The sequence below is a fragment of the Burkholderia pyrrocinia genome, assembly GCF_022809715.1.
Classification (GTDB): Bacteria; Pseudomonadota; Gammaproteobacteria; order Burkholderiales; family Burkholderiaceae; genus Burkholderia; species Burkholderia pyrrocinia_C.
In genome coordinates this window covers 971,643-1,028,408 of the sequence record NZ_CP094460.1, presented here as the reverse complement: position 1 = coordinate 1,028,408, position 56,766 = coordinate 971,643, and the positions used below count along the sequence as shown (strand labels likewise).

51 protein-coding genes and 2 pseudogenes are annotated in these 56,766 nt (G+C 65.7%); 28 read left to right on the top strand and 25 right to left on the bottom strand.

The window, feature by feature from the left end; translation table 11 throughout:
- Nucleotides 1-425 precede the first annotated feature (425 nt).
- The gene (locus MRS60_RS21365; RefSeq protein ID WP_243566623.1) at nt 426-1,790 is read left to right on the top strand and encodes an MFS transporter; all 1,365 of its coding nucleotides are present in this window, start codon (nt 426-428) and stop codon (nt 1,788-1,790) included.
- 75 nt (nt 1,791-1,865) lie between these two features.
- On the opposite strand, the gene MRS60_RS21360 is transcribed toward MRS60_RS21365, so the two are convergent.
- Nucleotides 1,866-2,759 carry a LysR family transcriptional regulator gene (locus MRS60_RS21360; RefSeq protein ID WP_034180949.1) on the bottom strand — a complete coding sequence of 298 codons (894 nt, stop codon included), beginning with the start codon at nt 2,757-2,759 and terminating at the stop codon, nt 1,866-1,868.
- 131 nt (nt 2,760-2,890) lie between these two features.
- Between MRS60_RS21360 and MRS60_RS21355 the strand changes: the two genes are divergently transcribed.
- Entirely contained in the window at nt 2,891-3,889 is a 999-nt protein-coding gene (locus tag MRS60_RS21355; RefSeq protein WP_131949475.1) for a quinone oxidoreductase family protein, read from the top strand.
- A 99-nt stretch (nt 3,890-3,988) separates the two neighbouring features.
- Here MRS60_RS21355 and MRS60_RS21350 read toward each other — a convergent pair whose 3' ends face one another.
- Complete coding sequence (locus MRS60_RS21350; protein WP_243566622.1) at nt 3,989-5,503, bottom strand: MDR family MFS transporter; 1,515 nt, start codon at nt 5,501-5,503, stop codon at nt 3,989-3,991.
- 233 nt (nt 5,504-5,736) lie between these two features.
- Between MRS60_RS21350 and MRS60_RS21345 the strand changes: the two genes are divergently transcribed.
- Nucleotides 5,737-7,296, top strand: a complete 1,560-nt coding sequence (locus MRS60_RS21345) for a methyl-accepting chemotaxis protein (RefSeq protein ID WP_243566621.1) — start codon at nt 5,737-5,739, stop codon at nt 7,294-7,296.
- A 68-nt stretch (nt 7,297-7,364) separates the two neighbouring features.
- Here MRS60_RS21345 and MRS60_RS21340 read toward each other — a convergent pair whose 3' ends face one another.
- The 6 genes from MRS60_RS21340 to MRS60_RS21315 form a co-directional block, all read right to left on the bottom strand.
- The gene (locus MRS60_RS21340) at nt 7,365-7,598 is read right to left on the bottom strand and encodes a hypothetical protein (RefSeq protein ID WP_243566620.1); all 234 of its coding nucleotides are present in this window, start codon (nt 7,596-7,598) and stop codon (nt 7,365-7,367) included.
- 89 nt (nt 7,599-7,687) lie between these two features.
- The gene (locus tag MRS60_RS21335; RefSeq protein ID WP_131949479.1) at nt 7,688-8,131 is read right to left on the bottom strand and encodes a hypothetical protein; all 444 of its coding nucleotides are present in this window, start codon (nt 8,129-8,131) and stop codon (nt 7,688-7,690) included.
- A 192-nt stretch (nt 8,132-8,323) separates the two neighbouring features.
- Nucleotides 8,324-8,695, bottom strand: a complete 372-nt coding sequence (locus MRS60_RS21330) for a hypothetical protein (protein ID WP_243566619.1) — start codon at nt 8,693-8,695, stop codon at nt 8,324-8,326.
- A gap of 26 nt (nt 8,696-8,721) precedes the next feature.
- On the bottom strand, nt 8,722-9,939 hold the full coding sequence (locus MRS60_RS21325; protein WP_243566618.1) for a DUF6402 family protein: 1,218 nt from the start codon (nt 9,937-9,939) through the stop codon (nt 8,722-8,724).
- A gap of 190 nt (nt 9,940-10,129) precedes the next feature.
- Nucleotides 10,130-11,797, bottom strand: coding sequence for an ATP-binding domain-containing protein (locus MRS60_RS21320; RefSeq protein ID WP_243566617.1), 1,668 nt, complete (start codon nt 11,795-11,797; stop codon nt 10,130-10,132).
- Nucleotides 11,798-11,904: 107 nt separating this feature from the next.
- Nucleotides 11,905-12,759: a helix-turn-helix domain-containing protein gene (locus tag MRS60_RS21315; RefSeq protein ID WP_034180325.1), complete on the bottom strand. Its 855-nt coding sequence runs from the start codon at nt 12,757-12,759 to the stop codon at nt 11,905-11,907.
- Between the two features lie 225 nt (nt 12,760-12,984).
- Here MRS60_RS21315 and MRS60_RS21310 point away from each other — a divergent pair, with 225 nt between their 5' ends.
- From MRS60_RS21310 to MRS60_RS21240, 15 genes and pseudogenes are all read left to right on the top strand, one after another.
- Complete coding sequence (locus MRS60_RS21310; protein WP_243566616.1) at nt 12,985-14,319, top strand: NAD(P)/FAD-dependent oxidoreductase; 1,335 nt, start codon at nt 12,985-12,987, stop codon at nt 14,317-14,319.
- Nucleotides 14,320-14,403: 84 nt separating this feature from the next.
- Complete coding sequence (locus MRS60_RS21305; protein ID WP_034180323.1) at nt 14,404-15,498, top strand: potassium channel family protein; 1,095 nt, start codon at nt 14,404-14,406, stop codon at nt 15,496-15,498.
- A gap of 162 nt (nt 15,499-15,660) precedes the next feature.
- Nucleotides 15,661-16,209, top strand: a pseudogene (locus tag MRS60_RS21300) (integrase core domain-containing protein); the annotation flags it as partial.
- Between the two features lie 356 nt (nt 16,210-16,565).
- Nucleotides 16,566-17,117, top strand: a complete 552-nt coding sequence (locus tag MRS60_RS21295) for a sigma-70 family RNA polymerase sigma factor (RefSeq protein WP_105392523.1) — start codon at nt 16,566-16,568, stop codon at nt 17,115-17,117.
- Complete coding sequence (locus MRS60_RS21290; protein WP_131949483.1) at nt 17,099-18,073, top strand: DUF4880 domain-containing protein; 975 nt, start codon at nt 17,099-17,101, stop codon at nt 18,071-18,073. Before MRS60_RS21295 ends, MRS60_RS21290 begins: the two co-directional genes overlap by 19 nt.
- 131 nt (nt 18,074-18,204) lie before the next feature.
- Entirely contained in the window at nt 18,205-18,669 is a 465-nt protein-coding gene (locus MRS60_RS21285) for an Lrp/AsnC family transcriptional regulator (protein ID WP_105392488.1), read from the top strand.
- Between the two features lie 331 nt (nt 18,670-19,000).
- On the top strand, nt 19,001-21,364 hold the full coding sequence (locus MRS60_RS21280) for a TonB-dependent siderophore receptor (protein WP_131949529.1): 2,364 nt from the start codon (nt 19,001-19,003) through the stop codon (nt 21,362-21,364).
- A gap of 31 nt (nt 21,365-21,395) precedes the next feature.
- Nucleotides 21,396-22,151, top strand: coding sequence for an energy transducer TonB (locus MRS60_RS21275; RefSeq protein ID WP_243566615.1), 756 nt, complete (start codon nt 21,396-21,398; stop codon nt 22,149-22,151).
- Nucleotides 22,152-22,173: 22 nt separating this feature from the next.
- Nucleotides 22,174-22,908, top strand: coding sequence for a MotA/TolQ/ExbB proton channel family protein (locus tag MRS60_RS21270; protein ID WP_131949485.1), 735 nt, complete (start codon nt 22,174-22,176; stop codon nt 22,906-22,908).
- 13 nt (nt 22,909-22,921) lie between these two features.
- Complete coding sequence (locus MRS60_RS21265) at nt 22,922-23,344, top strand: ExbD/TolR family protein (RefSeq protein WP_082146233.1); 423 nt, start codon at nt 22,922-22,924, stop codon at nt 23,342-23,344.
- 107 nt (nt 23,345-23,451) lie between these two features.
- Nucleotides 23,452-25,122: an ABC transporter ATP-binding protein/permease gene (locus MRS60_RS21260; RefSeq protein WP_243566614.1), complete on the top strand. Its 1,671-nt coding sequence runs from the start codon at nt 23,452-23,454 to the stop codon at nt 25,120-25,122.
- A 79-nt stretch (nt 25,123-25,201) separates the two neighbouring features.
- Nucleotides 25,202-26,425, top strand: coding sequence for a thioredoxin (gene trxA / locus MRS60_RS21255; protein ID WP_175747565.1), 1,224 nt, complete (start codon nt 25,202-25,204; stop codon nt 26,423-26,425).
- Nucleotides 26,426-26,467: 42 nt separating this feature from the next.
- Nucleotides 26,468-27,826, top strand: coding sequence for a TldD/PmbA family protein (locus MRS60_RS21250; RefSeq protein ID WP_217587693.1), 1,359 nt, complete (start codon nt 26,468-26,470; stop codon nt 27,824-27,826).
- Nucleotides 27,827-27,838: 12 nt separating this feature from the next.
- Nucleotides 27,839-29,314 carry a metalloprotease TldD gene (gene tldD / locus MRS60_RS21245; RefSeq protein ID WP_105392494.1) on the top strand — a complete coding sequence of 492 codons (1,476 nt, stop codon included), beginning with the start codon at nt 27,839-27,841 and terminating at the stop codon, nt 29,312-29,314.
- Between the two features lie 40 nt (nt 29,315-29,354).
- Complete coding sequence (locus tag MRS60_RS21240) at nt 29,355-29,786, top strand: Fis family transcriptional regulator (RefSeq protein ID WP_243566613.1); 432 nt, start codon at nt 29,355-29,357, stop codon at nt 29,784-29,786.
- 58 nt (nt 29,787-29,844) lie between these two features.
- On the opposite strand, the gene MRS60_RS21235 is transcribed toward MRS60_RS21240, so the two are convergent.
- Both MRS60_RS21235 and MRS60_RS21230 read right to left on the bottom strand, forming a co-directional pair.
- Nucleotides 29,845-30,603, bottom strand: a complete 759-nt coding sequence (locus MRS60_RS21235; protein WP_243566612.1) for an SDR family oxidoreductase — start codon at nt 30,601-30,603, stop codon at nt 29,845-29,847.
- A gap of 140 nt (nt 30,604-30,743) precedes the next feature.
- On the bottom strand, nt 30,744-31,688 hold the full coding sequence (locus MRS60_RS21230) for a LysR family transcriptional regulator (RefSeq protein WP_243566611.1): 945 nt from the start codon (nt 31,686-31,688) through the stop codon (nt 30,744-30,746).
- Between the two features lie 166 nt (nt 31,689-31,854).
- On the opposite strand from MRS60_RS21230, the gene MRS60_RS21225 reads away from it, so the two are divergent.
- Nucleotides 31,855-33,069 (top strand): FAD-dependent monooxygenase, encoded by a 1,215-nt coding sequence (locus tag MRS60_RS21225; protein ID WP_243566610.1) that lies wholly within the window; start codon nt 31,855-31,857, stop codon nt 33,067-33,069.
- A 111-nt stretch (nt 33,070-33,180) separates the two neighbouring features.
- Here the strand turns inward: MRS60_RS21225 and MRS60_RS21220 are convergent, their stop codons facing one another.
- Nucleotides 33,181-34,122, bottom strand: a complete 942-nt coding sequence (locus MRS60_RS21220) for an alpha/beta hydrolase (protein ID WP_105392500.1) — start codon at nt 34,120-34,122, stop codon at nt 33,181-33,183.
- A gap of 61 nt (nt 34,123-34,183) precedes the next feature.
- On the bottom strand, nt 34,184-35,281 hold the full coding sequence (locus MRS60_RS21215) for an OpgC domain-containing protein (protein WP_034180944.1): 1,098 nt from the start codon (nt 35,279-35,281) through the stop codon (nt 34,184-34,186).
- A gap of 382 nt (nt 35,282-35,663) precedes the next feature.
- On the opposite strand from MRS60_RS21215, the gene MRS60_RS21210 reads away from it, so the two are divergent.
- Complete coding sequence (locus tag MRS60_RS21210; RefSeq protein ID WP_034180296.1) at nt 35,664-36,818, top strand: porin; 1,155 nt, start codon at nt 35,664-35,666, stop codon at nt 36,816-36,818.
- Nucleotides 36,819-36,861: 43 nt separating this feature from the next.
- On the opposite strand, the gene MRS60_RS21205 is transcribed toward MRS60_RS21210, so the two are convergent.
- The gene (locus MRS60_RS21205) at nt 36,862-37,773 is read right to left on the bottom strand and encodes a LysR family transcriptional regulator (protein WP_034180295.1); all 912 of its coding nucleotides are present in this window, start codon (nt 37,771-37,773) and stop codon (nt 36,862-36,864) included.
- A 39-nt stretch (nt 37,774-37,812) separates the two neighbouring features.
- Here MRS60_RS21205 and MRS60_RS21200 point away from each other — a divergent pair.
- Together MRS60_RS21200 and MRS60_RS21195 are read left to right on the top strand one after the other, a co-directional pair.
- Nucleotides 37,813-38,178 (top strand): annotated as a pseudogene (locus tag MRS60_RS21200) (aldo/keto reductase); the annotation flags it as partial.
- A 137-nt stretch (nt 38,179-38,315) separates the two neighbouring features.
- Nucleotides 38,316-39,056 (top strand): sulfite exporter TauE/SafE family protein, encoded by a 741-nt coding sequence (locus MRS60_RS21195; protein ID WP_243566609.1) that lies wholly within the window; start codon nt 38,316-38,318, stop codon nt 39,054-39,056.
- Between the two features lie 102 nt (nt 39,057-39,158).
- Here MRS60_RS21195 and MRS60_RS21190 read toward each other — a convergent pair whose 3' ends face one another.
- From MRS60_RS21190 to MRS60_RS21180, 3 genes are all read right to left on the bottom strand, one after another.
- A complete protein-coding gene (locus MRS60_RS21190; protein ID WP_243566608.1) occupies nt 39,159-41,327 on the bottom strand; it encodes a hypothetical protein in 2,169 nt (722 codons plus the stop codon).
- A gap of 497 nt (nt 41,328-41,824) precedes the next feature.
- Nucleotides 41,825-42,211, bottom strand: coding sequence for an ester cyclase (locus tag MRS60_RS21185; RefSeq protein ID WP_204421352.1), 387 nt, complete (start codon nt 42,209-42,211; stop codon nt 41,825-41,827).
- 46 nt (nt 42,212-42,257) lie between these two features.
- Complete coding sequence (locus MRS60_RS21180; RefSeq protein WP_243566607.1) at nt 42,258-43,154, bottom strand: LysR substrate-binding domain-containing protein; 897 nt, start codon at nt 43,152-43,154, stop codon at nt 42,258-42,260.
- Nucleotides 43,155-43,657: 503 nt separating this feature from the next.
- Here MRS60_RS21180 and MRS60_RS21175 point away from each other — a divergent pair.
- The 3 genes from MRS60_RS21175 (at nt 43,658) to MRS60_RS21165 (ending at nt 46,604) form a co-directional block, all read left to right on the top strand.
- Complete coding sequence (locus MRS60_RS21175; RefSeq protein WP_243566606.1) at nt 43,658-44,521, top strand: peptidoglycan DD-metalloendopeptidase family protein; 864 nt, start codon at nt 43,658-43,660, stop codon at nt 44,519-44,521.
- 210 nt (nt 44,522-44,731) lie between these two features.
- Entirely contained in the window at nt 44,732-45,631 is a 900-nt protein-coding gene (gene bla / locus MRS60_RS21170) for a class A beta-lactamase (RefSeq protein WP_034180287.1), read from the top strand.
- Between the two features lie 97 nt (nt 45,632-45,728).
- Complete coding sequence (locus tag MRS60_RS21165; RefSeq protein ID WP_034180286.1) at nt 45,729-46,604, top strand: LysR substrate-binding domain-containing protein; 876 nt, start codon at nt 45,729-45,731, stop codon at nt 46,602-46,604.
- Between the two features lie 46 nt (nt 46,605-46,650).
- On the opposite strand, the gene MRS60_RS21160 is transcribed toward MRS60_RS21165, so the two are convergent.
- The 9 genes from MRS60_RS21160 to sapR all read right to left on the bottom strand — a co-directional run bounded on the left by MRS60_RS21160 (nt 46,651) and on the right by sapR (nt 54,615).
- Nucleotides 46,651-46,986, bottom strand: a complete 336-nt coding sequence (locus MRS60_RS21160; RefSeq protein ID WP_175747584.1) for a type 1 fimbrial protein — start codon at nt 46,984-46,986, stop codon at nt 46,651-46,653.
- 364 nt (nt 46,987-47,350) lie between these two features.
- Nucleotides 47,351-47,605: a GlsB/YeaQ/YmgE family stress response membrane protein gene (locus MRS60_RS21155; protein WP_105392512.1), complete on the bottom strand. Its 255-nt coding sequence runs from the start codon at nt 47,603-47,605 to the stop codon at nt 47,351-47,353.
- Nucleotides 47,606-47,734: 129 nt separating this feature from the next.
- Entirely contained in the window at nt 47,735-48,511 is a 777-nt protein-coding gene (locus tag MRS60_RS21150) for an ABC transporter ATP-binding protein (RefSeq protein WP_217587678.1), read from the bottom strand.
- Complete coding sequence (locus MRS60_RS21145) at nt 48,508-49,422, bottom strand: ABC transporter ATP-binding protein (protein ID WP_243566605.1); 915 nt, start codon at nt 49,420-49,422, stop codon at nt 48,508-48,510. Before MRS60_RS21145 ends, MRS60_RS21150 begins: the two co-directional genes overlap by 4 nt.
- Nucleotide 49,423: 1 nt before the next feature.
- A complete protein-coding gene (nikC, locus tag MRS60_RS21140; RefSeq protein WP_105392515.1) occupies nt 49,424-50,338 on the bottom strand; it encodes a nickel transporter permease in 915 nt (304 codons plus the stop codon).
- A 66-nt stretch (nt 50,339-50,404) separates the two neighbouring features.
- Nucleotides 50,405-51,475, bottom strand: coding sequence for an ABC transporter permease (locus MRS60_RS21135; protein WP_034180280.1), 1,071 nt, complete (start codon nt 51,473-51,475; stop codon nt 50,405-50,407).
- Nucleotides 51,476-51,485: 10 nt separating this feature from the next.
- Nucleotides 51,486-53,087 (bottom strand): ABC transporter substrate-binding protein, encoded by a 1,602-nt coding sequence (locus MRS60_RS21130; protein ID WP_243566604.1) that lies wholly within the window; start codon nt 53,085-53,087, stop codon nt 51,486-51,488.
- A gap of 61 nt (nt 53,088-53,148) precedes the next feature.
- Nucleotides 53,149-53,712 carry a D-alanyl-D-alanine dipeptidase gene (ddpX, locus tag MRS60_RS21125; RefSeq protein ID WP_217587676.1) on the bottom strand — a complete coding sequence of 188 codons (564 nt, stop codon included), beginning with the start codon at nt 53,710-53,712 and terminating at the stop codon, nt 53,149-53,151.
- A gap of 27 nt (nt 53,713-53,739) precedes the next feature.
- Entirely contained in the window at nt 53,740-54,615 is an 876-nt protein-coding gene (gene sapR / locus MRS60_RS21120; protein WP_217587675.1) for a sap1 transcriptional regulator SapR, read from the bottom strand.
- Nucleotides 54,616-54,869: 254 nt separating this feature from the next.
- Between sapR and MRS60_RS21115 the strand changes: the two genes are divergently transcribed.
- Genes MRS60_RS21115 through MRS60_RS21105 form a run of 3 tightly spaced genes read left to right on the top strand, consistent with a single transcriptional unit; the run spans nt 54,870 to nt 56,739 of the window.
- Nucleotides 54,870-55,118 carry a helix-turn-helix domain-containing protein gene (locus tag MRS60_RS21115; RefSeq protein WP_111020062.1) on the top strand — a complete coding sequence of 83 codons (249 nt, stop codon included), beginning with the start codon at nt 54,870-54,872 and terminating at the stop codon, nt 55,116-55,118.
- Between the two features lie 3 nt (nt 55,119-55,121).
- Nucleotides 55,122-56,456, top strand: a complete 1,335-nt coding sequence (locus tag MRS60_RS21110) for a type II toxin-antitoxin system HipA family toxin (RefSeq protein WP_131949502.1) — start codon at nt 55,122-55,124, stop codon at nt 56,454-56,456.
- A 28-nt stretch (nt 56,457-56,484) separates the two neighbouring features.
- Nucleotides 56,485-56,739: a hypothetical protein gene (locus tag MRS60_RS21105; RefSeq protein WP_131949503.1), complete on the top strand. Its 255-nt coding sequence runs from the start codon at nt 56,485-56,487 to the stop codon at nt 56,737-56,739.
- Nucleotides 56,740-56,766 lie beyond the last annotated feature (27 nt).

Here is a 56,766-nt window from a genome sequence, read left to right as displayed (position 1 = left end):
TCCTGTGTGGCGTTTTTCGTGCAGCGCATCCAGCGGGCGGCGGATGCGCGTCGTGCCACATCGGTTTCTCTTGTGAGCGAGATATCCTGAAAGGATGATATTGATCTTCGTCAGACTTGTCGAAAGTATCGCAAGAATCGGATAGTCCCGCTTCCGCCAGGGAAAAATCCGGATAGCGCGCGGCCCGCGGTACGCGGCACTGGAAAAAGCGGACTGAGTTCGCGAGCCACGTGCAAATTCCGGATAGTGGGAATCATTGTGGCTTCCTACACTGCGCCGGCATCCGGACGGAAAGCGGCGCATTTCACGATGAAATTTCGTACAGCTACTAAATCGATGAGCTGAGCGATCGTATTACTTCGAACGCGTGTGATGCGACGGCTACTGCCGGGCCCGATCCCCACTGGAAAAAGGAACGAAGCTCCATGCGTCAAATCAACCTGCAGGCGCTGTCCGACGATGCGCGGCTGGGCCCGCTGCACGGCGTCGTGCTGTTCTGGTGCGCGCTGATCATCGTGTTCGACGGCTACGACCTCGCGGTGGCCGGCATCGCGCTCCCGGCGATCATGAAGGAGATGGGCGTCAATCCGGCGCAGGCCGGCTTCATGGTCAGCTCTGCGCTGTTCGGCATGATGTTCGGCAACATCGTGTTCGGGACCGTCGCCGAGCGGATCGGGCGCCGCTGGGCGATCGCGGCGTGTCTGACGCTGTTCAGCGTCTTTACTGCGGCGGCCGGGCTGGCGCCGACGCCCGCGCTGTTCGGCGCCGCCCGCTTCCTGGCGGGCATCGGCATCGGCGGCGTGATGCCGAACGTGATCGCCCATATGACCGAGTACGCGCCGCGCCGCTTGCGCAGCACGCTGGTGACATTGATGTTCAGCGGCTATTCGGTCGGCGGCATGCTGGCGGCTGTCATGGGCAAGGGGATGATCGAGGCGTACGGATGGCAGTCCGTGTTCGTCGCCGCGGGTGCGCCGGTGCTGCTCGTTCCGCTGCTCGTGAAATGGATGCCGGAATCGCTGCCGTTCCTGATCCGGCGCGACAGGACCGACGAGCTCGCGCGCATCGCGCGTCGGCTCGATCCCGCATACCGGCATCAACCGGGCGACTGTTATGTCGTCCCGCGCGAAGGCAACGCCGGCAGCGCGCCGGTTCGCCAGCTGTTCGACGACGGCCGCGGATTCAGCACCGTCATGTTCTGGATCGCGTGCTTCATGTGCCTGTTCATGGTGTATGCGCTCAGCTCGTGGCTGACCCGGCTGATGGCGAGCGCCGGCTACAGTCTCGGCTCCGCGCTGACGTTCGTGCTGGTGCTGAACGCCGGCGCGATGGTCGGCGCAATCGGCGGCGGCTGGCTGGCCGATCGCTTTCCGATCAAGACGGTGCTCGTGTCGATGTATCTGCTCGCCGCGGTATCGATCACGCTGCTCGGCTACAAGATGCCGACCGCGCTGCTGTTCGTGCTGGTCGGCCTCGCGGGCGCGTCGACGATCGGCACGCAGATCGTCAATTGCGCGTATGCGGGGCAGTTCTATCCGATGGCGATCCGCTCGACCGGCATCGGCTGGACGCTGGGCGTGGGCCGCAGCGGCGCGATCCTGGCGCCGATCGTCATCGGTCTGCTGGTCGGCATCGATCTGCCGCTGGAACAGAACTTCATGGCGATCGGGCTGCCCGCGCTGGCGGCGGCCGTCGCGGTCGGCCTGATCGATCATCGGCGCTCGGCGTCGCATCGCGATCGCCCGGCCAGTGCCGGCGAGCGTCAGGCGTCGCCTGTCCGGCAGTCCTGAGCGGCGCATCGGCAGGGCGCAACCGGCCGGGGATCACGGCCGGCCCGCAACGGCGGTTCCGAAGGGGCTGCGGCGTCAGAGCCGCCCGTCCGCCGCGCGCACCGCATCTGCGATCGCGTCCGCGACGCGCTGCACGCGCGGCGAGCGGCGCACGTCCGGATGGACGACGAGCCAGATCTCGCGCTCGATGTCGCAGCGCGGCGCGGAAGTCAGCTCGACGAGCGGCGCGGGTGCGGACGACGGTGCCGCACCGGCTGCGGCGAGCGAATCGTCGACGAGAAACCGCGGCAACAGCGCGACCCCCGCGCCGGCGACGCATGCGCGATGCAGCGCCGCGAGGTCGTTCGCGACGAACGCGAAACGGCGACCGGCCGCGAAGCGTTCGAGCCATTGCTGCTGCGGCGTTTGCGCGAGCGCGTCGTCGTAGCCGACGAACGGCCAGGTGTCGGGCGGCGCGTCCGCCCATTCCGGCGACGCGCACAGCGCGAAGCGCATCGTGCCGAGCCGGCGCGCGGCGAGCCCCGGCTCGCTCGGCCGCGACAGCCGCACCGCGAGATCGGCTTCGCGCGCATACAGGTTCGCCGCATGCATCTCGCCCATCAGGTCGATCCGCAGCGCCGGCCATGCGCGCTGCGCGCGGGCAAGGCGCGGCGCGAGGAAATGGCTGGCGAACACCGGCGACGCCGACACGCGCACGACGCCGTCGAGCGCCGCCGCACCCTGCGCGGCGCGCGCGAACGCGTGTGCATCGGTTTCGACGCGCGCGGCGTGCTCGGCGAGGCGTAGCCCTTCGTCGGTCGGCGGCCAGCCGCGCGGCAGGCGGTCGAACAGCCGGATGCCGAGCGCGGACTCCAGCGCGTCGATGCGCCGTGCGACCGTCGAATGCTGGACCTGCAGCGCGCGTGCGGCGGCCGACAGGCTGCCGCCGCGCATCACCGCGAGGAAGGTGCGGATGTCGTCCCAGCTCATCGGCAGTGCGGACGCGGGAACGGAATCAGGATCGGTCGAATTTTGCACAGTAGGTGGGCGATAAACGGGAATTCCGATCGATTATGCACGATGGGATGATCGTGTCACTTCATTCGATTGCGAGGAACGTCATGACCCAAACTGCTACCGCCATCCGGATCGGGATCGACCGCTACGGCGACGCCGGCGTGCTGCGCCGCGTCGATGCGCCCGTTGCGCCGCCCGGCGCCGGCGAGGTGCGGATTCGCCAGACCGCCGTCGGCGTGAATTTCGTCGACATCTATTTCAGGACGGGGGCGCACGCATTGCCCGCGCTGCCGGACGCGCTCGGCGTCGAGGCGGCCGGCGTGATCGACGCGGTCGGGCCCGGCGTGACGGATCTCGTGCCCGGCCAGCGCGTCGCGTATGCGGGCATGCCGACCGGCAGTTATGCGAGCCTGCGCACGATGCCGGCCGGGCGCGTGGTGCCGATCCCGGACGGCCTGAGCGACGACGCGGTCGCCGCCGGGCTGCTGAAAGGGATCACCGTCTATATGCTGCTGCATCGCGTCCGGCAGGTCGGCGCCGGCGACACGGTGCTCGTGCATGCGGCTGCCGGCGGCGTCGGGCTGCTGGCGACGCAGTGGGCGCGCGCGCTCGGCGCGCGGGTGATCGGCACGGTCGGGTCGGCCGCGAAAGCCGCGCTCGTGCGCACACATGGCGCCGACGCGGTGGTCGATTATCGCGAGGAGGATTTCGTCGCGGCCGCACGCGCGTTCGGCGGCGGCGCGGGTGTCGATTATGCGATCGACGGGATCGGCGGCGACGTGCTGACGCGCACGCTCGGTGCGATCCGTCCGTTCGGGATGGTCGCGAGCATCGGGCAGGTTGCCGCGATCGGCACGCGGCAGACGGTCGATCTCGACGAACTGGGGCCGGCCCGCTCGATCGCGCTCGCGCGGCCGAGCGTGCTCGGCTTCATCGCACGCGACGTCGCAGGGTATCGCGAAGCCGCGCGCGCGACGCTCGAACGGCTCGCGGGCGGAATGCACGTCGAGATCGGCGCGCGGCTGCCGCTCGAACAGGCGGCCGATGCGCACCGGCTGCTGGAGTCGCGCGCGACGACGGGCGCGGTCGTGCTGGTGCCGTAACGGCGGGCCGCGGCGGATGGGGCGCGCTGCGGGGCAACGGGCCAAAGGCCGCGGCGTGGCGCGCTTCCGGTGCCGGTCGCGGCGCGGCTCGCATGCCGATCAGTTGTGCGTGCGCAGCGGCGCATCGTCGACGAACCAAGCGAGCACGAACGCAATCGCGACCACGATGGCCGCAGCGAGATACACGACGTGCAGCGAGCCCGCGAACGCATGCAGGTACGCGTCGCGCACCGCGTTCGGCAACTGGTGCACGGCACCGGGGCCGAGCGCGGGCGGCAGCTCCGTGCCGGCCGGCAGCGCCTGCAGCATCCGCGCCTGCAGCCCGTGCGAGAACAGCGCGCCGAACGCCGCGACGCCGATCGAGCTGCCGATCGAGCGGAACAGCGTCGCGCCCGATGTCGCGACGCCCATGTGCCGGAAATCGACCGTGTTCTGCACCGCGAGCGTGAGCACGGGCATCACCATCCCGAGGCCGATCCCGAGCAGCGCCATGTACGCGTACATCGTCTGCAGCGGCGTATCGAGCGACAGCGTCGACAGCAGCGCCAGCGCGATCCCGCCGGTCAGCGTGCCGGCGATCGGAAAGATCCGGTACGAGCCGAGCCGCGAGATCAGCCGGCCGCTGATCACCGACATCGCGAGCATGCCGCCCATCATCGGCAGCAACTGCATCCCGGCCTGCGACGGCGTCGAGCCCTTCACGACCTGCAGGTAGAGCGGAATGAACGTGACCGAGCCGAATAGCGCGGTGCCGACCACGAAGCCGATCAGGCTGACCAGCACGAACGTGCGATGGCGGAACAGTTCGAGCGGGATGATCGGCTCGGCCGCGAGCCGCTCTTCGTAGATGAAGCCGCCGATCGTGACGAGGCCGAGCACGAGCGTCATCCACAGTTGCGGCGACGTCCACGGCAGCAGCGAGCCGCCTTCGCTCGTGAACAGGATCACGCAGGTGAGGGCCGTCGCGAGGAACGCGGCGCCCATATAGTCGATCCGGTGCTTCACGTGCGCGCTGTGCGGCCGGAACGCGATGCCGATCACCGCGAGCGCGAGAAAACCGAGCGGCAGGTTGATCGTGAAGATCCAGCGCCACGACAGATGCTCGACCAGGAAGCCGCCGAGCAGCGGGCCGACGATCGTCGCGAGGCCGTACACGCCGCCGAACATCCCCTGGTAGCGCGCGCGGCGATCGGGCGGGACCAGATCGCCGATCGCGGCCATCGTGACGACCATCAGGCCGCCGCCGCCGAGCCCCTGCAGCGCGCGCAGCACGATCAGCTGCGTCATGTCCTGCGCAACGCCGCACAGCGCCGAGCCCGCGAGGAACAGCACGATCGCGGCCTGCAGCACGATCTTGCGGCCGTACAGGTCGCCGAGCTTGCCGTACAGCGGCAGCACGACGGTGGACGACAGCAGGTACGCGGTGACGACCCATGACAACTGGTCGAGGCCGCCGAGCTCGCCGACGATCGTCGGCAGCGCGGTCGACACAATCGTCTGGTCGAGCGCGGACAGCAGCATGACAAGCAGCAGCGCGGCGACGATCAGCCCGGTCGGCGCGTCGCGGCGGGCCGTCTCGGCGGCCGGCGGAGTAAGGAGGGTGTCGGTTGTCATCGAGATATCTGCCATGGCAGGGAATTGGTTCGAAATATAACGACCGGTGATTGACTAGTCAATTTCTGCCCAGCCTCGATATGTTGCATCCGTAACAGGAGATTGCCGGCGCGAAAAAAATTGATCGGGATCAGACAGAAAGCGGGGCCGGACTCAAGTTTTCTGCAGGCAAACCGTAATCCAGAGTGCCGCGGACCGATTGCCGCGGCACTTTTCATCGCTCACGTGCCGCCATGAACCTGAACGCCCTGTTTTCCCGTTTCTCGATCCGCACGCGGATCTTCTCCACGCTCGGTCTCGTTGCCGCGCTGCTCGTCGTGTCGGGGCTGATCGGCCTCGCCGGCATGCAGAGCTCGAATCGCGCGCTCGACGAGGCCTACACGCAGCAACTGGCTGCGAAGACCGCGCTGTCCACGGCGAGCCTGAACCTGACGATCGTGCGTACGACGCTCGACCGCGCGCTGCTGCATCCGGAAGCGGCGGAAGTGCCCGATCTCGTCAAGAAGGCCGAGGGCTATCTCGCGAAGGCCGACACCGCGTGGCGCGGCTACGCGGCGATGCCGCACGACGGCGACGAAGGCCCGCTCGCGAGCCGTCTCGACGCCGCGCGCCAGGCGCTGATCGGGCAGGCGCTGAAGCCGCTGATCGACGCGATCCGCGACGGCCGGCGCGACGAGGCCGACCGCTTGCTGATGTCGGTTGCGCCGCCGCTGTCGGTCGCGCTCACGCAGGCGACCGATGCGCTCGATACGTACCAGGCGGCGCGCGGCAAGGACGTCTACGACACCGCGCAGACCTATTACGGCTGGATGCGCGCAGGCGCGATCGCGGGCATCGCGTTCGGCCTGGCCGCGTGCCTCGGCTGCGCGATCGGCCTGCATTACGCGATCACGCAGCCGGTGAACCGGCTGCTGTCGCATTTCCGCCGCCTGTCGGACGGCGACCTGACGTCGGAAGTGCGCTGGTCGTCGCGCGACGAGATGGCCGAACTGGTCAATGGCGTGACGGGCATGCAGCGCAGCCTCGCGGACACGGTGCGCCAGGTCAGCCAGGGTTCGGAAGCGATCTCGACGGCGACGCACCAGATCGCGGCCGGCAACACCGATCTGTCGCAACGCACCGAGGAACAGGCGTCCGCGCTGCAGGAGACGGCCGCGAGCATGGAGCAACTGACCGCGACCGTGAAGCAAAACGCCGACCATGCGCTCGAGGCGCAGGCGTGCGCGGACAGCGCGAGCGAGATCGCGACGCGCGGCGCGACGGTGGTCGGCGAGGTGATCGGCACGATGAACGAGATCGACCAGAGCTCGCAGAAGGTCGCCGACATCATCGGCACGATCGAGGGGATCGCGTTCCAGACCAACATCCTCGCGCTGAATGCGGCGGTCGAAGCCGCACGCGCGGGCGAGCAGGGCCGCGGCTTCGCGGTGGTCGCGGGCGAGGTGCGCACGCTCGCGCAACGCTCGGCGTCCGCGGCGAAGGAGATCCGCACGCTGATCGGCGAATCGGTCGAGCGCGTCGCGAACGGCTCGCGGCTCGTCGGCGTGGCCGGCGCGACGATGCAGGACATCCAGCAGGCGATCGGGCGCGTGACGGGGATCATGACCGAGATCGCGGCCGCGTCGAACGAGCAGCGCGACGGGATCGAGCAGGTGAACCGTGCGGTGTCGCAGATGGACCAGGTGTCGCAGCAGAATGCGGCGCTCGTCGAGCAGGCCGCGGCTGCGGCGTCGTCGCTGGAGGAGCAGGCTGACGGGTTGCGTCGCGCGGTGGGGGCGTTCCGGGTGGCTTGAGCGGGCGCGTGGCGAATGGTGGCGGGTTTGTCGGTTGGCGCGACCCGCCTTACGGATCAATCCGTGTTCTAGCGGATGATCTGGTCGAGCAGATCGTCGGCATCCGACGGCTCCTCCGATCCCGTGAACTTACACACTTCGATATGCCCGTCGCGAAACGTGTCCGCTTCGACGCGCATTCCGACAACAGTGATCGAGACCAGCACGCTATCGGATCGATTGCGGCTCAAGGTGTAGTGGATCTTCGCGGTATCAAGCCGGTCGAGCCGGTCGAGCAGGTCGAGTAGCGGATGTGCGGCCATGACCCGAATGGCTGTTTCCTGGTCCGATATTGGCAAGCGACTCGGTGTGATCGCCCAAGTGTTGCGCCTTCCACGTCACCGTTGGATGTTCAAACGTCGGGGTCCAGGCTCAACCAGATCGCCTCGCACAGCACGGCAACTTCCGCGCCGCACGACGGCTCGAGTACGAACAACGCCTTGCGATCCGCGTCGAAATCGGCCAGATACCGATTGAGCAGGGACTCGTCGACGCTCGCCGCTTCGAAATCCTCTCGGCTGTTCATCCACTTCAGCCACTGGCCTATCTCTGCCGCCGAGAACGGGTATGCAGCGGAGATCAGAAGGCGTGACACAACGTTCTGTCCCGCAAAATCGATCACTCGCTGGGAGATGACACCGGTGAAGCGATAGGTGCCGACTCCACCGTCGATTCGACGAAACCGAAGCCGCAATTCCTGATCGGTCGGACGATGGTCGATCATGACGAGTTCGGCATCATGGAAGGTCGGCATGTTCTCGAACCCAATCACGCTTTGGTAAGTCACGTTTCCCATGGATGAAATTCCGATTCGAATTTAAGAAAGTATAGGTAGCCGATTTTCTGAATTTTTGCTGTCTTGCAGAATCCGATCTCGTGGAGTTTGGCCACACAAAGTTGTGGCGATCAAGACGGAAAATGTGTATTGAGAATGCAAACTCCGGCTGCAGCGCTCTATTTATTGAAAATTAAAATTTCACGGGCGAGCTCAAAATAAAGGCAGCCTGGCATGAAGCCAATCCCATTTGGTCGGCGGAATCCTCAGCTGTTTATCGTAACTTGATTCATCAGTGAAATCGACATACCGAACCAAATTCCCCTCATAATTCAAAGGTTGATGAAAGCTCTTTCCGGCGTGCCAGTTAACGGAAAAATATCGCCTCGCAAGCAGTTCCCCTCTATCGTTGAAAACTCTTAACTCTATTTTGTCGTTTGCTCCATCTTGATCGTTTCCGCCGGTGCCGCACATTTGGAATCGATAGTAAGCTCCGTTCATGTGTTTTGTGCCGCCATCCAGTGTTTCTGGTCGATCATAAAAATCGCATCGCCCATAGATGGGTCGATTGAAGTGGATGATCAAGCCAATGCCGATATAGACAAAAAAGGCTAAGCCAATGTATCTGAGGGCTCTAATCTGCATATTTCACCAAGTTTAAGGTCAATTGGCTTCTTTAGCTTGAGATAGACTGGTTTTGAATATATCATGAAGTCCCCGCCTCGATGGTGTTTTTCCCGCCAGCGATCGTAATCTGCATTGTAGACCGGGAAATAAACATCTGGTTCCCTGAATTTTCCAAACAAACCTTTTCTGGTATCTACGGGTTTGTTGATGCTTTTTACCCAGATGTCGATGTCGGAATCTCGTTTTGGTGAACTCGATCCCGTAAGCAACGATCCTGGTGCAATAACGACTCCATGCTTGTTCCAGTGTCCCAAATATTGTTTGCCGTTGAATGAGTAATTGTCTTTTACGTAGGCGTAGATGTGTGTAATCTTTCCGGTAGCGTCAAGACAATAAAATTTCCCCGTATTCTCATATCTAAAATATTTTTCGACCGAAACCTCGACGTTTCCTATTGCAACGTAAATATTGAAATTGGCCAATGCTCCCGTAAGATCCGTTGGTGCGAGGTTTTCCAGGGTGTCCCAGTTGCTTATTGGTAATAGTTGAAATTGCCAATCCGTATGAAATTTATGTAAATCATCGGTAAATGCTGAGGTTGCGAAGCTGAAGACTGAATTTCTATCGGCGAAAAGTTTTTGAACAAAATCCTTGACGATGTCTGTCGCTATTCTGGTTGATCGAGCGCTATAGATGTCATTCGAAAGAAGGTTGTCATATTTTTTCTTGACGCTTCCGAATCTCAGTGCCCAATCAAGGGTGATGTCACCGTTATAGAGTGGTTGAGCTGACGTTGGATCGTCGTTGTACGTATGCGCAGGACTCGCAAACCAGATTCTCGCCAGTTTGGCCGAAACCTTCCAGCCCAAATTGTCCATCGCAATTGGCACATCCTGCAGGTCGAAAACCGGTGGTTTTTCGCAAACTTCGGCTTCTGGTTGCTTTGGCGGTTCTTTAACTACTGCTTGGTCGTTTTTCGGCTGCGGTTGAGGTGCGGCTCTCTGCTTCGGAATACTCGGCGCTTTGACAACCGGCTTAGGAGCCGGCGGCGGCGGCTTTGCCCCCGGTGCGAGCCTGTCGATTGATACGCTGTTTTGAGTATCGAGAGGAATGCATCCCTGCGCTCCCTTGTATTCTTTCAGCTCTGATCCGAACAACCCTTTTTGCGGTTTGTAGTAGGGCACCTTTTTCACATCGGCCATGGCACATTCCGTTTGCAACGAATGGCCTGGCATCGTAACGGCAGGCCGCAAGCGGATAAACCACGGGATATCGCAGGAATCGCGCAAAACGCGAGTAGTTCAGGGCGCCGGGCAGAAAGAAATGTATCCGATTGTGTCGACGAGCATCATGTTGGAGATTGTCCCGTGTTGGACGATCTCCGCTGCCCCGTCAACCCTCCGCGAGCTGCGCGACCGCGCGTGACGACGCGACGATCAGCAGCTTCATCGTCGCGCGCGTCGCGCCGACGAACAGCTTGCGCGCGGCACGCGCGTCGAGCGTGTCGAAGTCGACTTCGGTGAGGATCACGCACGGCGCCGACTGGCCCTTGAAGCGGTAGATCGAATCGAGCAGCACGTCGCCTTCGCGATATTCGGGGTTGCCGAACAGGTCGTACTTGCCGGTGAAGCTCTTCAGCCGGTGCGGGCCGAGCTGGTCGAGCGGCGCGAGCACCGAGCCTTCGCGGCCGCGATACGACAGCACCGCGATGTCCTGCTTGCGGAAGCCGAGCGACAGCGCGTGCGTGATCGCGCGCTTGGTCGCGTCGATGCAGGCTTCCGCCAACACGTCGCCCGGCATGCCTTCTTCCCCGTAGGCCGATACCGACGGATCGGACCCGTCGAACGGGCTGCCCGAGCGCAGCTCGGCCGCAAGCGGCTCGACGCGCCCGACGACGTCGCGCACGAAGTCGAGCAGGTCGCGCGGGCTGCGGTAGTTCGTCAGTGCCTTCAGCGTGACCCAGCCGGGCAGCGCGACGGGCTCGCGCATGTACAGGTTCTGCAGCGGATCTTCGAGCCACCACCACGCACCGTCCGGCGCCAGCAAACGCTCCAGTGCGGCCGCCCACGGCGCATGGAAATCCTGCCCTTCGTCGACGACCAGCACGTCGAAGCGCCAGCGTTCGGGGATCGGCGCCTGTGCGAAGCGTGTCTCGAGCCGCTCGAATTCGCCGGGCACCTGGAAGTCGGGCGTATAGCCGCCGTCGCGCGCGACCCAGTCGCACAGCTGGTGGTAGTTCGCGATCTTCGCGCCGGGCGGCGCGATGCGCGCGATGTAGTCGGCGAGCGGCCGGTTGAAGCATACGTAGAGCACGCGCTTGCCGGCCGCGACGGCATCGCGCATCGCCTGCACCGCGAGCTGCGTCTTGCCCGAGCCGGCCGTGCCGGTGACGCGCAGCCGGAACGGCGCGAATTCGAGCTGGCGCGCCCACGCGGCGAGGCCGCCCGACAGCCGCGTGACGAGCGTGCCGGCCTGCCCGACGAGCGCGCTCGTGTCGGGCGTGAGCGCGAGTTCGTCCGCGAGGAAATGGTGGAGCTTCGGCGCGTTCGGGAGACGTTCGTCGTCCTCGGGCAGGATCTGCAGGATCACCTGCGCGAGCTGCGCCTTGCGCGACGCGTCGACGATGCGGTCGGCCGCGACGCCGGCGATCGATGCCTGGCGGATCGAATAGTCGGGGCAGTACAGCAGCGCCTCGACGCCGTAGACGCCCGCGCCGAGCGCGGCCGTCAGGCGCCGGTGCAGTGTTTCCTGCGTGCGCGCGAGCTGGATCGCGACGTTGCGCTCGGTCTGCAGGTAGACCTTCACGAGCCCCTTCGGCGTTTCACGCAGGAAGCCGGCCTTCTGCTCGATCAGCAGCGCGCGGCCGGCCGGGCTCACGACGACGAACGCGGCCTCGCCGAACACCGAGAAGGCCTGGTCGGCACGCGTCCAGTGCACGCCGTGATACACGGTGTAGGTGTCGGGCAGCGCGTGTTCGAGCGCGGCGAGCGTTTCGCGCTCGCGTTCGGCCGCGCCGGTCGCGGCGAGGCTTTTCCAGTCGTCGGGAATGAGGCGGGCCATGGAGTCGGGCGGCGTAGGCGTGAACAGGTGCGGCTATTGTACTGAGGAACCTGTTCACGGCCGCACGGACGCAGGCCGTCCGGGAGAGGGGCGGAGGCGGGCGGAAGTTACCCGCGCGCGAGCCGTTTCGCGAGATCGGCGCTGAGGATCGCCATGCGCGCGGGCTTTTCGTAGCAGACGACGTCGAACGTGCGGATCACTTCGCTGATGTCGGCTTCGCTCGCACGGCCGGTGAGCAGGTCGCCCGTCAGCACGAAAATCGGCGCGCCCGGGTTGTCGGACGTACGCACCGCCTTGATCGCGGTCGCGGCTGTGCCGTCGTCGAACAGCCATTCGGTCAGCACCGCATCGAAAGCCTGGCCCTGCAGCGCGTCGACGAACGGCGCGAGGCCGTCGAACGCGGCCGTCGCGAAACCCTGCCGTTCGAGATAGCGGCACAGCTCGGTCGCGCTGACGCGATCGGGATCGATCACGGCGACGACGAGCTTGTCGCTCTCTGCGCGGCGCGGATAGATTTCGATCTTGTGCACGTCGTACGCGTTCTGGTACAGCACGCCCGTGTGGCGCAGCACGCGCCAGCGGCCGTTCTGTTCGTACGCGACGAACTCGGGGCGCGCGCCGGCTTCGAGCGGCGCGCCGATCCATGCGGTGCACGGAATCTCGGCGACGCCCGCGTAAAGTACGGCCTCCTGCGAACAGGCGCCGACCATGCCGGGGTCGAGCGTTTGCGCGCCGAACAGCTGGGCGGCGGGTTCGCCGTACGCTTCGGCGACTTTCTTGATTTGCGCGAGCGTCCAGGGGCTGCTGCCGCGCAGTTTGCGGTGGCCTTGCGAGAAACTCAGGTCGAGGATGCGGCACAGCTCGGTGGTCTGCTGGCGCTTGCCGATGCCGTTGCGGGTCATCAGCTCGCGCACGCGCTCGGCAACCGCGAGGGAATCCGTGGTGATTGCTTCAGTGGTCATGCTACGGGAACGGATCGTGACGTTCAGAACGACGCCTTGCGGCAGTCTCGACGGACAGTCTTCATGACGTCCAGTGGCGAGCCGACCGGCCACGCGCGGAAAAGATAACTTTACCGCAAAATGGTCGTCATTCAGTGTCATGAAAGGTGCGTTTGTGTGAAAGGTGTGTCACGACGTTACCGTAGCAGCTCATATCTCGAACGTATTAACGCCCGACAGGAAACAATGACGACAACCTATCCGCTGCACGATGCCTTGACCCGCGCCGAAACGGCGCTTCCGGCCGAAGCCGACGTCGTGATCGCCGGCGCCGGCATCATGGGCTGCGCGGCCGCGTATTACCTGGGACTGCGCGGCCTGAAGGCCGTCGTGCTCGACAAGTCGCGCATCGCCGGACAGCAGTCGACGCGCGCGTGGGGCTTCGTGCGGCAGCAGGGGCGCGAAGCCGCCGAGGTGCCGCTGATGATGGCCGGCATGCGGATCTGGGAGGGGTTAGAGGAAACCCTCGGTTTCGATCTCGAATGGCGGCAGGGCGGCTGTCTCTATATTGCGGACAACGAAACTGACTGGGCGTCGTTCAACGCGTGGCTTTCCGTCGCACGCGAGCACGGGCTCGATACGCGCACGCTGACCCGCGCGCAGATCGACGAGCGCGTCAGCGGCCTTTCGCCGCAGGCGCGCACGCTCGGCGGGCTGTACACCGCGACCGACGGGCAGGCCGAGCCGCGCCGCGTGGCCGCGGCGTTCGCCGCGCGTGCCACCGAGGCCGGCGCGCGCTTCTTCGAAGGCTGCGGCGTGACGGCGATCGAGACGGCCGGCGGCGCGGTCGTCGGCGTCGCGACCGAGCGCGGCACGATCCGCACGCGGCGCGTGATCTGCGCGGCCGGCGCGACCAGCTTCCGGCTGCTCGACGGCGTCGGCATCCGGCTGCCGCAGCAGGCCGTGCGCGGTACCTGCATGCGCACCAACGTGGTGCCGCCGGTATCGGCGTCGACGGTGTGGGGGCACGGCCTCGGCATCCGGCAGCGCAAGAACGGCGCGATCAATCTCGCCGACGACATGCAGGTCGACGTCGACCTGACGCTCGGTCACCTGCGCGGGTTGAGCCTGTTCTGGCCGGAGTTCTGGTCGCAGCGCGACAAATTCCGGCTGCACGTGAATTCGGCCGCGTGGCGCGATGCGCTTGCGCGCATCAACGGCGCGGCCGGGCCGATCGAGCCGCGCGATCCGCAGCCGCAGCCGAATCGCGCGCATGCGCCGCGCGCGCTTGCGAAGCTCAAGGCGATCTTCCCCGCGCTGAAGGACGCGCAGATCGTCGAGGCATGGGCCGGCCTGATCGACGTGCTGCCCGACGGCATTCCGGTGATCGATGCGCCGGGCGCGCCGTCGGGGCTCGCGATCGCGACGGGGTTCTGCGGTCACGGTTTCGCGATGGGGCCGATCGTCGGCCGGCTGCTGGCCGAATGGATCGACACGGGCGCGCCGTCGCTCGACCTGTCGGCGTTTCGCGCGCAGCGTTTCGTCGACGGGACGATGGTGCGGCCGCGCAGCATGCTGTAGCGGACGAATCGATGCAATGATGTCGGGTCGGATCGCTGCCTTCCCGTCGTAGAATCGAGCCCGCATCCTTCAGGAGATTCCCCGTTGGCCTCGCCTTCCGCCCAGCGCCGTTCGTTGCGCTCACGCCTGCGTCGCGCCCGCAACCCGTGGCAGGCGCCGCGTGCGCGCATGCTGTTCACGCGTCCCGCGACGTCGCCGCGGCGCACGCTGCTGTTTCGTGTCGGTGCGGTCGCGCTGTTGTGCGTGCTCGCGTTCCTCGTGCTGTATGTCGATCGCGACGGCCTGCGCGATTCGACCAAGAGCACGCCGATGACCGTCGCCGATCTCGTGTACTTCACGATGGTCACCGTCGCGACGGTCGGCTACGGCGACATCGTGCCCGTCACCGCGCGCGCCCGCCTGATCGATGCGTTCTTCATCGTGCCGATCCGCATCGTCATCTGGTTCATTTTCCTGGGCACGGCGTATCAGTTCGTGATCCAGCGCGTCATCGAGGAATTCCGCATGAAACGTCTGCAAAAGCAATTGTCCGATCACATCGTCGTGTGCGGTTACGGCCTGTCGGGGTCGATCGCCGTGCGCGAGCTGCTCGAGAGCGGCGTCGATGCCGCGACGATCATCGTGATCGATTCGCAGCAGCAGGCGCTCGAGGCCGCGACGTCGCTCGGCGTGACGGGGCTGCTCGGCGATCCCGCGCATGAGGATCTGCTCCAGCAGGCACAGGTGCGCGCGGCGAAGGCCGTGATCATCTCGGTGACCGACGATCCGACCGCGATCCTGCTGACGCTGTCGGTGCGCAGCATCGCGCCAGAGACGAAGATCGTCGTGCGGATCCAGGAGAACCTGTACCAGCGGCAACTGCGGCAGGCCGGCGCGGACGTGATCGTGTCGTCGACGAAGATCGGCGCGCTGCTGCTTGCGGATGCGGTGCATAGCCGCTATATCGTGCCGTTCGTGAACGACATGCTGTCGACGCGCGGGCGCGCGACGCTGATCGAGCGCGAGGCGCTGCCGCACGAGATCGGCTGCATGACCAATGTCGTGCCGGGCGCGATCGTGGTCGGGCTCGATCGCTGCGGGAAGATCCAGTCGTTTTATGAAGATCCGCCATGCCGGATCGAGAAGGGGGACACGCTGGTCGTGATTCAGTCGGCGCGGATTCCGGATGCGGATGTGTGAGGATTGTGCGTGGAGTAAGCGTCAGTATTTTCAATGGATTATCGTTTAAGTTTTCTCCGATTATTCGTTTCATTTCTAGTGTGTAGGCGCTATGCCGGCGATCTGGGGCAACTTCGATCCACGTCGATCGATGGCAATGCGTCCTCGATGAGACGTCCAGTGCTATCGGAGCGCCGCGCCTGCCGGCTTGTCGGGCTTTCTCGCAGCATGTTGCACTACGAGTGCGAAGCCGGACCATGAGAATGAAGCGTTGACGGCGCGTCTGGTGGAGCTGGCGCACGAGCGTCGCCGCTTCGGCCACCGTCGGCTGCATGCCCTGGTGGAACGCGAAGGAACGCACGCCAATCACAAACGGGCGCCCGCTTCCGAGGCGATCCCAAAGCGGTGCGAACAGACCAGGGGCCCGAATTCACGAGCCGCGCGCTCGGCCAGTGGGCCTACGCAAGTGGCGTCACCATGAAGTTGATTCAGGCCGGCAAGCCGACGCGGAATGCGTACATCGAATCGTTCAACGGCAAGTTCCGCGATGAATGCCTTAACGAGCACTGGTCTACGACGCTTGCCCACGCTCGCGCTGTCATCGCGGCATGGCGTCAAGACTACAACGAGCAAAGGCCGCACAGCGCACTGAATTACCTCTCGCCATCGGAGTTCGCGGCGAAACATCAGGCAACAGCGGATGCTCCTGCCGCATTCCAGGAGCTGGTTTAAAGGGACTTTGCTAGAAGTCCATTGGCGCTATTGATGGGGCAGGTCATACAACCACAATCGTCGTCATGTTCCGACGGATCAGGGGCGAATCGCCGCAGCGATATCTGGCAGCCAGTTGAGCGAGCATGATTCGGGGCGGCCTGCGGCTCCGCGACGTGATCGGGGCGTCCTGGTCGTCCCGGCGTCGCGAATGACCGCCCCGGACGTCGGGTTTTGGATTGGTATCGCGCCGGTATGCGGCGATTTTGAAATGGCATACTACGACACCAATCTAGCGGGGCATGACGTTGCATTTGGGCAGATGATTGGCATCCTGCAGCGCACGCCCATCGCGCCATCGCTTTGGAAATTGGCACATGAGCACTGGCCCGGCAGCACAGCCTCTCGACAAGCTGGAAAGGAGCGACGACGAGTCGCCTCATTCCCGCTCGGTTTGGCTTGCCAACGAGTTTCGGGCCAGCTACGGATGGCTGAAGGCGAAGCTGCTGCGTCGTGTCGGATCGCCGGCCGATGCCGAGGATCTTGCGTCGTCGTCGTTCGAGGCGCTTGCCGGCGTCGATGACCCGCCGGGTATTCGCGAGCCTCGAGCGTGGCTGACCGTCATCGCCCAGCGTCTCACCTTCGAGATGTGGCGCCGCCGGGATCTCGAGCGCGCTTATCATGAGGCGCTCCTCACCGTCGAGGAGCCCCTCGCGCCGTCCGCCGAATCGATCGTCGAGATTTCCCAGGCATTGTTCCTGATCGATCAGGCGCTCGATGGATTGTCTCCGAAAGCGAAAAGTGCCTTTATCTACAGCCAGATCGACGGCCTCACGTATTCCGAGATTGCCGCTCGACTCGGCGTCTCGACAAGCATGGTTCGCAAATATATCGCCCAGGCGCTTACCCGATGCTTTCTGATCAGTTGAAGGCCCCGCGTGGCGCCGGCCCGGTCGATGCGTGCGCGGAGGAAGCCGTTCAGTGGGAGGTCCGGTTGCGTGCCGAGGACGCCACGCAGCAGGATCGCGATGGCTTCGAGGCATGGCGCCGCGCCGATCCCGCGCACGAAGCGGCGTGGATACGGCTCCAGGAAGGGCTGGCGCGGTTTGCCTCCCTGCGGAACGCGCCCGGCACGGCGGTGCGAAGCGCGCTGAACGAGCCGTCTCGTGCGAGGCGCCGCATGTTGAAGGCTGGCGCCGGGGTGGGGGCGCTGGCGCTGGCCGCGATCGGGACGCGAGAACTGGTCCGGGCGTATTCGCTCGACGCCGACTATCACAATGGCGATCGGACGCCGCAGGCCGTGGCGCTGAAAGACGGGACACCGATCGTCCTCGGGGCATCGGCGCGTGTTTATTGGACACGGGACGGCGCACGCGGCGACGTCTATCTTGCGTCCGGCCAGATCCTGACGAGTCCCGCCACGACGAACCGCTCGCAGTTCGCCGTGAGGACGCGGGACGGGACGGCAATCACGAGCCACGCTCGCCTGAGCGTCGATACATTGCGATATCACACCGTGGTCGCGGTGCAGGGGGGGGATGCTACCCTTGCGACGCCGCGCGGCGGCAGTGTCCGCATCGGCGATGGTTCGGTCTGGTCGCTATCGCCGGGGCGCATCGCCCGCATGCCCGAGACGGCCGCCGACATCTTCGCCTGGAGCCGCGGCACGCTCGTCGTCCTGGATCGCCCGCTGCCCGACATCCTCGAGACGCTGGGCCGCTACTACGGCGGCTATATCCGGTTTCCGCGGGCCGCGCTCGCTCGCCGGGTCAGCGGCGTGTTCCCACTCGACGACGCCGAGGCGGCGCTGCGCCAGCTCGCCAACGGCCTGGGACTTTCCCTTGCCGTGTATGGCAAGGTTCTGGCCGTCGCCTCAGAGGCTTGACGCCGCGCCCCGTTCAGCCGGGGCGCAAAAATTTTTTTCTTTCCCGGTGTCACTTTTCCCGCTTCGTTGCACAAGGTGAATGAAGGCGTCCGAATGCCTGCGACGCTTACCTTGTCCCGAAGGGGGGAACTGTGATCGACCATATCGACAAGGCCATCCTGACAGTCCTGCAAGAGGACAGCACGCTTTCAGTGGCGGAAATCGCCGATCGCGTGCATTTGTCGACGACGCCTTGCTGGCGCCGCATACAGAAGCTCGAGCAGGACGGCGTCATCGCCCGCCGAGTCGCTCTGCTCGACGCCGACAAGCTCAATGTCGGCGTGACCGTGCTCGTCGAAATCAGGACTGCGCAGCATACGGCCGCCTGGCTCAAACGCTTCTGCGACGTGGTCGCCGACATCCCCGAGGTGATCGAGGTGTACCGCATGAGCGGTCACATCGACTACCTGCTGAAGGTGGTCGTTCCGCACATCGCCGGGTATGACGGCGTGTACAAGCGCTTGATCAGCGAGCTGGAAATTTTCGATGTGAGTTCGAGTTTCTCGATGGAGACCATCAAGCATACGACGAGGTTGCCCCTCGATTACGTTTGCTGATTTTCTTGTCTGCGGATTCCGCCTGCTGGATTGAATTTTCAAAGACGGCGCGGTCGGTGGGAATAAAAAACCGGAAATGGCGCGAAGGACGAATTCTTTCAAAAAAGTATTCCGGGCAGGATCGCTAGACTTTTTCATGTGGATGAGGAGCCGGCAAGCCTGCCGGGGCCGGCGGCCTCGAGCGAAGCCGGGAGTGAAGGGGGAAGGCATGCCGTTGCGGTTGACCGCTGCTTCTCGACTTCTCGATCGTGTGGGACAAGACAGGCGTTTTGCCGAAATACAACCGACTAGGGATGGGTGCATCGTGGGGATCAAGTTCGACGGCAAGGGTATGGCCCGCAACGTTGCGGCAATGGCGATCGCAATGGCGGTTGCCCAGACTTTCATGGTGTCCGCGGCGTATGCGCAGCAGGCGGAACAACACACCTATCATCTGCCGAGCGGTCCGCTGGATCGCACGTTGGTGGAGATCGCCCGGGTCGCGCAGCTTCCGTTGAGCTATGACGCGTCATTGGTGCAGTCGCTCAAATCGACGCCGGTGGACGGCACGTATTCGGCCGAGGCCGCGATTCGCAAGGCCTTGCAGGGCACGGGCCTCGACCTGGTTCCGACGGCGAACGGCGGTTACACGCTGGCTCACGTCAAGGCGGATGCCAAGGGGGTTTCGTCGGCGCCGGCCGCTGCCGCAGCCGCGGCGACCACGGCGCAGGTAGACACCACCTTGCCCCTCATCAGCGTGGCGGCCAGCCGGGATTCAGGCGGTACCGGCTTCGTCGCGGAATCGTCCTCCACCTATGCGCGCTCGGATGTGCCGCTGAGCGAGACGCCGAAATCGGTCAGCGTCATCAATGCCGCGGTGATCCAGAGCCAGGGTGCTCAGTCGCTCTCCGATGTGCTGAGGAATGCTTCCGGTGTCGTCACGCGGCCGGGGCCGCTGGGCGTGCCGAGTTACACGATTCGCGGGTTTGTAGCGCAAAACGTCACGTCGGATGGATTGGCGACTGTCGGGACGGCCCCTAACGTTACGCCGACGATCGCCATCTCGAGCGTGGAAGTGGTCAAGGGACCCTCGGCCATCGTGAATGGCAACAGTCCGCCGGGAGGCGTCATCAATCTCGTCAAGAAGACGCCGCAGGCCGATCCGTTTCATGAAATCCAGGTGGGCTACGGATCGTACGGCGACACCCAGATCGCGCTGGACAGCACGGGCGCGATCACCGCCGACAAGAAACTCCGGTATCGCTTCATCATCTCGGGTGAACGGGTCGGCCAGAATTCGATGGGATATGACGGCAAGAGAAATTTCTACTTTGCGCCGACTGTGCAATGGAAGGACTCGACCACGGATGTGACGGTCGGCTATGAGCGCACGGTCTACCGCGAGCCGGTTCCCCAGTTCACGCTCGGCCATGCTGCCGGCGATATCTATCGAAACTATATCGACAAGCCGCTTGGCACGCCGTCCGACCATTTCGGCGCGCAAACGGACAATATTTTCATTCATCTCGAACAAAAGCTCGGCTCGGCGCTGACCTTCGTGAGCAAGGGTTCCTATACGCGGACCCAACAAACGCAGCAAGCCTGGACTACGGCCACGCCGCTCTCGGCGACCAACGGCGTGTTGTTCCACAATTTCGATTCGCTTTCGGATTTCTACAGTTGGAGCTTCCAGAACTACCTGCGCGCCAAGTTCAATGTCGGCGCTGCGAAAAATACGGTGATTGCTGGCTGGGACGTTCTTCGCTACAGCCAGCATCAGTCTGACACCACGACATCGAAATTCATTTCCATTCCGAATGTCTTCGGCTCATTTACGCTTCCGTCTTCCGACACGGGAAACCTGATGCCGAATGGGACTACCTACTTCACCCAAACCGGCTTGTATCTACAAGATCAGTTCTCCTACAAGAATTTCCATGCACTCGCGTCCGTGCGCCGGGATACCTATCTGACACATGCGACCTACGCCGGTAACCCACCACCGGGAAACCATCAGAATGCGTATAGCCCGAGCCTCGGCCTGCTCTACGAACTGACGTCCGAGGTTGCCGCCTACGCCAGCTACAACCGTGGCTTTCAGCCGGGCACGGCGCTTAAATTCGGCGGCGGTGTGCTCCCCCCGCAAACCAGCCAGCAGGTCGAAGTGGGCATGAAGTTCAACCTGCTGGACGACAAGCTGGCCATCACAACCTCGGCTTACCGCACCTCGTTCAGCAATTACAACGTTGCCGACCCGGCCCATCGCGGCTTCTATCTTCCTGCCGGCGGCGCCGTCAGCCGCGGATTCGAAGCGGAGATTACCGGGCAGCCGCTGCCCGGTGTCAACGTGGTGGGCAGCTACACGTACAACGACTTCGTGCAGCCGCCGAACAGCAAGCTGGCGGTGAACCTGCCCAAGAACAGCGCCAGCCTGTGGGCGACCTACAACTTCCGCTCAGAGAAGCTCCAGGGTTTCGGTGTCGGCGCGGGGCTGTTCTTCGCGAGCGGGCAGTACATCGGTTCGGGCTCGGCGTACCGCATCCCCAGCCAGGTGGAGACGGACCTCGGCGTGTTCTATCGGAAGAAGGGTTACGGCCTGAATCTTTCGGTCAAGAACGTATTCAATCGCAAGCTCTACTACAGCAGCACGACCGCTAGCCTGATCCCGATGGGACCGGAGCGGACCATCATGCTCACCGGCACCTATGATTTCTGACACCCTCGAGACTCGGCCGTGGAGCGGCGGCATGTCGAATCCTGAGCGCATCACTCATTCGCGGGCGCGATGGCGGCGCGCGGCGATCGGGGGCGCGGTCGTGCTGGCGCACGCACTGGGGCTGTATCTGATCGTTCATCGCAGCGTGGACCTGATCAGGCTGGAGGCCGACCGGGCCTCCGGTGCGTCGGTTCAGGTCAGGCTCGTTGCCGCGCCGACACCCGAGCCCGTCGCGCGGCCGGAACCGAAGCCCAAGCAGGAGCCTCAGCGGAAGCCGGAACCCAAGCCCGTCGAAAAGCCGGTGGTGCGGAAGACGGCACCCTTGCTTTCCTCGGAGGCTCCTGCTGCCCGGACCATCGCGCCAGCCAAGACCGAGCCCGTCAAACCGGTCGAGCCGGCGCCGCCGGCGCCGCCGGTACCGGTGCCCAGCGCGGTCGCGCCCTCCGCTGCGACACCGCCTGCACCCGCGCCGGGTCCCCAACTGCTCGATAGCCCGAAGCAGATTAGCAGCGCGGAGCTCAAGCAGCTCGGTTGCCGTATCCCGCGGCCGGACTATCCGCCGAAGGCCCGGCGGCTGGACCAGCAAGGCACGGTGGTGGTGAGGCTGAACATCGGCGTGGACGGTGCGGTGAAGACGGCGCGGGTTGCGCAAAGCAGCGGCTACCCGCTGCTGGATGCGGCCGCGCTGGCGGCGATCGAAGCCGGCCATTGCCAGCCCTACACGACCGCCGGTATTGCCCGTGCCGTAGAGGCCGAGCAGCCGATCGCCTTCAACCTGAATGATTGACCTGGAATCTACGGAGCAAAAAATGGAACAGTACGGCATCGCCAACGTCTGGCAGCAGGGCGACTTCATCACCCGGTTCATCTTCGTCTTTCTTCTCGGCATGTCGATCGTGTCGTGGTTCGTCATCGTGACCAAGGGCTTGGCGAATCGACGCCTCGAGACCATGGGAAAACGTGCGCAGACGCGCTTCTGGTCCACGCCGTCGCTCGATGACGGCATCGAGGCCCTGGGCGACGGCACCGACAATCCGTATCGCGCCGTGGCGCTTGCCGGCCGCGAGGCGAACGACCAGCAGGCCGGTGGCGACGCGTCGCTGCAAGGAAGCCTCAGCAGCAGCGAATGGGTGGCGCGCGGCCTGCGCAACGCCTTCGACGACGAGGTTGCCCGCCTGCAGAACGGCCTGGCCATCCTCGGGTCGATCGGCAGTACCGCGCCGTTCGTCGGCCTGTTCGGGACCGTGTGGGGCATCTATCACGCGCTGATGGCCATCGGCGTGTCGGGACAGGCCAGCCTCGATCATGTCGCGGGCCCGGTCGGCGAGTCGCTGATCATGACGGCGATCGGCCTGTTCGTGGCGATCCCCGCCGTGCTCGGATTCAACTACGTCAATCGAGGCAACAAGCGGGTGAGCCATCGCCTGAACCGGTTCGTGCACGAGTTGCACGTGTACTTCGTGACAGGCGCCAAGGCCCGCTGCGACGTTCGCCCGGTGCCCGCGGCGCCGGCGACGAGCAAGCGCGTCAACGCCGCCGCCTGATCGGGAGCCAATCGTGTCGATTCTCATGGATGGCAACAACGACGAAGGCGTGATGAACGACATCAACATGACGCCGCTGATCGACGTCATGTTGGTTCTGCTGATCATTTTCATCGTGACGCTGCCTGTCATCAACAAGGCGGTGAAGGTCGATCTGCCCAAGGCCGCGGCACAGCCCGCCCAGTCGAAAACGCAGGACATCGACCTGTCGATCACGGCTGACAAGACCGTGCTGTGGAACAAGGACGTGGTCGACGATGCGGCGCTGAAGCTGCGTGTCGAGGCGGCTTCGAAGCAGGGCGATCCTCCGGCCGTCAACATCAATGCCGACGAGCACGTCGAATACGGGAAGGTCGCCACGATACTCGCGGCGCTGCAGGGCGGCGGGCTGAACAAGATCAATTTCGTCATGCAACCGACCAAGGGCCAGCAATGATCGGGAATCGGGCATTCCCGACGGACCGGGCCGAGGATCGGGATGCCAGGCGTCACTTTCCTTCCGTCTGGAAGTTGATCACGCCGTACTGGACCACCAGGGAGGGCATGCTGTCGGCATTGATGCTCGCCTACGTGCTTGGGGCGGGCTGGAGCCACACCTATATCGCCGTGTGGCTCAACCGATGGACCGGCACGTTCTACGACGCCGTGGGATCCGGGAGGTTTCAGGCGCTGCCGAACCTGCTGTTGCAGTTCCTGCTGGTGTCCATGGCCGCCGCCGCGCTGACGGTGTCCACGGTGGTGATGCAATCGATCGTCGAGATTCGCTGGCGGCGATGGCTGACGACCTGGCTGGCCGATCAGTGGCTGGCCCGCCATACCTACTACCGCATCGAGCGCGACCGCGCGCTCGAGAACATCGATCAGCGTATCGCGGAGGATGCGAAGCAGTTCGTCAAGGACACCTTGCAGCTGTCGATGGGCGTGCTTCAGGTGCCGGTGAGCATCGTGAGCTTCAGCGTGATCCTGTGGTCGATCGGCCATTCCCTGGATCTCGATATCGGTGGACACACGTACAGCATCCACGGATACCTGGTCTATGCCGTCTTTCTCTATCAAGGCCTGTTTTTCTGGGCCACGCACCTGCTCGGCCGACGCTTGATCACCCTCAATGCCAAGCAGAACCGCGTGGAGGGCGACTTCCGCGTGCTGATGGTGCGGGTGCGCGAATTCGCCGAGCAGATCGCCTTCTTCGATGGAAGCGGCGCGGAAGGCAAGCGATTGAACGGGGCTTTTCGCCAGGTCGTTTCGAATCTTTATGCGCTGCTTTGGGTCAACACGCGGGTCTCGCTGTTTACCAACATCGTCGGGCAATTCAGCTCGGTGGTGCCCGTGGTGCCCACGTTGCTGGTATTGCCGCAACTGATAACGGGGGGGCTGACGCTGGGCGGGCTGATGCAATCGAACGCAGCATTCAGTTCCGTGTCCAGTTCCCTGGCATTCTTTCCCCAGGCTTATCTGGGATTCACCGCGTGGCGCGCCGAAGCGAACCGGCTTCGGGAATTTCTCTACGTGAACGCGCTGGATTCGCGGGGAAACGTCGTGTTGACCGCCGGCGAGCGCGGAGCCGTAGGCGCCCACGGGTTGGTTCTGCGCGACGCAGCCGGCGCGGAGATTGCTCGCGTGCCCGACTTCTCGCTCGCACCCGGTTCGCGCTGTCTGATCCGCGGGCGCTCCGGAAGCGGGAAAAGCACGCTGCTCAGAGCGCTCGCGGGCCTCTGGCCCTACGGCGAGGGCATCGTCACCTGCGGTGCCGAAGGAACGATGTTCGTTCCGCAGCGCAGCTACATTCCCGTCGGCACGTTGAAGGCGGCGATCGCGTATCCGCACGAGGAATCGACGTACACCGACGGCCAATGCGCGGACGTCCTGCGCGCATGCGGCCTCGATGCGCACGTTGCATCGATGCTGGACGCCGATCGCTGGAGCGACCGGCTTTCCGGCGGAGAGCAGCAGCGGGTGGCGTTCGCACGCGTGTTGCTGGCCAGCCCGACCACGATATTTCTCGATGAATGCACGTCGGCGCTCGACACCGAGAGCGAGCGAACGCTCTACCAACTGCTGATCGACCGGCTACCTCAGGCCACGATCCTCAGCGTCGCGCATCGAAAGGAGTTGCTGGCCTTTCATCAGCAGACCCTCGACTTTTCACCGGAATGGGCATCCGCGGTCGCGGCCGGCCTGACCGGCACGGCTTCGTCTGCTTGCCCGGCATGACACCGTGATCCCGTCAAGACGCTTGCACCTCACCGGGGGCAAGGTCCGACGAAACCGAACTTATGGACAGGAACGTGAAATGAGCGATTTGAAAAGTGTGACCGCCGCGAGCTTCGAGGCCGACGTGATGATGAACAGCCGTCCGGTGCTGGTCGACTTCTGGGCCGAATGGTGCGGGCCGTGCAAGGCGCTGGCGCCGACGCTCGAGAAGGTGGCGCGGAACTTCGACGGCAAGGTCGACATCGTCAAGGTCAACGTCGACGAGCATCCGTCCTTGCGCGAGCGTTTCGGTGTGCGCGGTATTCCCGCCCTGGTGCTCATGAACGGCGGCCATGAGGCGGGCCGCATCGTGGGACCGCGGTCGGCCACGCAGTTGGCGAGTTATCTCGATGCGCACCTGGGAACCGTCACGCAGCTGGCCAAGCCCGAAGTGACGCTTCGCGCGTTCGGCGGCGATCCGCAGGTGAAAGCGGCTCGCATCGCACGGTTGCTCGATTATCTGGAGCACAAGCAAGCCGCGCTGGGCACCCCCATGTGGCCGGAAAAGATCAGCGGCGCACTGGAATTCGTTGCCGACTCGCGTGATCCGGACGAGTGCGCGTCCGTGTTGGGCATGCCGACCGATGTGGTCGACGCGGTGACGGTCCTGTCGAGCTATCGAGGCACCCATTTCAAGGCGGCGCTGTTCGTGGCGGACTGGCTGGAAAGCGTACCGGTCGGCGCGAACCTCTCGACGCTGCCCGGCCGGCTGCTGATGTCGATCCTGTCGAGCCGGATCGTCTCGGACACGCTGGAGGGGGAATCGAGGTTGCTGGCGATTCGTGACGAGCTGGTTTCGCTGCACGCGGCGGAATTGGACGGCTCCCCGGTGGCGGACGCGAACTGGGCGGACGTCAGGCAGGCATCCAGGGACGCGGCGGCCGAACTCGGCGACGGGAGTGCTGCCGTGGCCGCCGAGGTGCTGGAGGTCGCTTCGTCCTCGTTGGCCCGGAATCCGGACATGTTGAAGGAGTTCGTCTTTTCACTTTGCGGCTCCATGCGGAAATGGCTGCAGGTCAAATGCAACTGGGGCGCGCAGGACGATGCGCGCTTGAATCAATTGGCGGAAGGGGTCTTCAAGCAGGCAATCGACGCCGGCGTCGAGCCGCCGAGGGGCAGCGCGCTGATGGAGCGTGTGGCGGAGGTCGATCCTCAACTCGTGGGGCGTTTCCTGTCTTATTACGAGGACGGCCATCTCGCCGCGGCCGAGCGGGGCAGCGCGATCGGCGACATGCTGATTCAGCTCACCGGGCAGACCGCCTGAGGCATTCAACGACACGATGCCGCATGGCGGAGGAGCAGGCTGATGCAATCGAGCAGTACGCAGTTGCAAACCGTCGCTGCTGAGCTGGCGAGTTCGGCGGAGCGAGTGATCGCGTTCGCGCGGCAGGCGGGCGCGGAGGGGACGCGCGTGGAGATCGAGGCCGCCGAATCGAGCGCCGTGACCGTGACGAACCGGGTGCAGACGGAACGCAGTTTTTGCGGCACCCTGGAGATGACGGTGACGGTGTTTCGCGACGGAAAACGTGCTTTCGCGAAATCGTCGGACCTGTCGGACGACGGGCTGAGAAAGATCGTTCGCGCGGCGATCGAGAGCACCGCCGCAACCGAGCCCGATCCCGCGGCCGGATTCGCCGATTCGAGCCAGTTGGCCAGGGACTTTCCCGATCTCGATCTCCATCACCCGCTGAATTGGTCGCTCGACGACATCGGTGCCCATGCGCAACGCGCCGAGGATGCGGCGCTCGCACATGACCCGTCGATCAAGGCGTCGAAGGGCGTAACGGTGAGAACGATGTCGGGCACGTCGTTGCTGGCCACGTCGGCGGGGTTCCATGCGACAGCGCCGTGGTCCGTCCATTCGATCGCATGTGCGCCCGTCGCGTTCGGCGCCGGCGAAAAGCAGATCGGTTTCTGGGGCCATGCAAGTCGCGCATTCGACGATCTCGCGAAACCGGAGGAGGTCGGGGCGCTGGCCGCCAGGCGAGCCATCGACGCGCTCGGCGCGACGCAAGTCCCCACGCAGCAATGCCCGGTTCTGTTCGAGCCGTCGGCGTCGCTGGGGCTGCTGGCCGAACTGGTGTCCTCGGCATCGGGGGATGCGCTCTACCGGAGCGGATCGTTCTTGAAGGATGACATCGATTCGTCCTTGTTTCCGCCGCATGTCCAGCTTGACGAGGATCCGTTCGTCAAGCGCGGGATGGCCAGCCGCTGCTTCGACAGAGACGGCATTCCGGGCGGGCGCCGCAAGGTGGTGGAGGACGGCCGCCTGCGCGGGCTGTTTCTCGGGCTTTATGCGGCGCGCCGCTTGAACCTGACGCCCACCGGCAACGGCTATGGGCCCCACAACCTCGAGATGCGCAGTACACGGACCCGGCCCGGCGACGACTTCGCCGCGATGCTGAGGAAGCTGCATCGCGGACTTCTGGTCACGGAGATGGTTGGCGGCGGCGTGAACCGCTTGACGGGGGATTTCTCCCGCGGCGCCAAGGGGTTCTGGGTGGAAGACGGCGAGATCCGGTTCCCGGTGAGCGGTATCACGATAGCGTCGAATCTCCGCCGGATGTTCGGCGGACTACAGGCGATCGGCAGCGACGCGTTGACGAGGGGATGGGCGACCTCCGGATCGTGGCTGATCGATGCAATGAAGATCGGGGGAGCTTGAAACATGAGTGACATGAAGCAGCGGCAGGTATTACGGCCTGCCCGCGAGGAGATCCGCACGCTGGCGCGGCACGCGCTGCTGGACCGGCATGGCGTCGACGAGACGGCGCTTTTTTCCGCGATGGGCGTCGCGCTCGGCCAGCGATGGGATTTTGCGGATATCTTTCTCAAGGAAACGACCGCGGAATCATGGTCGCTGGAAGGGGGGGCCGTGCGCGCGAGTTCGTATCGTTGCGATAGCGGCTTCGGACTGCGCGTGTTGAAGGGAGAACAGGCGACGCTGGCGAGTTCGCAACGCATCGACGCGATGGCGCTCCGGCATGTTGCGTCGCGGCTGTGCGAAACCGGAAGCGGCATTTCGCGTGACGGCTCGGCAGCGATGCAGCGCAGGCCGGCCGCATCGGCACGATCGTTCTACGACCCGGCTCATCCACTGCGGACGATGGATGGAGCGGACAAGATCGCGCTTCTGAAGACGCTCGACGAGATCGCCCGGGCCGCCGACCCGCGCGTGATCGAAGTGCATGCCGTGCTGAGCGCCGTGCACGAAACGATCTGGATCGCGCGATGCGACGGCCTGAGTTGCGGCGATGTGCGTCCGCAACTGTCCTTGTGGATCAACGTGCGCGTCAGGTCCGGCGCGCGCGTGGAGGGCGCTAGCGGGGGGATCGGCGGGCGCTATGGCATCCAGACGTGGGATGACGACGAACTTCGCACATTCGTGCGGGAACGTGTGACGGCCGCCCTCACGAAGCTGCAGGCGCGGCCGGCGCCGGCCGGAAAAATGACGGTGGTGGTCGGCCCGGGCTGGAATGGCGTCTTGTTGCACGAAGCGGTCGGCCATGGACTGGAAGCCGATGGCGTGCGCCGCGGGACGTCCGCCTTCGCGGGACGCCTCGGCGAAAAGGTGGCATCCGGGAATGTGACCATCGTCGACGACGGAACGCTCCAGGGGGGCCGCGGTTCCTTGAATATCGACGACGAAGGGTGTGCGACGCGGCGCACGACCTTGATCGAGAACGGCGTGCTGCGCGCGTACATGCAGGATGCGCTGAGCGCGAGGTTGATGGGAATGGAGCCGACCGGAAACGGCCGCCGCGAGGGTTACGCCTCGCCGCCCATGCCGCGCATGACGAACACGTTCATGCTGAACGGGGACCACGAGCCGCAGGAAATCATCGAGTCGGTGCGCAACGGTATCTACGTGTCGGGCCTCGAGGGCGGCCAGGTCGACATCACGAGCGGTCAGTTCGTTTTCGAGGCATCCGAGGCCTACCTGATCGAAAACGGCAGGATTACCGAGCCGGTCAAGGGCGCGACGATCACGGGCCACGGCCCGGACACCATACGGAACATCAGCCTGGTCGGCAACGATCTTGCCTGCGATCCCGGCAGGGCGACGTGCAGCAAGGCGGGGCAGTCGATCCCGGTGGGCGTGGGCCAACCGACCGTGAGGGTGGATGAAATGACCGTCGGAGGCACCGCGTAGTCATGGCCGTCGAGGCGGCGCATTGCCGGTGGAATAGAACGTGAACAAATGGGCTCATCGTCTCAGTCAGTCCAGCCGCACGCAACGTGAGGCGAAAACGGAACTGCTGCCCTTGGCGAGGCCGATACGCGATGCCTTGTCACTGGAGTATCACCTTCAGCTCGAAGCGCTGCATGCCGGTGTGGGGTCGCTTGTCGCGCTTCAGGTCCTGATGAGGACCGTGATCGCCACGGGCATCCTGTGCGAATACGGGTACGGGGATGTCGAGGACGCTTCGTACAAGGACCTGGAAAAGATCGCAAACCACGCGTTTTCCTCCGGCCGCCAAGGGCATTTCCATTTCGATGGCGACGCATTCCATCTTTTCGCCAGGGTGCTGACAACGCATGATTTGCAGCTGGAAGTCGCCCCCGTCAAGGTGATCGACGAAGTCGCGAAGCGCCTGGAGCGATACTGCAGGGCGACTCAGTGATCGGGCTCTGAAGAATCGGCCGGTGCGGCGAGCGCAACGCGCTTTCGCCCGCAGCGCGCTATCCGCGCCCCACGAAAGGCATCGCGGTCGCCATGATCGTCATGTTCAGGATGTTCGTGTCGAGCGGCAGGTTCGCCATCTGGACGACTGCGTTCGCGACATGCGCGACGTCCATGCGCGCCTCAGGCGCGAGGCTGCCGTCCGCTTGCGGGACGCCTTGCGTCATCCGGTCCGTGAGCGAGGTCGCCGCGTTGCCGATGTCGATCTGGCCGCATGCGATGTTGTACCGGCGGCCGTCCAGCGCCAGCGATTTCGTGATCCCGGTCACCGCATGCTTGGTGGCCGTGTACGCGATCGTATCGGGGCGCGGCGCGTGCGCCGAGATCGAGCCGTTGTTGATGATCCTGCCGCCCTGCGGCGTTTGCGCTTTCATCAGGCGCCACGCGGCCCGCGCGCACAGAAAGACGCCGGTCAGGTTCGTCGCGACGACGCTGTTCCACACGTCGAATTCGTATTCGCCGAGTGAAACGGGCGGGGCGTTGCGTCCGGCATTGTTGAACAGCACGTCCAGCCGGCCGAACTGCTGCGCGATCTGCTCGAACGCGCGGTCGACCGACGCCTCGTCGGTGACGTCGGCGGGAAACACCTGCGCGTCGCCGCCGGCGGCGCGGATGGTGTCCTGCGTTTCGCGTAACGACGCCTCCGTGCGTCCGAGCAGCGCGACGGTGAAGCCGGCCTGGGCGAGTGCGATTGCTGCTGCCCGACCGATGCCGGAGCCGGCGCCCGTGACGGCGGCGAATTTCTTCGAGACAGACATGGCTTGATTTCCTGCGGGTTGAGTAAGGAACGAGGCGACCGAGGTTCGATGTCGTCAGCCCTTCGGCAATGTAGTCGAAATGCGCGGCGCACGGATTCGAGCGATATCGACAATCGCGTCCGACCACGCGGTGACGGCGATCATTTCTTCCGCCCGGGCCCAGCCTTCCGCGCCCGCACACCCGTCTCCGCGAACAGATCGACCACCACGCCGCGCAGCCATCGGTTCCCTTCGTCCTGATTGACCCGCGTATGCCACAGCATATGAATCGGCGCACCGGGCAGCGTGACGGGCAACGCGCGCCAACCCAGCGAAAACGGCGCGGCGAGCTGCAGCGCGAGATGCTCCGGCACGGTCGCGATCAGGTCGGTGCGCTGCAGGATGTAGCCCACGCTCATGAAATGCGGCACCGTCAGCCGCACCCGGCGCTTCACGCGGCGCCGCTTCAGCCATTCGTCCACCTGCCCGTGGCCGGTGTCGGCCGACACCACGACCAGATGCTCGGCGTCGCGCCATGCCTCGACCGTCAGCGGCGCATCCTCGAGCGGATGCCCGTGCCGAAACAGGCACACATAACGTTGATCGAACAGCCGGCGCTGATAGAACCCGCCCTTGAGTTGCGGCAGCAGGCCGATCGCGAGATCGACGCGGCCGTCGGCCATCTCGTCGCTCAGGTTGACGCTCGTGTCGCGCACGGTATTGAGCGCGATGCCCGGCGCCGCTTGCGACAGGTGTTCGAGCAGCGCGGGGAGGAACACGACTTCACCGATATCGGTCATGCCGATCGTCAGCGTGCGCGCGGCGCGCAGCGGATCGAAACCGGTCTCGGGATTGAGCGCGGCATGCAGCGTCGCGAGCGCGTGCGACACGGGCTCCGCCAGACGCAGCGCGAACGGCGTCGGCACCACGCCGCCCGGCCCGCGCACGAACAGCGGATCGCCGAGCCGGCGGCGCAGCTTCGCGAGCGCGTTGCTGACGCCCGGCTGGCTCATGTTCATCTGCTCGGCGACGCTCGACACGCGCCGCTCCTGCATCAGCCGCTGAAATAGCAGCAGCAGGTTCAGGTCGATCTCGCTCAGTTCCATGGTTCTCGCATTGCCCGGCTCATTGCATTCGGTGATGAAGCAGATTCATTTCATTTTATTGCGGGATGAATGTCCACTCCTGAAACTACCGATACGGCGCATGCATTCGACATGACCGCTGCGCAGCCCGCAGACCCCACATCTGAATATCGGAGACACCTTCATCATGCAGACGAACCCGAAGATTGCGATCGTCGGCGCCGGCATCGGCGGCCTGACGCTCGCACTCGCGCTGCGCGAGCACGGCATCGACGCGCAGCTCTACGAGCAGACCGACGCATTGCGCGAAGTCGGCGCGGCCGTCGCGCTGTCGGCCAACGCGACGCGCTTCTACGAACGCATGGGCTTGCGCGCGGCCTTCGACGCGGTGTGCGCGGACATCCCGGACCTCGTCTATCGCGACGGGCACAGCGGCGCGGTGATCGGCCATCATCGCGGCGAACCCGACTATCGCCGGCAATTCGGCGGCGCGTACTGGGGCGTGCATCGCGCCGATCTGCAGGCCGTGCTGTCGAAGGCGGTCGGTCTCGACTGCATCCATCTCGGCCATCGGCTGGTCGATCTCGCGCAGGATGCCGATCGCGTCACGCTCGCGTTCGACAACGGCGAGCGCGTCGAAGCCGATCTCGTGATCGGCGCGGACGGCGCGCGCTCGATCACGCGGCGCTGGATGCTCGGTTATGACGATGTACTGTATTCGGGCTGCTCGGGCTTTCGCGGTGTGGTACCGGCCGCGCGCATGGACCTGCTGCCCGATCCCGACACGATCCAGTTCTGGGTCGGGCCGCATGGGCATCTGCTGCACTACCCGATCGGCGACAACGGCGACCAGAATTTCCTGCTGGTCGAGCGTCATCCGTCACCGTGGCCGTCGCGCGACTGGGTCATGCCGGCGGAAGAGGGCGAGCAACTGCGCGTGTTCAGGGGCTGGCATCCGGCGGTGGTGCAGATGATCACCGCCGTGCCGATCAGCCAGCGCTGGGGGCTGTTCCATCGGCCGCCGCTCGGCCGCTGGAGCCGCGGGCGCGTGACGCTGATCGGCGACGCCGCGCACGCGCTGGTGCCGCATCACGGGCAGGGCGCGAATCAATCGATCGAGGATGCGGTGGTGTTGGCGGCGCAACTGGCGAAGGCCCGCCCGGGCAACTGGCGCGAAGCGCAGGAAGCGTACGAGCGCCTGCGTCGCGGCCGTACGCGCAAGGTGCAGTACGCGTCGATTTCCGCGGCCGACGTGCTGCACCTGCCCGACGGGCCGGCCGCGCAGGCGCGCAACGCGCGTCTGGCCGAACGCGACAGCGTGCTGCATCACCTGGACTGGATTCACGATTTCGATGCGCTCGCCGAGGCGCCGAGCGAGCGGCAGGGCGGCACGTGGCTTTGAGCCCGGAGCGCGGGCCCGAGCCGCGCGCACAGTGCATCGCGCCAGTCGACGGAAGATGGGCCGGGCATCGGCCGCCTTGACGAAAACGGGCGGGGCAACGCCCGCCCGCCGTCACTTCACGCACTCGAGCGCGTACTTCAACCCCTGCCCGAGCAGCCCGCGCCACACGTCCCACGTATGCCCGCCGTCGACGATGCGCAACTCGGCCGGGTTCTGCGCACGGCGCAGCTGCGTGTACAGCACGCTCGATTCGGCCTGGATCGTCAGGTCGTCGTCGCCGGCGGCGATGAACATCGGCACGCGCCAGCTGCGCGCGAAATAGCCGCGCATCAGCGCCGGGTAGTTGAGTTCGTGCCACACGCGCGAGTCGAACTGCCGGTCGCCGAACACGCCGACATAGCGCGCGGCGGAATTGAGCGGCGGCTCGTTCGCATAGATCGCGGGGCTCAGCAGCATCGCGCCGCAGAACAGGCCGGGTTCGAGCAGCGAGAAGCGCAGCGCGCCGAAACCGCCCATCGACACGCCGCCGATCGCGCGGCCCGCGCGCTGGTTCGACACCGCGAAGTGCGCTTCGACTTCGGGCAGCAGGTCGTTGAGGAACGCGCTCTGCATCTTCTCCTTGCGGTCGACGTACCAGTCGGTGCCGCCCTGCGGCATCACGATCACGACGGGGGGAATCTCGCGGCGCTCGATCAGCGTGTCGGCGGTGGCCTGCAGCCGGCCCTGCGTGATCCAGTCGTTCGCGTTGCCGGCATTGCCGTGCAGCAGGTACATCACCGGATAGCGCGCGCCTTCCGGGTTATAGCCGGGCGGCAGGTAGACCGTGTACGACCAGTCGCGCTTCAGCGATGCCGACCGAAACGTGCGCAGCGCGACGCTGCTGCCCGGATTGACCGGCGGCTCCTGGGCGGCCGGCGTGACCGGCGCGGCCTGGGTGGCTTGCGTGGCCGACGGCGGCGCGGGCGATACCGTTGGCGCGGCCGGCGTGGCGCGGGCGGTGGCGATGGAGCCGGCGATCAGGGCGACGGCGAACGGAAGGGCGAGTCGGCGCATGGCGAATCGTTTCAGGAGAGGCGCCGGCTATCGTAGCAGCGGCGCATGACGGCGCGGCGCGTCATTGCCGCGAACGGAACGGCAGCCGCGCGACGAGCGGCCCGTAGAGTTTGGCGACGAGATACAGCAGGCCCATCGCGACCGCATCGGCGGTCAGGCCGAGCGGCACGTCGAGATAGCCTTCGGTCGCCTGGTAAAGCAGCGAATCGACCGCGAGCGAGATGCCGGTGCCCGCGACGAAGCACAGCAGCCCCTGCCGGCCGATCGTGCCGATCCACGGCATCGCGTGCGCGACCTTCTTCATCCAGCCGAGGTGCACGAGCTTGGCCGCGAGCCACGCGATCGCGAGGAAGTTCACGAGCCGCAGTGCGCCGAGATTCTGCTTGATCGACGGATCGGTCGGGAACGGTTCGATGCGCAGCCGGTAGTACGCGCCGGCGGCGACGATCGCGAGCGACACGGCCGTGAGCAGCCAGCCCTGCGGCCTGGGCGCGAGCGTCTGGTAGACGGGCTGGCAGCGCGCGATCACGCCGAGCACGAACAGGAACTGCCACGCGAACGGGTTGAAGTCCCACGGCGCGCCTTCGACGGTCGGCAAAAAGCGCGCGACGTGCGGTGCCGCGTACCACAGCGATCCGCTGAACGCGAGCATCAGCCACGGCTGCGTGCGCGCGAGCGGCAGTGCGAGCGGGACGAGCAGCGCGAAGAACGCGTACATCGGCAGCACCGACGCGAGGTACGGCTGGCGGCGGAACAGCAGGATGTCGCGCAGCGCGGCGAGCGGCTTGTGGAGCAGGCCGTCGAGATCGTTGGTCGGCATGTTCGGGCCGTCGATCGCGAACGCGTTCAGCGCGGCCGTGATCAGCAGCATCAGGCCGGCCGTCACGAGGAACGCGCGGTAGATCTCGAACGCGCGCAGGATGAAGCGCTGGCGCGCGGCGGCCTCGTCGTGCCGTTCGGCGAGCGAGTTGTACGCGATCGCGGTCGCGAAGCCGCCGAGGAACACGAATACCTCGGCCGCGTCGCACAGCGCGTACGCGTGCAGCGTCACGCGCGACAGGATGCTGCCGCCGATATGGTCGACGACGATGACGAGCAGCACGAGGCCGCGGAAGAAATCGAGCTCGGCGTAGCGGCCGGCCCGGGCAGGCGCGGTCATCGGACCGCCGCCCGGCGCGGGTCGCGTGCGCGGCCGGCACATGCCGCGCATGAATCGGGGTGAAGCATGACTTCGTGAAGAAATGGCGAACGGATGCGCATTGTGCCACCGATGCGACGCTTGTCGGGTTTACGCGGATGGCGGGCCGGACTGCCGCTGCCGACAAGCCCGGTCAGGCTGTCTGCGCAACGGGGCAGTTGGGAGAGCGCAACGCTTTGCGCGCGGTTTCCTTACCCCGATGGACGGACGATTTGCGACGTGACACCATTTTGTCCTCACGCGGCCGCACACCGCGTCGTCCGCCCTGCGGGCCATACACAAAACAGACGAAACAATTCGCCGGGCGCTCGGCCCGCCCGGCCCTCGGCTCCGGAGATCCGTCATGAAGAAGCACGTCATTTTTGCAGCCGCGCTCGCTGCCTTCGCCGCGCCGGCCTTTGCCCAGAACAGCGTGACGCTGTACGGCCTGATCGACGAAGGCTTCAATTACACGAACAACGTGAACGTCAATGGGGTCGGAAAGACGAATTACCAGCTCGCGAGCGGTTTCGCGCAAGGCAGCCGCTGGGGCCTGAAGGGCAGCGAGGATCTCGGCGGCGGGCTCAAGGCGATCTTCACGCTGGAAAACGGTTTCGACGTGAACAACGGCCGGCTCAACCAGGGCGGCCGCATGTTCGGCCGCCAGGCGTTCGTCGGGCTGAGCGAGTCGCGCTTCGGCACGCTGACCTTCGGCCGCCAGTACGATTCCGTCGTCGACTATCTCGCGCCGCTGACCGCGAACGGCAACTGGGGCGGCACGCTGTTCTCGCACCCGTTCGACAACGACAACACGGACAACTCGTTCCGCGTCAACAACACGGTCAAGTACGCGAGCCCCGACTGGAACGGCCTGACGTTGGGCGGCACGTACAGCTTCAGCAACAGCACCGGTTTCTCGAACAACCGCCAGTACAGCATCGGTGCGCAGTATTCGCTGGCCGGGCTGCAGGTCGCGGCCGCATACCTGCAGGCGAACAACCCGGGCATCGGCAGCGCGGGCGCGATCGCGGCCGACGACGCGAACTTCGTCGCCGATCGCCTGCGCATCTTCGGCGGCGGCGTCAACTACACGTTCGGCCCGGCAACGGTCGGCTTCGTCTATACGAAGACGGACGTGAAGAACCCGGTGTCGACCGTCTACCTGCCGGCCTCGACGTTCGCCGGCCTCGGGCTGACCGCGACGAAGTTCCAGAACTTCGAGATCAACGGCAAGTACCAGCTCACGCCCGATTTCTATCTCGGCGCGCAGTACGTGTACACGGACGGCAAGTTCGATGCCGCGGCCGGCTCGTTCAAGCCGAAGTACCACACGGTCGGCCTGATGGCCGACTACAGCCTGTCGAAGCGCACCGACGTCTATCTGCAGGGCGCGTGGCAGAAGGTCGGCGGCGACAAGACCGGCACGGCGGCCGACGGCGGCTACGTCGTCGGGACGGACGGCCCGTCGTCGTCGTCGAACCAGTTCGCGGTGCGCGCCGCAATCCGCCACAAGTTCTGAACGGGCGGCGGCCCGGGGCCGGGGTGCCCCGGGCCGGCCCTTGTCAGCCCGCCTGGCGCGTGCCGCCGAGCGTTTCCGCGAGCCAGTCGACGAAGATCCGCACGCGCGGCGCGAGATGGCGCCCGTGCGGGAACACCACCGACACGGGCAGCGGCTCGGCATGCCATTCCGGCAGCACTTCGACCAGCGAGCCGTCGGCGAACAGCGGCGCGAGCCCGTCGCGCGGCGCCTGGATCAGCCCGAGGCCCGCGAGACAGCACGCGAGATACGCTTGCGAGCTGTTCACCGACACGATGCTGCGCATCTTCACCGTGTGCAGCTCGCCCGTATCCATGTCCGCATATTCCCAGTCCAGCTCGCGGCCCGTGCGGCTCGAGAAATAGCCGACCGCGACGTGGTCGGGCAGTTCGTCCGGTGATCGCGGCGTGCCGTGGCGCGCGAGATACGCGGGCGACGCGCAGTTGACCTGCGCCATCTCGCCGATCCGCCGCGCGACGAGCGACGTGTCGGACAGCACGCCGACCCGCACCGCGCAGTCGATGCCGTCGGAGACGAGATCGACGAAGCGGTCGGTCGTGCTGATCATGACGCGCAGGTCGGGATAGCGCGCATGAAAATCCGGCAGCGCCGGAATCACCTGGTTCAGCGCGAAGCGCTCGGGCAGGTCGACGCGGATCACGCCGCGCGGCGACGCGCGGGCGTCCTCGAACAGCGATTCCGCATCGTCGAGATCGGCCAGCAACTGCACGCAGCGCTCGTAATAGGTCGCGCCCTCGGCGGTCAGCGCGACGCGCCGCGTCGTGCGCTGCAGCAGGCGGATATTCAGGTGCTTTTCCAGATACTGGACGGCGTTGCTCACCGTCGGGCGTGGCAGTTGCAACTGCTCGGCCGCTTTCGTGAAGCTGCCGAGATGGGCGACGCGCGCGAAGATGCGCATTGCTTGCAGGTGGTCCATGCGGGGCAGGAGCGTTGGCGGGTTGGAACAGGCTCCATTGTTAATCAGCGCGGAATGGTTGGGTGGAGCGTTTCGCGTTTATCGCGCGCCGAGATGCACCGACAATCCGGTCCATCCATTCACCACGTGAAGGTCGACGCGCTGCGCACGATCGCCGACGAGAAGGGCAGCAATCCGGCCCGGGTCACGATCGCGTGGGTGCTGTCGCACGGCATCGACATCGTGCCGCTGGTCGGCGCGCGCAAGCGCACGCAATTGAAAGACGCATTGCACGCGCCTGAATTGCAACTAACGGTCAATGATCCCTCTCGCATCGAAACGGCGGTTCCCGCCGGGGCGGCTACCGGTGACTGCTATCCGGCTTCACCGATGGCTCACCTCGACAGCGAGCAGGCGCGGGGGTGATCCATGGGGCCTGAACGGTTGCCCGACATGCCCGCCCGACGGGCCCTAGCCAGCCTCAGGCAAAACCAGATGGCGGGCGGACTGACGGCGGTTCACCATCGGCGCCGTATTCAACCCGACCGGACGGAACGCCCTCCATGCAAATTCATACGCTGACGATCATCGTGCTGGTTTTCCTGCTGGCCGGCGCGGTGAAGGGAATGATCGGGCTCGGGCTGCCGACGATCGCGATGGGGTTGCTGACGCTCGCGATGCCGCCGTCGGCCGCGGCGAGCCTGCTGCTCGTGCCGTCGTTCATCACCAATGTGTGGCAGTTGTGGCTCGGCCCGTCGTTCGGGCCGTTGCTGCGTCGCTTGTGGCCGCTGCTCGCCGGTCTCGCGATCGGCACGCTGACGGGCGGACTGCCCGCGCTCGCGGCCGGCAGCACATGGACGCATGCGGCGCTGGGCGTGGTGCTGATCGCCTACGGGCTGTGGGGGCTGGCCGCCGCGCGGCTGCCCGCGCCGGGGCGTCACGAAACCTGGCTGTCGGCCGTGGTCGGCTACCTGACGGGTGTCGTGACGGCCGCGACCGGCGTGTTCGTCGTGCCGGCCGTGCCGTACCTGCAGGCGCTGCGGCTGTCGAAGGACGACCTGATCCAGGCGCTCGGGCTGTCGTTTACCGCATCGACGATCGCGCTCGGCTTGCAGTTGCGCGTGACGGGCGCGCTGCAGACGGTCGATCTCGGCGTGTCGGCGCTCGCACTCGTGCCGGCTCTGGCCGGAATGGCCGGCGGGCAATACGCGCGGCGCGTGATGAGCGAGAAGGCGTTCAGGCGCTGCTTCTTCGTCGGGCTGATTGCGCTCGGTGCGTACATGGCCGCCTCGGGGTGGCTGTAAGCGGGTATCGCCGCGGAGCGTGATGCCCGCCGTCCCGAAACATCCCGAAGCCGGTTTCTGCTGCCGGCTTCGGGAGCGATAACAGGACGGCGGTCGCACCGCTCAGGCCGGATCGGCGTATTTCAGCGTCCAACCGAGCGTGCGGGTCGTGCCCGCGCCGAGCGCAAACGGCTTCGTCGTGCACGCGAAGTTCGAATGCAACTGGCCGATAGGCGTCGTCGACAGCGGATTCGTCGCGCCGTTTGCCGTGTCGAAGGCGGACAGCACGCAGTTGTCGAACCCGGATGCCGTATAGCCGGTCGCAGCGCTGTTCGCGTATGCCACCGATATGCCGTCGCCGTTGGCGTGCGTGGACGCGAAATCCGCGAACGACGTGAAGTCCGTCTCGACCGACAGGTTGCCGGCGAGCGTGCCCGAACTCAGCGTATCGCTGCGAGCGACCGTGCCGTGCGCGAACGTCAGTACCGTATGCACCTGCAGGTCGAGATCGGTCGTGTACGCCGCGTTCTTCGACGCGAGACGGAATTTCGCGGTATCGAACGACACGATCACCTGGCCGTTGGCCTGCTGCACGTTCAGGTTCCTGTAGTACGTGACGGGAATGTAGGTCTTCCCGTTGTACGACACCTGCGGCACCAGCAGCGCGTAGCCTAGATCGGTCGTGCCATAGATCAGCTTGTCGGAGAACGGTACCGGGTAGTACGGCGTGAACGAGTTGTAGTCGGGCGCCTGGCTGAGGTTCAGGTTGATCACGCGCCGGCCGTCGCGTACGGTGAGCAGCGCCGCGCTGTACGGATGCGCGGTGTCGCCGGGCTGGTTGTACCAGGTGAGCGTGTAGCGCGGCAGCGCGTCGAGCCACGCGTTGTAGTCCGCATCCGCCATCGGCGCCTTGCCGCCGAAGCCGAGCTTGTTCCACCACGCGTTCACGTACAGGTACTGGTGCAGCAGACTGAAGTTCTCGCCCATCACGCGCGGCTTGCCGCGATACGTGTCGGTGCCGCGGCCCTTGACCCACATGTTCACCGACGGCGTCGGCAGCGACGGGTCGTACCAGTAGGTGTCGAAGCGATGCGCGGCCCGGTAGATGAATGCATACGCGACCTGCTTCTCCTGGTCGGACAGCACACCGGCGTTGGCCGCGGCCGTCAGCACTTCCATGAACGCGGAATCGCCGTACGGGCCGATCGAGCGGCCGTAGTTGAAGCCCTGGCCGTCGGTGTTCAGCTGCGGCAGGATCAGGTCGACCGACTTGCGCAGATAACCCTTCAGTTCCGGTGTGAGATTCGCTTCGTTACCCATCTCGAACGTGCGCTCGACCACTTCGCCGATCAGCAGCGTGCTGTAGCGGTCGAAGCGGGCCTGGTCGTAAAAGGTCGTGTGCGTGTTCGACGCTTCGTCCGAGAACCCGCCCGACGAATCCTTGCGGATGTGGTTCGCGAGCGTGTACAGCAGCGCGTCGCGCGCACCCATCGTCGCGACGGACGGATCGGTCGCCGACGCGAACGACGGGCTGCTCCAGCCGAGCTTCTGCCGCAGCCCGGCGATTCCGTAGGACACCGCATAGTAGTTCTGCGCGGTGTTGAGCGACGCGATGTCGATCGGCGTGCCGGCGGCCGGGCACGTACTGGTCTTGCCGCTCGCGTCGGGGCCGAACATGTCGCAGAAGGTGAGCCGCTGCTGCAGCGTCGCGAGCATCGCGTCGCTGAAGACTTCGTTGAGCATCCCGTGCGCCTTCAGGTTGTTCAGCGCGACGAGGTAGTAGTACTCGCCCCACGACGTGTTCGCATACGCGTAGTTGCCGCCCGACTGCGCCATCATCGCGGTCGTGATCGTCTGGTACGTCGCGAGGTAGCTCGCGTATTGCGGGTCGCCCTTCGACTTCATGTCGATCAGGATGTACGACAGGCCGAGCGCGAGCTTGCCGGGCAGGAATTTGTCGCCGGTGTTGGTATCGAGCACGTGCACCGGCGTGCCGTCGCCGAGATCCATCACGACCTGCGTGAAGTCGGGCGATTTCCGGATCAGGTCGAACAGCGCGCGCATCTGGCCCATCATCGTGGCGGGAATGTTCGTGCCGGCCGGCACGCTGGTGTCGGGCGCGCCGTAGACGAGCGCCTGCAGCGAGTTCGCCGCGAGTGTGGGTGTCGAAGGCGGGGGCGACGACGACTGCGGCGGCGTGTCGGTCACGTCGCTGCCGCCGCACGCGCTGACGAACAGGACGGAAAGGGCGCTGAGCGCGGCGCCGAGCGCGAATCTGCTGCGCGGATGCATTGTGTCTCCAGTTTGAATAGTGATGAAGGACGGGCAGGTGTGGCCGTTGCCGCGCTCGACGCCCGTACCTGACCTCCGCCTTGCAACCCTGATCCCTGAAGACGGATGGCCTGAATCACAACTCGAGCGGGCAAGCGTTCCCCCTGCGCGGGCCGTGGCCGGCGTCGCGCTGATACATTGGAAAACGTTTTCCAAATTTAGGCATCGAACGGCTTGATGTCAATGAACTTTGACGCTGGAGGCGCCGGTAGAAACCCGAATAGTGGGAAGAGGGAGGTGTGGGGCGAGATCGGGATTACGCGGAAATTGCGGGGAATTTTTTCCGAAGTCGATTGGGTGCAGCGCAGGATACCGATACTGAAGCGGCAGGCGGGCTCGCTCTCCTGCGATGCGCGTTTGATCACATTTTAGAGAAAACGTTATCCATAAGGATCGAAACGAATCGAGCCGGGCGTCGGCGCATCGATCATGACCGGCGCCCGGCCTCGCCGGCGCTGCTAAAGCTGAGCCTCGATCGCCGCCTTGTCGATCACCGACCAGACCTGGCGGATCTTGCCGTCGTGGAACTCGTAGAACACGTTCTCGGCGAACGTGACCTTCCTGCCGTCGACGGCGAGCCCCATGAACGTCCCTTTCGGCGAACACGCGAAGCGAAGCCGGCTCGCGACGCGCGGCGGCTCGCACGCGAGCAGCCGGATGTCGAAACGGAGATCGGGAATGTCGCGAAAGTCCTGTTCCAGCATCGCGCGGTAACCGGCGAGGCCGAGCGGCCGGTCGTTGTGGATCACGTTGTCGTCGACATACTGGCCGAGTGACGGCCAGTCCTGCCGGTTCAGGCAGTCGATATACGCGCGGTAGCGGGTGGCGAGATCGGTGTCGGTCATGGCCGTGCCTCCGTGTGTCGGTGGGGTGGGTCGAATGCGGCGCGCGTCACCGCGGTGCTGTTTCGCCGGACAAAAACGCCACGAACTCCCGCGTGTACTTCGGCAACGCGTCGAACGACCGCGCGCAGAGCGTCAGCTTCCGGTGGCTCCACGGATCGGCCAGCTCGACGAGCCGCACGTCCAGCGTTTGCATCGCGCGCTCGGCCGCGTGCCGCGACACGATGCCGATACCCACGCCGCTCGCGATCACGCGGCAGATCGCGTCGAAGCTCCTCAGTTGCGCGCGATAGCGGATCCGCTTGCCGAGCGCGCGCGCCTGGTCGGCCAGGTGCACCTGCAGCGCACTGCCGTCGGTGAGGCCGATGAAATCGGCGTCGGCGATCGCGTCGAACGCGACCTTGTCGTGCGACGCGAGCGGATGCGCGGCCGGCACGACGACGATCAGCCAGTCCTCGCGGAACGGTTTCTGTTCGAGCCCGCCGAGCCCGACCGAATCGGCAACGATGCCGACCTCGGCGGTCTTGTTGCGGATCGCATGCACGATCTCCTGGCTCGAGCGCTCCTCGACGCTGATCGACAGCTTCGGATGATGCGGCAGGTAATCGGCCAGCGCGTCGGGCAGGTATTCGCTCAGCGACGCCGTGTTGCACAGCAGCCGGATATGGCCGCGCAGCCCCTGACCGTATTGCTGCAGTTCGCCGCGCATGTGGTCGATCTGCTGTAGCACCGTGCGCGCGTGGTGTTCGAGCGCGCGGCCGGCGTCGGTCGCCTGCGCGCCCGACTTGGTCCGGTGCAGTAGCGGCACGCCGAGCTCGTCCTCCATGCCGCGGATGCGCTCGCTCGCGGCCTGCAGCGTGATGTGCGTGCGTTCGGCGCCGCTCGTGATCGTGCCGGCCTCGCAGATGTTCAGGAAGAGCCGCAGGTCGGTCAGGTCGAAGCGCATGATGGGCGGGGAGCGATAGCGTTGGAATGGCCGATAAGTTAGCAGGAACCGCAGCGCCGGTCTCAGGCGCAGCCTGAGACCCGATTCGCCGGTTCCGCATTTTCGGGGCACGATCGATGCCCGATCATGGCCGCATCTCAATACCGGGGAGCCAGTCATGCAGATCGATTCGTCGTGGGGTGTGTCGTTCAAGATCGCGTTGCATGTGTTGTTCCTGTGCATCGGCATTGCGTGGGCCTGTTCCGAACTCGTCGCATGGCTGCGTTGAGCGCGGCGGCACGCTCCTATTGAAATCAATCCGTCATAGTCTCCTGAGACGAAAATTCTTCCGTTTTCACGCGAAAAGACCATCAAGTTTTTCGGGATCGGACCGTATTACCGGTAGCGAATGTCGGCCGGCGTCCCGTTCGTGATCGTTTGTCATCATTGTTTGCATCCGGTTACACGTCGGCCGTTCCGTTTTTGAGATGCTTGAAAGATTGTCAAATCGGAGTTGATCGTCCATGAAAACGCGCGAGATTTGCCGCAACGCGGCGTGGCTGCCGGGCCTGGCCGCCGTGCTCGTCATGGCCGGTTGTGCAAATACGCAGTCCGTCCCGCCGAGCGACACGCTGGCGGGGCAGCCGTCGCCGTCGAGCCAGCCCGTCGCTGCGCCGTCGGCCGCCACGCTGCCGCCGGCGCCGATTCTCGTCGCGCAAAAGTACGTCGTGAAACGCGGCGACACGCTGACGGGCATCGCGTCCGCGAACAACTGCAGCGTTGCCGACCTGCGCACCTGGAACAAGCTGGGCGCGAACGGCAAGCTGCGCAAGGGGCAGGTGCTGCGCATCGTCAGGCAGCAGCCGCTGCCGCCGTCGTCGGGCACGGCCGGCACGCAGGCCGCCGCGCCGGCCGCGGCGAGCGATGCGGTGGCCGGCAATCAGGCAACGGCACAGGCAACCGCATCGACGGCGAGCGACCGTCAGGTCGTGAAGGAAACGAAGCGGCATGCGGGCGGCGTCGCGCTCAAGTGGCCCGCAAACGGCAAGATCGTCGAGGGGTTTCGGCCGGGCCAGAACCGCGGCATCCAGATCGCCGGCCGGCCGGGCGACCCGGTTCGCGCGGCGGCCGACGGCCGCGTGATGTACGCGGGCACCGGCCTGAACGATTACGGCAGCCTGATCATCGTCCAGCACAACGCGGATTTCCTGACCGCCTATGCGCATAACCGCAAGCTGCTCGTGAAGACGGGCGACATCGTGCGCCAGGGCGATGCGATCGCCGAGATGGGCGACCTCGACAATTCGCGCGTCGCGCTGCTGTTCGAGGTGCGGCGCGACGGCAAGCCGGTGAATCCGATGCCGTATCTGCCTTCTTCGCAAGGATGAAGCCGGGCCGTTCTGCTGGAACGCGACGACTGTCGCTGCTAGGCTAGGGGCTGTTTGCGAATCCCGCGCTTCGCGCGGGGCCGACGAGCGTCTTTCGGGGATGCGGCGACGAATGCCGTCGCGGGCGGCCGTCGGCGTGAACGGGCGTGCATCGCCGATGCGCGCCCGCGTTGCTTCGTGCCATCGTTTCCGACAGAACACACCTCATCCATGGAACACTCTCCGACACGCCGCTCGCTGTTGCTTGCCGCCGTTGCCGCACCGTTCGTCGCCGCGTGCACGTCAGCGCCGGTCGCCGACCAGGGGCGCGCCCACGCCGCGCAAGCCGAACTCGCCGCACTCGAGAAAGCGTCGAACGGCCGGCTCGGCGTCGCCGCGCTCGATACGTCGAACGGCGTGCGCATCGCCCACCACGCGCGCGAGCGCTTTCCTTTGTGCGGCACGTATGCGGTCGTCGCCGCCGGCGCGATACTCGCGCGCGGCGCGCTCGACGCGTCGCTGCTGCCGCGCCGCATCCTGTACCGTCGCTACGAAGTCGTGTCGGGTTCGCCGATCACGGAAAGCCATGTCGACACGGGCATGACGATCGCGCAGCTTTGCGACGCGATGCTGCGCTCGGGCGACAAAGGCGCGGGCAACCTGCTGATGGGCGTGCTCGGCGGCCCGCAGGCCGTCACGTCGTTCGCACACGAGAGCGGCGACACGACGTTTCGCCTCGATCACTGGGAACCCGAACTGAACAAGGCCGTGCCGGATGACGAACGCGACACGTCGACGCCGGTCGCGATGGTCGACACGCTGCAGCGGCTGCTGCTCGGCGACACGCTGCGCGAACCGCAGCGCGCGCAACTGACGGAATGGATGGTCGGCGGCGCGCGCGGCGCGACCGGCATTGCGGCGGGCGTGCCGCCCGGCTGGCGCGTCGCGGACAAGGCCGGCACGGGCGGGTACGGCACGACGACCGACGTCGCGGTGCTGTGGCCGCCGTCGCGCGCGCCGCTCGTGATGGCCGTGTCGTTCACGCAGCCGCAGGCCGACGCTGCGGCTCGCGCGGACGTCGTCGCATCGGCGGCGCGCATCGCGGCGGGCGCACTGGCCGCAACGGCCTGAGCGGCGCGCGCCTCGCGCAAAGCCGGCGTTTGGCTTATCGTGTCGGTCAGCGCGCGCCGGCGTCGGCGCGCGGTCCTTCCGTTTCCTGTGCCTTTTCATGCGCCGACTTCCGCCCCTGCACGCGCTGCAGATCTTCTCGACGGTGGCTCGCCACCGCAGCTTCACGCGCGCGGCCGAGCAGCTATGCATCACGCAGGGCGCGGTGAGCCGGCAGATCCAGACGCTCGAGGCGCATTACGGCTTTCCGCTGTTCAAGCGCCATGCGAAGGGCCTCACGCTGACGGCGGAGGGCGAGCAGCTGCTGCCGGTGGTCAACGAGAGCTTCGCGCGGATCGAGGACATCTCGATGAAGCTCACGCGTCAGCGCACCGATCTCGCGCTGAAGGTGCCGACCTGCGTGATCCGCTGGATGCTGCCGCGCATCATGCGCTTCCAGGGCGAGCATCCCGATCTCCATGTGCAGATCACGACCGCGTGGCAGCACGTCGTCGATTTCTCGACCGAGCCGTTCGACGCGGCAATCGTCTACGGCACGGCGCCCCCCGGCGCGGGCATATTCGCACTGCCGCTGTTCGACGAACGGCTGACGCCGGTATGCGCACCGGAGTTGCGGCAGGCGTCGCCGCTCGAGGCGGTGGGCGATCTCGCGCGTCATACGCTGCTGCATCCGACCCGCGACCATCGCGACTGGCGTGCCTGGCTCGATCATGCGGGCGAGCGCGGCGTCGATCCCGCGCGCGGGCCGACCTTCGACACGCTCGATCTCGCGACGAACGCGGCGATGCAGGGCTTCGGCGTCGCGATCGGCGACGTGACGCTCGTCGACGACGACGTCAGCGCGCGCCGGCTCGAACGGCCGTTCGACATCGTGCTCGAGACCGGCGCACGCTACTTCTTCGTCTATCCCGAGAACATCGGCAACCAGCAGAAGATCCGCGCGTTCAGCGACTGGATCGCGCGCCATCGCGACTGACGCGCGGCCGCGCCGGACCCGCCGCGCGCCGCGCGGGCGGCCGGTGTTACTGGTAGGTCACGACGGCGATCATCGGCGCGAGATTGTTGCCCGGACGGTTCGGTAAAACGATTGCGCGCGAGGCCTGAGTAAAGGTCGTGGTCTTGACGGCCTGCATGCTCGCCGCGTCGACGAACGCGATCTGGCCGGTTGCCGGCCGCGGGCAGTCGGCGCGCACGCGAGCGGGCGCGGCGTTGGGCGTATCGAGCGCGAACGAGCAGGGCGGCTCGACGATCATGCCGGAGAAGTAGATGGTGCCGGACGCGCCGGCGGCAAAGGACGAGGACGTGGCCAGAAGCGAGGCAGCCAGAGCGAACGAGGCGGCGAACAGGCGATGCTTCATGACAGGCTCCAGAGAGGAAGCGCGTCGCAGCGGGGCCGCTCGGGTGGCAGTCCGTCATCGCCGCGATGCTGACTGCGTAAACGGCAAATCCATCGGACCTCTTGAATGAAAAAACGGAAGTAACGGGAATAAGCAAACTGCGGCGTATTCCTTCAATCAATTTATCTCAAAATTGAGCGGCCGCAAGCCCGGGTAATGCCGGTGTAGTAAACCAGAGGGACGGTTGCCGGCGGACGCCGTTTTTTGCGGGTGAATCGTTGCGGAATCAACGAATCGGTAGTAGCGCCAAGCGTCGTTCGCCAAAAGAAAACGGCCGCTCGTGATGACGAGCGGCCGTTTTGCGTGGGGCGGTGCGGCGGCGCGATCAGGCCATGCGCTTGCGCACCGCGCCGACGATCACGAGCAGCACGATCGCGCCGACGATCGATGCGATCCAGCCCGCACCCTGGCCCGGCGCATACCAGCCGGCGGCGCGGCCGACGTAGCCGGCGACCAGCGCGCCGACGACGCCGAGTACGGCCGTCATCAGGATGCCCATCTTGTCGTCGCCGGGCTTGAGCGCGCGGGCGAGGAGGCCGACGATGAGCCCGACGACCAGGGTTTCGATGAATTGCAGCATGAACGCCTCCCTATTGCTGTTGAGCTGTTGACGAAAGGAAATTGACCCGTGCGGCGCACAAGCGTTCCACGCGGCGGCAAGCCGGCGCGTGGTGTGCGGAGTATCGCATGCCGGCGCGTCGCGCAGATGTCAGGCGTGCGGTGCGCCAGTCACCGGGGCGAGACGGCGGTAGCCTTCGGTCGCTTGCAGCAGCGTGCGCGTGTAGTCGCGCGCGACCTGGCCGGCGCGCACGTCCTCGACCCGAAGCTGCTCGACGATCTCGCCATGCTGCATCACGGCGACGCGCTGGCACAGGAAGCCGATCACCGCGAGGTTGTGGCTGACGAGGATCATCGTCAGGTTACGTTCGCGGTGCAGGCGGCGCAGCAGGTTCAGGATCTCGGCTTGCACCGACACGTCGAGCGCGGACGTCGGTTCGTCGAGCAGCAGCACGCGCGGCTCGACGATCAGCGCGCGTGCGATCGCGACGCGCTGCCGCTGGCCGCCCGACAACTGGTGCGGATAGCGGAAGCGGAACGCGGGACCGAGGCCGACCTCGGCCAGCGCGCGGGCGATCCGTGTGTCGGCGTCGCCGATCTCGTGGATCGACAGCGGTTCGCGCAGCGTCTGGTCGACCGTGAAGCGCGGATGCAGCGACGCGTACGGATCCTGGAACACCATCTGCACGTGACGGCGGAATGCGCGGTCGAGCGTGCCGCCGACCGGCCGGCCGTCGATCGACAGGCTGCCGGCCGCGAGCGGCACGAGGCCGGTCAGCGCGCGCAGCAGCGTCGACTTGCCGGAGCCCGATTCGCCGACGAGCCCGAACACCTCGCCGTCGCGCACCGCGAAGCTCGCGTCGCGCACGGCGTCGACGTGACCCGTGCGGGTCGGGAAACGGATCGATGCGTGATCGACGTCGATCATCGTGCAGCCTCCTGTCGATCGGCGGGCGGGATGGACGGCGGCGCGGGATCGAGCCAGGCCGGATCGCGCCGCAGCACGGGCAGTTCGTCCGGCGGGTTCGCGAGCGGCGGGTTCGCCGCGAGCAGCCCGCGCGTATAGGGATGAGACGCGTCGCGCAGGTCGCGCGCGGCGCAGGTTTCGACCACGCGGCCCGCGTACATCACCGCGACGCGATCGCAGAACGACATCACGAGCGGCAGGTCGTGGCTGATGAACATCAGGCCCGTACCATGCCGCGCGATCATCGCGTCGAGCACCGCGAGCACCTGCATCGAGACCGCGACGTCGAGCGAGGACGTCGGTTCGTCGGCGATCAGCAGGCGCGGGCCGGTCGACACCATCATCGCGATCATCACGCGCTGGCCCATGCCGCCCGACAACTCGTGCGGATACGCATCGGCGACGCGCGCCGGGTCGCGGATCTGCACGGCCGCGAGCGCGTCGACGATCCGTTCGCGCAACGCGCGGCCGCGCAGCCCGGGCTCGTGCAGGCGGAACGCTTCGCCCATCTGCTTCGCGACCGTCATCACCGGGTTCAACGAATATTTCGGGTCCTGCAGGATCATGCCCATCTGGCTGCCGCACAGCCGCCGGCGTTCGCGCGGGTTCATTGCGAGCAGGTCGTGGCCGCCGAAGCGCATCGTGCGCGCCGACCAGCGCGCGGCGTCGGGCAGCAGGCCGAGCAGCGCGCGGCCCGTCAGCGATTTGCCGGAACCCGATTCGCCGACGATGCCGAGCCGTTCGCCCGGCGCGAGCGTCAGCGACAGGTCGCGCACGGCATCGGACACGACGCCGTCGTGCCCGCGAAAGCCGATCTTCAGCCCGTCGATCTCGCAGAGCGGCGCGGGCGCGGTGGCGGTATTCATCGGCATGTCACGCTCCATGACGGGGATCGAAGACGTCGCGCAGCCCGTCGCCGAGCAGGTTGAACGCGAGGCTCACGAGCAGGATCGCGATGCCGGGAAGCGTCGCGACCCACCATGCGTCGAGCAGCACGTTGCGGCCCGACGCGACCATGAAGCCCCACTCGGGGCTCGGCGGCTGCGCGCCGAGGCCGAGAAAGCCGAGGCCCGCGACGGTCAGGATGATGCCGGCCATGTCGAGCGTCGCACGCACGATCACCGACGACATGCACAGCGGCACGATGTAGCGCAGCAGGATCCGCGGGCCCGATGCACCCTGCAGCCGCGCGGCATGGATGTAGTCGGCCTGAGCGATGCGGATCGTCTCGGCGCGTGCGAGCCGCGCATACGCGGGCCATGCGGTGATCGAGATCGCGACGACCGCATTGATCACGCCGGGTCCGAGTGCGGCCGCGAACGCGAGCGCAAGCACGATCTTCGGGAACGCGAGCGCGATGTCGGTGATGCGCATCAGCACGCTGTCGACGAAGCCGCCGCAATAGCCGGCCGTCGTGCCGATCAGCAGCCCGATCGGCACGACGATCACGACGACGAGCAGCGCGATGCCGAGCGTGAGGCGCGAGCCGGCGATCAGCCGCGAGAGGATGTCGCGGCCGAGCTGGTCGGTGCCGAACCAGTGCGACGGCGAGCCGGGCGGCAGCAGGCGGTCGGACAGCACCTGGCGCAGCGGATCGTGCGGCATGATCAGCGGACCGACGATCGCGACGACGATCAGCGCGACGAGGATCGCGAGCCCGAACAGGTTGAGCGGATTCGTGGCGAAACGGCGCCAGCGTCGGTACGCGAGGCCGAGCGCGGCCTGCGAGCGCGACGCGGGCGCATCGGAAAGCAGCCACGCGCGCAGCGTGAGGCGCTCGGCGTTCATGATTGGACGACCTTCGGCATGGGCGATGAAAGAAGCAGGGTGGAAGCGGTCATGTCGAAACGGCCCTCAGCGCGCTCGCGGATCGAACACGCGGTACAGTGCGTCGGTCAGCAGGTTGACGGTGATGAACATCGCGCCGATCACGAGCGTCGCGCCGAGCACCGCGCTCATGTCGGCGTTCAGCAGCGCGCCGGTCAGGTACGAGCCGAGCCCCGGCCACGCGAACACGATCTCGGTCAGCACCGAGCCTTCGAGCAGGTTGCTGTACGTGAGCGCGATCACGGTGAGCAGCGGCACTGCGATGTTGCCGAACGCATGCCGCCAGATCACGCGGCGCTCGGACAAGCCCTTCGCGCGCGCGGTGACGATGTATTCCTGGCTCAACTGGTCGAGCATGAACGAGCGCGTCATGCGGCTGAGATACGCGACGGAGTAGTAGCCGAGGATCGCGGCCGGCAGCGCGATGTGCGACACCGCGTTGCGGAACACGTCCCACTCGCCGGCGAGCACCGCGTCGATCAGCAGGCTGCCCGTGCGCGGATCGACCATTCCGTCGTACACGGGATCGAGCCGGCCGGGCCCGCCGACCCAGTGCAGCCGCGCGTAGAACAGCAGCAGCCCCATCAGCCCGAGCCAGAACACCGGCACGGAATTGCCGATCAGCCCGACGAAGCGCGCGATGTGATCGATCGGCCGGTTGTGCTTCACGGCGGCCGCGACGCCGAGCGGCACGCCGATCGCGATGCCGATCAGCGTCGCGATCGTCGCCAGTTCGAGCGTGGCCGGGAACACGCGCCTGATGTCGTCGAGCACGGGGTTCGCGGTCAGCAGCGACACGCCGAGATTGCCGTGCAGCACGTCGCGCGCGTAGATCAGGAATTGCGTGACGAGCGGCTTGTCGAGCCCGAGCGCGATGCGTTCGGCTGCGTACGCATCGGCCGACGCGCGATCGCCGAGGATCGCGAGCACGGGATCGATCGGCACCTTGCGGCCGATCACGAACGTCAGCGCGAGCAGCCCCGCGAACGTGACGGCGAGCGTGAGCGCCCAGCGCAGCACGCGCAGTGCCCAGCGTACGGCCGGGCGCCGCGCGGGCAGCGTGCGCAGTGCTTCGAGGGAGGAGGCGGGAGTCGACATGCGGCGAATCTTATTGCTTCTTCAGGTTGCGGTACGACACGAGATCGTTGATCGGCCCGACTTCGAGCCCGCTCACGCCGGGCCGCGTCGCCACCTGCGCGACTTTCTCGAACATGATCACGAACGGCGAGCGCGCGAGCACGTCCTTCTGCATCGCCTGGTAGAGCTGCGCGCGTTTCGCGGCGGTCGGTTCGGCGAGCGCGGTGTCGGTTTGCTTCGTGAGCTGCGGGATGTCCCAGCTGTTGCGCCAGGCCAGCATTTTATAGCTCGACTTGTCGGAATTGTCCGGATTCCACGCGAAGCCCTGCGCGTTGCTGTGCGGATCGATGTAGTCGGCCGACCATTCGCCGATGTAGATGTCGTGCTGGCGCGCGCGGTATTTCGCGAGCGTCTGCTTGTTGTCGCCGGGGATCAGCTGCACCTTGATGCCCGCCTGCGCGAAGTTCGCCTGCACGGCCTGCGCGATCTCCGTGTACGGATAGTCGTTGCGCACGTCCATCGTCACCGTGAAGCCGCCGGGCACGCCGGCCTTCGCGAGCAGCGCCTTCGCCTTCGCGACGTCGAGCTTGTACGGGTTCGCGTTCAGCGTGCCGAGGAAGCCTTCGGGCAGGAAGGTCTGGTGCACCTTGTAGGTCGTCTTCACGACATTGCCCTGGATGCCGGCATAGTCGACGAGCCACTTCAGCGCTTCCTGCACGTCGGGCTTCGCGAGCGTCGGGTTCTTCGTGTTCAGGCCGAGATACAGCAGCGTCGCCTGCGGCGACGCCGAAACCTTCGCCTTGCCGGATTTCACGACCGAAGCGAGATCGTCGGGGCTCAGGTCGCGTGCGGCATCGACGTCGCCGTTTTCCAGCAGCAGGCGCTGGCTCGCGGCTTCGGGCACGTGGCGCAGCACGATGCGCTTCATCGCGAGCGGCAGGCGGTAGCCGTCGAAGCGTTGCAGCACGATGCTGTCGCCGGCCGTCCACTTGACCAGCCTGTACGCGCCGGAGCCGGCCTCGTTGGTTTTCAGCCATGCGTTGCCGAAGTCGTTGCCCTGCTGGTGCGACAGCAGCAGCTTCTTGTCCAGCACCGACGCGGGCCACGAGCCGAGCACGTTCAGCACGAAGGTCGGCGCGTATTTGCGGTCGGTCGTGACCGACACAGTCAGGTCGTCGAGCTTCTTCACGTTCGCCGCGACGTTCGCCTTCGTGAGGCCGATGCCGGTCAGCACGGCGGCCGGGCCCTTGTCGAGCAGCACCGCGCGCTGGATCGACCATGCGACGTCGTCGGCCGTCAGCGGGTTGCCCGAATGGAACTTGAGGCCGGCGCGCAGCTTGAACGTATAGGTCAGCCCGTCGGTGCTCACCGTCCACGACTGCGCGACATCGCCGTTGAATTTCGACGGATCGCGCAGGTCGACACGCACGAGCCGGTCGTACGTGTTCGCGACGTATTCCTCCGGCACCAGCTCGTAGATCTCGCCCGGGTCGAGCGTCGTGAATTCGTCGAGCAGCGTGGCCATCACGAACAGGTCCTTCGGCGTTTCCGCGTACGCGGCGGAAAGCGGAACGGCGGCGAGAACGGACGCGGCGGCCAGCGCCGCGACGAGCCGGGATGTCAGGGGTTTCATGTGCGCTCCATCGTGAGGTGAACGTGCAATGGGTGAACGTAAAACGATAACGGGACGTGCATCACATCAGGCGCCACGGGCCGCTCGCCGCGTTGTCGATCTGCGGCAACGCGTGCGAGCCGGGCAGTTCGTAGTGCCACCATTCGCTGTCGATGTGCGCGAAGCCGGCCGCGTGCATCACGCCGAGCAGCAGCAGGCGGTTGCGTTGCACGGCTTCGGGCAGCCCTGCGTGGAAATGGCCGGACGCGGCGACCATCTCGTCGAAGCCCGTGCCCATGTCGAGCGGCTCGCCGTTCGCGCCGACCAGCGTCAGGTCGAGCGCGGTGCCGCGGCTGTGATTCGAGCCGCGGCCGAGATCGGCGATGAAGTTCGGATCGGGCAGGAAATCCCACAGCACCTGCTGCGCTTGCGGCGGCCGGTACGCGTCGTAGATGCGCAGCGTGAAGCCGGCCTGCGCGGCGACGTCCACCGCGCGGCGCAATGCGGCTTCGGCCGGCTCCAGCAGCAGGCAGTGCGCGCGGCGGTAGATCGGCTTGCCGGTCAGGTTGCGGTCGGTCGCGTAGACGAGATCGAGGTCGACGCGATGCGTGGCGGGCGTGATTTCGACGAGGCGGTGGTCGTTCATCGGCGGTTCAGGTTGGTTCAGGCTCGCTCAGGATTCGAATTGGTCGAACGTGTGCTGCAGTTCGCGGTTGCGCGCGACGCGCCGGTCGATCGCGGGGCCGAGGCGGTCGACGACGGCCGTGATCAGCAGGTTGAACAGGCAGGTGAGCGGCGCGAGCGAATCCCAGAACTGGCCGACGTCGGTCTTCACCTGCAGCAGGTCGGCCGGCCATTCGCGTGCCCACGGGCACGAGAGATCGGTGACCAGCGCGAACGGCTGCCCAAGCTCGGCGGCCGCCTGGCAATAGCGGCGTGCGCTGCGCGAATACGCGCGCGTGTCGGTGACGATGCAGTACGGCCGCTCGAATTCGGAGTTCAGCGAATCGACATACGAACCCGACTGGCCGTCGGAATAGAACACGCGCGGGCGCAGGTATTCGAGGTAGCTGCTGAACGCGTTGCTGATGCCGCGCGTCGACTGGATGCCGAGGATGAATACGGCGTCGGCATGCGCGATGCGATCGGCGACCTGCGCGAACACGGGGCCTTCGGCGAGCCGGTACACGTGGCGGATCGCATCGAGCTCGCGTTCGAGCGACGACGCGAGCGTGCCGTCGCTGCCGCTGTCTTCGGCCGGTTGCGTGCCGGCGACGCGGCGGTATTCGTCGAGCCGGTCGGTGATCATCCACGGGCGATCGCCGCCGCCGCGCAGTTCGCGCTTCAGGTCGTCGAGATTGCGGTAGCCGACGCTGCGCAGGAAGCGCCCGACCGAGATGCCGCTCGTGCCGGCCTGCTGCGCGATCTGGTCGGCCGTCTCGAGTCCAAGCCGGTCGAGGTTCGCGAGCATGTAGCTCGCGATGCGCTTGGCGGTCGGCGTCAGCTCGGCATAGCGGGATTCGACGGTACGGGCAAACGCGCAGGTCATTGGATGTTAGATCGTTGTCGTCTGTTGATCGAATGTCATCCATCTAACAAAGCCAAAATCATTCGCGCCAGCGGATAAAAACTATGGTGTGAGGATGGGTGATAGGGTCGAAAGCGCGTTCGGCGGCGGGGTGGTGGTGTGCAAGGGGAGTTTTATGTCTGACAGGCATATTTCGCGTTTATGCATGTGGGGAATAATTTGCGTTTATGCCTGTCGGGAATATACTGCGTTTATTGCCTACAGGAATACGCGCCGTGAATTTCATCGTCAATACGCCCGCGCAACTGGGCGAAATCCTGTCTTCCGCGCGTCAAGCCAAGGGTCTGACGCAAGCTGAAGCGGCAGTGCGAATCGGCGTGGGCCAGTCGCGACTGTCGCTGCTCGAAACCACGCGTACCGAAAGCCTGTCGCTCAGCCAGCTGCTCGAGCTGACCGCGCTGTACGGTCTCGAACTCAGCATCCGCACGAAGGACGGGCGCGACTCAGCCGCCGCCGAGTGGTAAGCGATGGGACGCAAATCGCACACGCGCGCGCTGTCGATCTGGACGAATGGCCAGAGGGTCGGCACATGGCGGATTCCCGCTCGCGGCGACATGGAGCTGCTGTACGACGCCGGCTGGAAGCAGTCGGCCGTCGGCCGCCCGTTGTCGCTGTCGCTGCCGTTTGGTGTCGGCGATGCCCCGTTGCGCGGCGAACGCGTCAATCATTACTTCGACAACCTGCTTCCGGACAGCGACGCCATTCGGCGCCGATTGGCCGCCCGGTTCGGCACGGCGACGACCGAGCCGTTCGATCTGCTTGCTGCGCTCGGCCGTGACTGCGTCGGGGCGGTGCAATTGCTCGGCGAAGACGATGCGCCAGCCGGCCTGGATCGCATCGACGGTACGCCGCTGTCGGACGAGGACGTCGCACGCGTGCTCGATCAGGCGAGCGGTGTGGCGACGGGGGCCGAAGACGACGACGATTTCCGGCTGTCGCTGGCCGGTGCGCAGGAAAAGACCGCACTGCTGTTTCACGACGGGCGCTGGATGCGCCCGCATGGCGCCACGCCGACGACGCATATTCTCAAGTTGCCGCTCGGGCTGGTCGGCAACAAGCGGGCCGATCTCACGGCCTCCGTCGAGAACGAGTGGCTGTGTCTCGCGATCCTGCGAGCGTTCGGCCTGCCCGCGGCGGGTGCGGAAATCGTGCGTTTCGGCGCGCACAAGGTACTGTCGGTCGAACGGTTCGATCGTGTGTTGCATCGTGACGGCGGGTGGCTGTTGCGCTTGCCGCAGGAGGATTTCTGCCAGGCGCTCGGCGTGCCGCCTCACCTGAAGTACGAGTCGCAGGGCGGCCCCGGCGTGCCCGACCTGGCCGGCCTTCTGCGCCGTTCGGAAACGGCGCGCGAGGATCTCGACACACTGTTCGCGGCCCTGATCGTGTTCTGGATGCTCGCTGCACCGGACGGGCATGCGAAGAACTTCAGCCTGCGCCTGCTGCCGGGCGGCCGTTTCCGCCTCACGCCGCTTTACGACGTGATGTCGATCTGGCCGGTCGAAGGCGATGGCGCGAACCAGTGGTCGTGGCACAAGGCGAAGCTCGCGATGGCCGTGCACGGCAAGCGCAAGCACTATGCGATGCGCGACATCACGCGACGGCACTTCACCGCAATGGCCGAATATTGCCTGCTCGGCGATATCGCGACGCCGATCGTCGAACGGCTCATTGCGATGACGCCGCACGTGATCGAGTCGGTCGGCGCTGCACTGCCTCCCGGGTTTCCGGCGAGGGTCGCGGAGCGCATTCTGGGCGGATTGCGGTTCGCCGCGCAACGGCTCGCCGACATGCCGCGGGAGTAAACCGTGGCCGACGCGGCCCGGTTAGCCGATGTTCGACGTATCGGCGTTCGCCTGTTTTCCGTTTTTCACGATCAGTGATCCGAATCGACTGCATCGTATCGCATCGGTGATCGCGCGTTGCGCGCATCAATCGTTTCTCGTCGCCATTCGTGACATCACGACCTACCACGGTCGTATTTCCGTATTCACCGGACCTGACCGATTCGCCGACATCCGTCGCCGCCCGGCACCCCTCCGCACCGCAATAATTACAAAATTAAAGCCGATCAGATTAAATCATTAATTCAGATTAATAATTCATTTAAGTTTT

Excerpts from the sequence above, each read along its gene's own strand:
- MRS60_RS21295 (WP_105392523.1), top strand. The coding sequence starts at position 16,566 with ATGAGCACTGGCCCGGCAGCACAGCCTCTCGACAAGCTGGAAAGGAGC.
- MRS60_RS21160 (WP_175747584.1), bottom strand. The coding sequence starts at position 46,986 with ATGAAGCATCGCCTGTTCGCCGCCTCGTTCGCTCTGGCTGCCTCGCTT.
- MRS60_RS21145 (WP_243566605.1), bottom strand. The coding sequence starts at position 49,422 with ATGCCGATGAATACCGCCACCGCGCCCGCGCCGCTCTGCGAGATCGAC.
- MRS60_RS21235 (WP_243566612.1), bottom strand. The coding sequence starts at position 30,603 with ATGTCTGTCTCGAAGAAATTCGCCGCCGTCACGGGCGCCGGCTCCGGC.
- MRS60_RS21225 (WP_243566610.1), top strand. The coding sequence starts at position 31,855 with ATGCAGACGAACCCGAAGATTGCGATCGTCGGCGCCGGCATCGGCGGC.
- MRS60_RS21360 (WP_034180949.1), bottom strand. The coding sequence starts at position 2,759 with ATGAGCTGGGACGACATCCGCACCTTCCTCGCGGTGATGCGCGGCGGC.
- MRS60_RS21220 (WP_105392500.1), bottom strand. The coding sequence starts at position 34,122 with ATGCGCCGACTCGCCCTTCCGTTCGCCGTCGCCCTGATCGCCGGCTCC.
- MRS60_RS21155 (WP_105392512.1), bottom strand. The coding sequence starts at position 47,605 with ATGCTGCAATTCATCGAAACCCTGGTCGTCGGGCTCATCGTCGGCCTC.
- MRS60_RS21215 (WP_034180944.1), bottom strand. The coding sequence starts at position 35,281 with ATGACCGCGCCTGCCCGGGCCGGCCGCTACGCCGAGCTCGATTTCTTC.
- MRS60_RS21290 (WP_131949483.1), top strand. The coding sequence starts at position 17,099 with ATGCTTTCTGATCAGTTGAAGGCCCCGCGTGGCGCCGGCCCGGTCGAT.
- MRS60_RS21340 (WP_243566620.1), bottom strand. The coding sequence starts at position 7,598 with ATGGCCGCACATCCGCTACTCGACCTGCTCGACCGGCTCGACCGGCTT.
- MRS60_RS21365 (WP_243566623.1), top strand. The coding sequence starts at position 426 with ATGCGTCAAATCAACCTGCAGGCGCTGTCCGACGATGCGCGGCTGGGC.
- tldD (WP_105392494.1), top strand. The coding sequence starts at position 27,839 with ATGAAGCAGCGGCAGGTATTACGGCCTGCCCGCGAGGAGATCCGCACG.
- MRS60_RS21135 (WP_034180280.1), bottom strand. The coding sequence starts at position 51,475 with ATGTCGACTCCCGCCTCCTCCCTCGAAGCACTGCGCACGCTGCCCGCG.
- MRS60_RS21270 (WP_131949485.1), top strand. The coding sequence starts at position 22,174 with ATGGAACAGTACGGCATCGCCAACGTCTGGCAGCAGGGCGACTTCATC.
- sapR (WP_217587675.1), bottom strand. The coding sequence starts at position 54,615 with ATGACCTGCGCGTTTGCCCGTACCGTCGAATCCCGCTATGCCGAGCTG.
- bla (WP_034180287.1), top strand. The coding sequence starts at position 44,732 with ATGGAACACTCTCCGACACGCCGCTCGCTGTTGCTTGCCGCCGTTGCC.
- MRS60_RS21250 (WP_217587693.1), top strand. The coding sequence starts at position 26,468 with ATGCAATCGAGCAGTACGCAGTTGCAAACCGTCGCTGCTGAGCTGGCG.
- MRS60_RS21280 (WP_131949529.1), top strand. The coding sequence starts at position 19,001 with ATGGCCCGCAACGTTGCGGCAATGGCGATCGCAATGGCGGTTGCCCAG.
- MRS60_RS21185 (WP_204421352.1), bottom strand. The coding sequence starts at position 42,211 with ATGACCGACACCGATCTCGCCACCCGCTACCGCGCGTATATCGACTGC.
- MRS60_RS21260 (WP_243566614.1), top strand. The coding sequence starts at position 23,452 with ATGCTGTCGGCATTGATGCTCGCCTACGTGCTTGGGGCGGGCTGGAGC.
- MRS60_RS21355 (WP_131949475.1), top strand. The coding sequence starts at position 2,891 with ATGACCCAAACTGCTACCGCCATCCGGATCGGGATCGACCGCTACGGC.
- MRS60_RS21315 (WP_034180325.1), bottom strand. The coding sequence starts at position 12,759 with ATGACCACTGAAGCAATCACCACGGATTCCCTCGCGGTTGCCGAGCGC.
- MRS60_RS21310 (WP_243566616.1), top strand. The coding sequence starts at position 12,985 with ATGACGACAACCTATCCGCTGCACGATGCCTTGACCCGCGCCGAAACG.
- MRS60_RS21325 (WP_243566618.1), bottom strand. The coding sequence starts at position 9,939 with ATGGCCGATGTGAAAAAGGTGCCCTACTACAAACCGCAAAAAGGGTTG.
- MRS60_RS21110 (WP_131949502.1), top strand. The coding sequence starts at position 55,122 with ATGGGACGCAAATCGCACACGCGCGCGCTGTCGATCTGGACGAATGGC.
- MRS60_RS21205 (WP_034180295.1), bottom strand. The coding sequence starts at position 37,773 with ATGGACCACCTGCAAGCAATGCGCATCTTCGCGCGCGTCGCCCATCTC.
- ddpX (WP_217587676.1), bottom strand. The coding sequence starts at position 53,712 with ATGAACGACCACCGCCTCGTCGAAATCACGCCCGCCACGCATCGCGTC.
- MRS60_RS21335 (WP_131949479.1), bottom strand. The coding sequence starts at position 8,131 with ATGGGAAACGTGACTTACCAAAGCGTGATTGGGTTCGAGAACATGCCG.
- MRS60_RS21190 (WP_243566608.1), bottom strand. The coding sequence starts at position 41,327 with ATGCATCCGCGCAGCAGATTCGCGCTCGGCGCCGCGCTCAGCGCCCTT.
- MRS60_RS21180 (WP_243566607.1), bottom strand. The coding sequence starts at position 43,154 with ATGCGCTTCGACCTGACCGACCTGCGGCTCTTCCTGAACATCTGCGAG.
- MRS60_RS21350 (WP_243566622.1), bottom strand. The coding sequence starts at position 5,503 with ATGACAACCGACACCCTCCTTACTCCGCCGGCCGCCGAGACGGCCCGC.
- MRS60_RS21195 (WP_243566609.1), top strand. The coding sequence starts at position 38,316 with ATGCAAATTCATACGCTGACGATCATCGTGCTGGTTTTCCTGCTGGCC.
- MRS60_RS21230 (WP_243566611.1), bottom strand. The coding sequence starts at position 31,688 with ATGGAACTGAGCGAGATCGACCTGAACCTGCTGCTGCTATTTCAGCGG.
- nikC (WP_105392515.1), bottom strand. The coding sequence starts at position 50,338 with ATGAACGCCGAGCGCCTCACGCTGCGCGCGTGGCTGCTTTCCGATGCG.
- MRS60_RS21345 (WP_243566621.1), top strand. The coding sequence starts at position 5,737 with ATGAACCTGAACGCCCTGTTTTCCCGTTTCTCGATCCGCACGCGGATC.
- trxA (WP_175747565.1), top strand. The coding sequence starts at position 25,202 with ATGAGCGATTTGAAAAGTGTGACCGCCGCGAGCTTCGAGGCCGACGTG.
- MRS60_RS21320 (WP_243566617.1), bottom strand. The coding sequence starts at position 11,797 with ATGGCCCGCCTCATTCCCGACGACTGGAAAAGCCTCGCCGCGACCGGC.
- MRS60_RS21105 (WP_131949503.1), top strand. The coding sequence starts at position 56,485 with ATGTTCGACGTATCGGCGTTCGCCTGTTTTCCGTTTTTCACGATCAGT.
- MRS60_RS21130 (WP_243566604.1), bottom strand. The coding sequence starts at position 53,087 with ATGAAACCCCTGACATCCCGGCTCGTCGCGGCGCTGGCCGCCGCGTCC.
- MRS60_RS21210 (WP_034180296.1), top strand. The coding sequence starts at position 35,664 with ATGAAGAAGCACGTCATTTTTGCAGCCGCGCTCGCTGCCTTCGCCGCG.
- MRS60_RS21275 (WP_243566615.1), top strand. The coding sequence starts at position 21,396 with ATGTCGAATCCTGAGCGCATCACTCATTCGCGGGCGCGATGGCGGCGC.
- MRS60_RS21165 (WP_034180286.1), top strand. The coding sequence starts at position 45,729 with ATGCGCCGACTTCCGCCCCTGCACGCGCTGCAGATCTTCTCGACGGTG.
- MRS60_RS21175 (WP_243566606.1), top strand. The coding sequence starts at position 43,658 with ATGAAAACGCGCGAGATTTGCCGCAACGCGGCGTGGCTGCCGGGCCTG.
- MRS60_RS21150 (WP_217587678.1), bottom strand. The coding sequence starts at position 48,511 with ATGATCGACGTCGATCACGCATCGATCCGTTTCCCGACCCGCACGGGT.